46 protein-coding genes and 3 tRNA genes (2 of these 49 running past the window's edge) are annotated in these 57,671 nt (G+C 74.4%); 23 read left to right on the top strand and 26 right to left on the bottom strand.

The features are described from left to right. Positions 1–3,614, top strand: partial view of an FxSxx-COOH system tetratricopeptide repeat protein gene (gene fxsT, locus ACF1ED_RS20385; protein ID WP_391762300.1) — the 3' portion only. The gene continues 913 nt to the left of window position 1, outside the view; 3,614 of the gene's 4,527 nt are visible here — the last part of the coding sequence; its start codon lies off the left edge, out of view; the stop codon is at positions 3,612–3,614. Between the two features lie 69 nt (positions 3,615–3,683). Here the strand turns inward: fxsT and ACF1ED_RS20380 are convergent, their stop codons facing one another. Then, positions 3,684–5,036 carry a cation:proton antiporter gene (locus tag ACF1ED_RS20380; RefSeq protein ID WP_391762298.1) on the bottom strand — a complete coding sequence of 451 codons (1,353 nt, stop codon included), beginning with the start codon at positions 5,034–5,036 and terminating at the stop codon, positions 3,684–3,686. 124 nt (positions 5,037–5,160) lie between these two features. On the opposite strand from ACF1ED_RS20380, the gene ACF1ED_RS20375 reads away from it, so the two are divergent. From ACF1ED_RS20375 to ACF1ED_RS20360, 4 genes are all read left to right on the top strand, one after another. Next, the gene (locus ACF1ED_RS20375; protein WP_391762296.1) at positions 5,161–6,354 is read left to right on the top strand and encodes a hypothetical protein; all 1,194 of its coding nucleotides are present in this window, start codon (positions 5,161–5,163) and stop codon (positions 6,352–6,354) included. Next, positions 6,351–7,466: a caspase family protein gene (locus ACF1ED_RS20370; protein ID WP_391762294.1), complete on the top strand. Its 1,116-nt coding sequence runs from the start codon at positions 6,351–6,353 to the stop codon at positions 7,464–7,466. Before ACF1ED_RS20375 ends, ACF1ED_RS20370 begins: the two co-directional genes overlap by 4 nt. An 83-nt stretch (positions 7,467–7,549) precedes the next feature. Next, complete coding sequence (locus tag ACF1ED_RS20365) at positions 7,550–7,729, top strand: hypothetical protein (RefSeq protein ID WP_391762292.1); 180 nt, start codon at positions 7,550–7,552, stop codon at positions 7,727–7,729. A 71-nt stretch (positions 7,730–7,800) separates the two neighbouring features. Next, the gene (locus tag ACF1ED_RS20360; RefSeq protein ID WP_391762290.1) at positions 7,801–9,606 is read left to right on the top strand and encodes an HEXXH motif domain-containing protein; all 1,806 of its coding nucleotides are present in this window, start codon (positions 7,801–7,803) and stop codon (positions 9,604–9,606) included. A 371-nt stretch (positions 9,607–9,977) separates the two neighbouring features. Here ACF1ED_RS20360 and ACF1ED_RS20355 read toward each other — a convergent pair. The 3 genes from ACF1ED_RS20355 to ACF1ED_RS20345 form a co-directional block, all read right to left on the bottom strand. Then, positions 9,978–10,051: transfer RNA gene (locus ACF1ED_RS20355), tRNA-Ile, on the bottom strand. Positions 10,052–10,227: 176 nt separating this feature from the next. Further along, positions 10,228–10,300, bottom strand: a tRNA-Asn gene (locus tag ACF1ED_RS20350). Between the two features lie 5 nt (positions 10,301–10,305). Continuing rightward, positions 10,306–10,378, bottom strand: a tRNA-Asn gene (locus ACF1ED_RS20345). A gap of 145 nt (positions 10,379–10,523) precedes the next feature. Between ACF1ED_RS20345 and ACF1ED_RS20340 the strand changes: the two genes are divergently transcribed. From ACF1ED_RS20340 to ACF1ED_RS20325, 4 genes are all read left to right on the top strand, one after another. Continuing rightward, positions 10,524–10,838, top strand: coding sequence for a YtxH domain-containing protein (locus ACF1ED_RS20340; RefSeq protein WP_391762288.1), 315 nt, complete (start codon positions 10,524–10,526; stop codon positions 10,836–10,838). A 36-nt stretch (positions 10,839–10,874) separates the two neighbouring features. Further along, positions 10,875–12,311 carry an FGGY family carbohydrate kinase gene (locus tag ACF1ED_RS20335; protein ID WP_391762286.1) on the top strand — a complete coding sequence of 479 codons (1,437 nt, stop codon included), beginning with the start codon at positions 10,875–10,877 and terminating at the stop codon, positions 12,309–12,311. 102 nt (positions 12,312–12,413) lie between these two features. Continuing rightward, on the top strand, positions 12,414–14,147 hold the full coding sequence (locus ACF1ED_RS20330; protein ID WP_391762284.1) for an ABC transporter ATP-binding protein: 1,734 nt from the start codon (positions 12,414–12,416) through the stop codon (positions 14,145–14,147). After that, the gene (locus tag ACF1ED_RS20325; RefSeq protein ID WP_391762282.1) at positions 14,147–16,075 is read left to right on the top strand and encodes an ABC transporter ATP-binding protein; all 1,929 of its coding nucleotides are present in this window, start codon (positions 14,147–14,149) and stop codon (positions 16,073–16,075) included. The genes ACF1ED_RS20330 and ACF1ED_RS20325 overlap by 1 nt, the downstream gene beginning before the upstream one ends. Before the next feature lie 57 nt (positions 16,076–16,132). On the opposite strand, the gene ACF1ED_RS20320 is transcribed toward ACF1ED_RS20325, so the two are convergent. The 6 genes from ACF1ED_RS20320 to ACF1ED_RS20295 form a co-directional block, all read right to left on the bottom strand. After that, entirely contained in the window at positions 16,133–17,158 is a 1,026-nt protein-coding gene (locus ACF1ED_RS20320; protein WP_391762280.1) for an RNA polymerase sigma factor, read from the bottom strand. A 128-nt stretch (positions 17,159–17,286) separates the two neighbouring features. Further along, positions 17,287–19,188, bottom strand: a complete 1,902-nt coding sequence (gene dnaG / locus ACF1ED_RS20315) for a DNA primase (RefSeq protein ID WP_391762278.1) — start codon at positions 19,186–19,188, stop codon at positions 17,287–17,289. Between the two features lie 17 nt (positions 19,189–19,205). After that, complete coding sequence (locus ACF1ED_RS20310) at positions 19,206–20,465, bottom strand: NAD(P)/FAD-dependent oxidoreductase (RefSeq protein WP_391762276.1); 1,260 nt, start codon at positions 20,463–20,465, stop codon at positions 19,206–19,208. A gap of 128 nt (positions 20,466–20,593) precedes the next feature. Further along, a complete protein-coding gene (locus ACF1ED_RS20305; protein ID WP_391762274.1) occupies positions 20,594–21,895 on the bottom strand; it encodes a deoxyguanosinetriphosphate triphosphohydrolase in 1,302 nt (433 codons plus the stop codon). Between the two features lie 35 nt (positions 21,896–21,930). Beyond that, complete coding sequence (locus ACF1ED_RS20300; protein WP_391762272.1) at positions 21,931–22,737, bottom strand: sirohydrochlorin chelatase; 807 nt, start codon at positions 22,735–22,737, stop codon at positions 21,931–21,933. 248 nt (positions 22,738–22,985) lie between these two features. Further along, a complete protein-coding gene (locus ACF1ED_RS20295) occupies positions 22,986–23,690 on the bottom strand; it encodes a hypothetical protein (protein WP_391762270.1) in 705 nt (234 codons plus the stop codon). Positions 23,691–23,765: 75 nt separating this feature from the next. On the opposite strand from ACF1ED_RS20295, the gene ACF1ED_RS20290 reads away from it, so the two are divergent. From ACF1ED_RS20290 to ACF1ED_RS20280, 3 genes are all read left to right on the top strand, one after another. Further along, positions 23,766–24,488 (top strand): aquaporin, encoded by a 723-nt coding sequence (locus tag ACF1ED_RS20290; RefSeq protein ID WP_391762268.1) that lies wholly within the window; start codon positions 23,766–23,768, stop codon positions 24,486–24,488. A gap of 31 nt (positions 24,489–24,519) precedes the next feature. Next, entirely contained in the window at positions 24,520–25,221 is a 702-nt protein-coding gene (locus tag ACF1ED_RS20285) for a vancomycin high temperature exclusion protein (RefSeq protein ID WP_391762266.1), read from the top strand. Between the two features lie 73 nt (positions 25,222–25,294). Beyond that, on the top strand, positions 25,295–27,376 hold the full coding sequence (locus tag ACF1ED_RS20280; RefSeq protein WP_391762264.1) for a molybdopterin oxidoreductase family protein: 2,082 nt from the start codon (positions 25,295–25,297) through the stop codon (positions 27,374–27,376). Here the strand turns inward: ACF1ED_RS20280 and cutA are convergent. From cutA to ACF1ED_RS20260, 4 genes are read right to left on the bottom strand one after another with little or no spacing between them, the layout of a single operon-like run. Further along, entirely contained in the window at positions 27,342–28,082 is a 741-nt protein-coding gene (gene cutA / locus ACF1ED_RS20275; RefSeq protein WP_391762262.1) for a divalent cation tolerance protein CutA, read from the bottom strand. The two genes, ACF1ED_RS20280 and cutA, sit on opposite strands and share 35 nt — an antisense overlap. After that, positions 28,079–29,959, bottom strand: coding sequence for an ABC transporter ATP-binding protein (locus ACF1ED_RS20270; protein WP_391762260.1), 1,881 nt, complete (start codon positions 29,957–29,959; stop codon positions 28,079–28,081). The genes cutA and ACF1ED_RS20270 overlap by 4 nt, the downstream gene beginning before the upstream one ends. Next, the gene (locus ACF1ED_RS20265; RefSeq protein ID WP_391762412.1) at positions 29,956–31,695 is read right to left on the bottom strand and encodes an ABC transporter ATP-binding protein; all 1,740 of its coding nucleotides are present in this window, start codon (positions 31,693–31,695) and stop codon (positions 29,956–29,958) included. The genes ACF1ED_RS20270 and ACF1ED_RS20265 overlap by 4 nt, the downstream gene beginning before the upstream one ends. A 12-nt stretch (positions 31,696–31,707) precedes the next feature. After that, positions 31,708–32,319 carry an NADPH-dependent FMN reductase gene (locus ACF1ED_RS20260; RefSeq protein ID WP_391762258.1) on the bottom strand — a complete coding sequence of 204 codons (612 nt, stop codon included), beginning with the start codon at positions 32,317–32,319 and terminating at the stop codon, positions 31,708–31,710. A 192-nt stretch (positions 32,320–32,511) separates the two neighbouring features. On the opposite strand from ACF1ED_RS20260, the gene ACF1ED_RS20255 reads away from it, so the two are divergent. The 4 genes from ACF1ED_RS20255 to ACF1ED_RS20240 all read left to right on the top strand — a co-directional run bounded on the left by ACF1ED_RS20255 (position 32,512) and on the right by ACF1ED_RS20240 (position 36,046). Beyond that, entirely contained in the window at positions 32,512–33,324 is an 813-nt protein-coding gene (locus tag ACF1ED_RS20255) for an aminotransferase class IV (RefSeq protein ID WP_391762256.1), read from the top strand. A gap of 9 nt (positions 33,325–33,333) precedes the next feature. Further along, a complete protein-coding gene (locus ACF1ED_RS20250) occupies positions 33,334–34,128 on the top strand; it encodes a sporulation protein (protein WP_391762254.1) in 795 nt (264 codons plus the stop codon). Positions 34,129–34,766: 638 nt separating this feature from the next. Further along, on the top strand, positions 34,767–35,279 hold the full coding sequence (locus ACF1ED_RS20245) for a hypothetical protein (RefSeq protein ID WP_391762252.1): 513 nt from the start codon (positions 34,767–34,769) through the stop codon (positions 35,277–35,279). 146 nt (positions 35,280–35,425) lie between these two features. Next, positions 35,426–36,046, top strand: coding sequence for a class F sortase (locus tag ACF1ED_RS20240; RefSeq protein WP_391762250.1), 621 nt, complete (start codon positions 35,426–35,428; stop codon positions 36,044–36,046). A gap of 7 nt (positions 36,047–36,053) precedes the next feature. On the opposite strand, the gene ACF1ED_RS20235 is transcribed toward ACF1ED_RS20240, so the two are convergent. From ACF1ED_RS20235 to ACF1ED_RS20225, 3 genes are read right to left on the bottom strand one after another with little or no spacing between them, the layout of a single operon-like run. Further along, positions 36,054–36,839: a sulfite exporter TauE/SafE family protein gene (locus tag ACF1ED_RS20235; RefSeq protein ID WP_391762248.1), complete on the bottom strand. Its 786-nt coding sequence runs from the start codon at positions 36,837–36,839 to the stop codon at positions 36,054–36,056. Between the two features lie 37 nt (positions 36,840–36,876). Beyond that, entirely contained in the window at positions 36,877–37,086 is a 210-nt protein-coding gene (locus tag ACF1ED_RS20230; RefSeq protein ID WP_391762246.1) for a hypothetical protein, read from the bottom strand. Then, the gene (locus ACF1ED_RS20225) at positions 37,079–38,536 is read right to left on the bottom strand and encodes a ferric reductase-like transmembrane domain-containing protein (protein ID WP_391762244.1); all 1,458 of its coding nucleotides are present in this window, start codon (positions 38,534–38,536) and stop codon (positions 37,079–37,081) included. The genes ACF1ED_RS20230 and ACF1ED_RS20225 overlap by 8 nt, the downstream gene beginning before the upstream one ends. A gap of 347 nt (positions 38,537–38,883) precedes the next feature. Between ACF1ED_RS20225 and ACF1ED_RS20220 the strand changes: the two genes are divergently transcribed. From ACF1ED_RS20220 to ACF1ED_RS20200, 5 genes are all read left to right on the top strand, one after another. Continuing rightward, positions 38,884–40,074, top strand: coding sequence for an NAD(P)/FAD-dependent oxidoreductase (locus tag ACF1ED_RS20220; RefSeq protein ID WP_391762242.1), 1,191 nt, complete (start codon positions 38,884–38,886; stop codon positions 40,072–40,074). Continuing rightward, the gene (gene nirB, locus ACF1ED_RS20215) at positions 40,071–42,605 is read left to right on the top strand and encodes a nitrite reductase large subunit NirB (protein WP_391762240.1); all 2,535 of its coding nucleotides are present in this window, start codon (positions 40,071–40,073) and stop codon (positions 42,603–42,605) included. The genes ACF1ED_RS20220 and nirB overlap by 4 nt, the downstream gene beginning before the upstream one ends. Next, positions 42,602–42,937, top strand: a complete 336-nt coding sequence (nirD, locus tag ACF1ED_RS20210; protein WP_391762238.1) for a nitrite reductase small subunit NirD — start codon at positions 42,602–42,604, stop codon at positions 42,935–42,937. The genes nirB and nirD overlap by 4 nt, the downstream gene beginning before the upstream one ends. A gap of 37 nt (positions 42,938–42,974) precedes the next feature. Beyond that, the gene (locus tag ACF1ED_RS20205) at positions 42,975–43,559 is read left to right on the top strand and encodes a TetR/AcrR family transcriptional regulator (RefSeq protein WP_391762236.1); all 585 of its coding nucleotides are present in this window, start codon (positions 42,975–42,977) and stop codon (positions 43,557–43,559) included. A 118-nt stretch (positions 43,560–43,677) separates the two neighbouring features. Next, positions 43,678–44,439: an SDR family NAD(P)-dependent oxidoreductase gene (locus tag ACF1ED_RS20200; protein WP_391762234.1), complete on the top strand. Its 762-nt coding sequence runs from the start codon at positions 43,678–43,680 to the stop codon at positions 44,437–44,439. A gap of 17 nt (positions 44,440–44,456) precedes the next feature. Here the strand turns inward: ACF1ED_RS20200 and ACF1ED_RS20195 are convergent, their stop codons facing one another. The 3 genes from ACF1ED_RS20195 to ACF1ED_RS20185 form a co-directional block, all read right to left on the bottom strand. Continuing rightward, a complete protein-coding gene (locus ACF1ED_RS20195) occupies positions 44,457–44,870 on the bottom strand; it encodes a VOC family protein (RefSeq protein WP_391762232.1) in 414 nt (137 codons plus the stop codon). Between the two features lie 125 nt (positions 44,871–44,995). Then, a complete protein-coding gene (locus ACF1ED_RS20190; protein WP_391762230.1) occupies positions 44,996–45,463 on the bottom strand; it encodes a group III truncated hemoglobin in 468 nt (155 codons plus the stop codon). A gap of 82 nt (positions 45,464–45,545) precedes the next feature. Then, positions 45,546–46,565, bottom strand: a complete 1,020-nt coding sequence (locus ACF1ED_RS20185) for a hypothetical protein (RefSeq protein ID WP_391762410.1) — start codon at positions 46,563–46,565, stop codon at positions 45,546–45,548. Between the two features lie 179 nt (positions 46,566–46,744). On the opposite strand from ACF1ED_RS20185, the gene ACF1ED_RS20180 reads away from it, so the two are divergent. Further along, complete coding sequence (locus ACF1ED_RS20180; RefSeq protein WP_391762228.1) at positions 46,745–47,905, top strand: alkaline phosphatase PhoX; 1,161 nt, start codon at positions 46,745–46,747, stop codon at positions 47,903–47,905. Here ACF1ED_RS20180 and ACF1ED_RS20175 read toward each other — a convergent pair. The 4 genes from ACF1ED_RS20175 to ACF1ED_RS20160 form a co-directional block, all read right to left on the bottom strand. Continuing rightward, positions 47,875–48,903: an ArsR/SmtB family transcription factor gene (locus ACF1ED_RS20175; protein WP_391762226.1), complete on the bottom strand. Its 1,029-nt coding sequence runs from the start codon at positions 48,901–48,903 to the stop codon at positions 47,875–47,877. The genes ACF1ED_RS20180 and ACF1ED_RS20175 overlap by 31 nt on opposite strands. A gap of 494 nt (positions 48,904–49,397) precedes the next feature. Beyond that, on the bottom strand, positions 49,398–52,109 hold the full coding sequence (gene ppdK, locus ACF1ED_RS20170; protein WP_391762224.1) for a pyruvate, phosphate dikinase: 2,712 nt from the start codon (positions 52,107–52,109) through the stop codon (positions 49,398–49,400). Between the two features lie 358 nt (positions 52,110–52,467). Beyond that, a complete protein-coding gene (gene dusB, locus ACF1ED_RS20165; RefSeq protein WP_391762222.1) occupies positions 52,468–53,604 on the bottom strand; it encodes a tRNA dihydrouridine synthase DusB in 1,137 nt (378 codons plus the stop codon). A 123-nt stretch (positions 53,605–53,727) separates the two neighbouring features. Then, positions 53,728–54,600, bottom strand: a complete 873-nt coding sequence (locus tag ACF1ED_RS20160; RefSeq protein ID WP_391762220.1) for a helix-turn-helix transcriptional regulator — start codon at positions 54,598–54,600, stop codon at positions 53,728–53,730. Between the two features lie 53 nt (positions 54,601–54,653). On the opposite strand from ACF1ED_RS20160, the gene ACF1ED_RS20155 reads away from it, so the two are divergent. Further along, positions 54,654–56,150 carry an MFS transporter gene (locus tag ACF1ED_RS20155; protein WP_391762218.1) on the top strand — a complete coding sequence of 499 codons (1,497 nt, stop codon included), beginning with the start codon at positions 54,654–54,656 and terminating at the stop codon, positions 56,148–56,150. A 58-nt stretch (positions 56,151–56,208) separates the two neighbouring features. Here the strand turns inward: ACF1ED_RS20155 and ACF1ED_RS20150 are convergent, their stop codons facing one another. Continuing rightward, positions 56,209–56,385, bottom strand: coding sequence for a DUF6243 family protein (locus tag ACF1ED_RS20150; protein ID WP_391762216.1), 177 nt, complete (start codon positions 56,383–56,385; stop codon positions 56,209–56,211). A gap of 354 nt (positions 56,386–56,739) precedes the next feature. Further along, positions 56,740–57,671, bottom strand: partial view of a glycine--tRNA ligase gene (locus ACF1ED_RS20145; RefSeq protein WP_391762214.1) — the 3' portion only. It continues 451 nt past the right edge of the window; the window shows 932 of its 1,383 coding nt (coding positions 452–1,383); the start codon falls outside the window, past its right edge — the gene reads right to left on this strand; it ends in the stop codon at positions 56,740–56,742.

Below are 57,671 nucleotides of genomic sequence, written 5' to 3'. Positions count from 1 at the left end.
CCGCCCTCACCCCCTGGCGGGTACGGCTCCACAGCCCGCGCCCCGCGGCCCGCAACAGCGAACTGGCCGTGCGCTTCCCGCCCGAGGAGCGCGACCCCTTCGACCCGCCGCCCGCCACCTGGCGGGTCCCGGTCCCCGTCCTCGAACTGAACGCCGACTGGCTGGGCCGCTGGGCCTCGCTCGTGGCCGGGGACGCCACCGGCTGGATCCCGGCCTCCGTCCTGCTGCTCGGCGCGCCCGCGCGGACCGCGCCGGAGCCCGCCGAACCGCCCGCCACCACTCCCGCGCCGACCGTGCAGGAGCGCCTCCGCCGCTTCCGCAGCCACGCCACGCCCACCGCCTTCCGGCTGGCGACCCACCTGGCCGCCGCCGTCCTCGACCCGCTGCTGGTCCGGGACGTGCGGCGGCGGCTGGTGCCCGAGGCCCAACCGGTGCACGTGGCCGAGCTGTTCCTCAGCGGACTCGTCGAGGAGCCGCCGCGGGCCGAGCCGGCCGCACCGGCCCTCCCGGCGGCGCTCGACTTCGTCGCCGGGGCCCGCGAGGCGCTCCTGGCCGGCGCCATGCGCGCGGACACCGCGCGGGTGGCCCGCTCGGTGGCCGACTTCTTCGGCGACCGCTCCGAGGCGGCGCGGGGGCTGGGCGGCGCCCTGCTCACGCCCGACTCGACGCCCGTCCCCGACCCGACGACGGAGAGCACGCCCTTCCTCCGCGTCGAACTGGCGGTCCTGCGGGCCCTGTCCGGCCCCTACCTCAACCGGGCCAACCGGATCAGCGCCGCCCTGGAGGGCGATGCCACGGGAGTGTCCGTCGCAAAGGGCGCTTCCCCTTTGGTCCAGAATGCCCCCGACACCCCCGTAGATCCCGACATGGACGGCCAATCGATGACCGACATCGCCAGTCAGCACCCGACCGAGGACGCAGCGACCGTGAACGGCTCCTCGGGCCGGCCGATCCCGGCACCGGCCTCCGACGGACGGCAGGGCGGTGACACCCCCGCCCCGGGCGGCCCCGCCCCCGCCACGGGCACCCCGTCGACCGCCACCCCGGCCGCCGGCACACCGGTCCCCGGCGGCACCGGCGTCCCCGGGCCGTCCTCGTCCCGGACCGGCCAGCAGCCGCGCGTCCCCGTCCCCGCCGTCTGGGGCAACGTCCCGCCGCACAACCCCAACTTCGTCGGCCGTGAGGACCTGCTCGCCCAGGTGCGCCACCAGCTCCTCACCGGCGACACCTCGGCGGTGCTGCCGCACGCGCTGCACGGCATGGGCGGTGTCGGGAAGTCGCAGATCGCCATCGAGTACGTCTACCGGTACGCGCGCGACTACGACGTCGTCTGGTGGATCCCGTCCGAACAGCCCACGATGATCCTGACCGCGCTCACCGAACTCGCCCAGCGGATGGGCCTGAACGTGGGCAGCGAGGCCAACCAGGCCGTCCCCGCCGTCCGCGAGGCGCTGCGCCGCGGCGTGCCGTACGAACGCTGGCTGCTGGTCTTCGACAACGCCGAGAACGTCGAGGCGGTCCGCCCCTACTTCCCCACCGGCGGCACCGGCAAGATCCTCATCACCTCCCGGAACCAGGAGTGGGACCGGGTGGCCAGGACGCTGTCCGTCGACATCTTCACCCGCGAGGAGAGCAAGGCGCTGCTGCGCCGGCGCGCCCGCGACCTGACCGACGGGGACGCCGACCAGCTGGCCGAGGCCCTGGGCGACCTCCCGCTCGCCATCGAGCAGGCCGCCGCCTGGCAGGCCGTCACCGGCATGGCGGTCCCCGACTACCTGCGGCTGATCAACGACAAGATCGCCGAGCTGATGCGCGAACTCGTGCCCTCGCCGGACTACCCGATGTCGGTGGCCGCCGCCTGGGACGTCTCGCTGCGCCAGCTCGAACAGCGCAACCCGGCCGCGCTCCAGCTCCTCCAGGTCTGCTCCTTCTTCGCCCCCGAGCCGATCTCCCGCACCCTCTTCAACAACTCGCGGTCCACCACCATCGCGCCCGAGCTCGACGACGCCCTGCGCGACCCGATCCGGCTCAGCCGGGCCATCCGCGAGATCAACGTCTACGCCCTGGCCCGCATCGAGCACCGCCACAACACCATCCAGCTGCACCGGCTGGTCCAGGCCGTGCTGGTCAACCGCATGTCCCCGCAGCAGCAGGCGGACATGCGGCACGGCGCGCACCTCCTGCTCGCCGACGCCAACCCGAACAACCCCGCCTCCCGCCAGCTCTGGCCCCGCTACCAGGAGCTGCTGCCGCACGTGACGGGCTCGCGGGCGGTGGAGTGCGAGGACCCGTGGGTGCGCCGGCTGATCCTCGGCATGGTGGAGTTCCTCCACACCTGGGGCGACCACGCGGGCGCCGCGGCCATGGCGCGCGAGGCCCTGCGGGTCTGGACCGCGAAGTTCGGCGCCGAGGACCAGCAGACCCTCCAGATGGCGAAGTGGCTGGCCTTCGTGCTGCGCGCGCTCGGCGAGTACGAGGAGGCCGCGGCGATGATGCAGCGCACGGCCGACACGTACGTCCGCACGATGGGCGAGGACCACGAGGGCACCCTCGACGCCCTGATCCAGCTCACCAGCGGACTGCGGCTGCGGGCCGAGATGGCCCGCGGCCTGGAGATCGACCGGTCGGTGTACGAGCGCTCGCTGCGGGCCTTCGGCGAGGAGGACCCGGCCACCCTGCGCGCCGCCCACAACCTCGGCATCGGGCTGCGGCTGATGGGCCTGTACGAGGAGGCCCGCGCGTACGACACGGAGACCGCCCGGCTGCGCGCGCTGCACCTCGGCGAGAACCACGCCACCACCCTGAACACGCTCAACGGCCTGTCCATCGACATCCGCGAGACCGGCGACTACCTGGAGGCCGTGGTCCGCCAGGAGGACGTGCACGCCCGGCAGGCCGCCGCCTTCGGCGAGGACAACCCCACCACCCTCGGCTTCGCGCGCGTCCTCGCCGTGTGCCGCCGCCGCGCCGGCGACCACGAGGGGGCGCTCGCCCTGGCCGAGACGGTGTGGTCGAAGTTCGTCGACCGGTACGGCCCCGACCACCCGCACTCCGTCGCCTGCGCCGCCAACCTCGTCGTGGACCTGCGCCAGGACGGGCAGCTGCGGCGGTCCCGGGAACTGGCGGAGGCGACCGTCGGGCGGTACACGGCGAAGCTCGGCCCCGCCCACCCGTACACCCTGGCGGCCCGGGTCAACCTCGCCCTGACGCTGCGCCACCTCGGGGACCTGGAGGCCACCCGGGAGCAGCTGGACACGGCGCTGCCGGGGCTGCGCGAGGCGCTGGGCGAGACGCACGTCCTCGCCCTCACCGCGGCCGTCGGCACGGGCAGCCTGCTCGCCGCGGAGGAGCGGCACGAGGAGGCGCTGGAGCTGGACCTGCGCACCCTGGAGCAGCTGCGGAGCGTCCTCGGCCCGACCCACCCGACCACGCTCGCCTGCGCCACGAACGTGGTCCTGGACCTGCGGGCGCTGGGCCGGGACGCCGAGGCGACGGCCCTGCACACCGAGACGCTGGCGCACTTCCGGTCGCGGCTCGGCGAGGACCACCCGGCGACGGTCGCCTCGGCGAGCGGCCGGCGCGCGGACGTGGACATCGCGCCGGTGCCGTTCTAGCCCCGGTCACGGGAGAGCCGGCCGGCCCCTGGAGGGGTCCGGCCGGCTCTCCCGTGCCGCGCGGGGGTCTCAGGCCCGGGGCGCGGGCTCGCCGCCCGGCGACGGCAGCGGCCCCGGGTCCTGGACGGGCTCCGGGCCGGACCAGATCTCCGGGGTGCTCCCGCCGGCGCGATGGCCCTCGCGCGGGGCGGGCAGCGCGTCGGACGGGTGCCGCAGGAGCCGGATCAGCGGCCCGGCGGCGGCCGTGGTGACCAGCGCCATGACGACCAGCAGGGCGTACAGCCGGGGGCCGATCACCCCGGCCTGGAGTCCGACGTCGAGCACGATCAGTTCGGTGAGGCCCCGGGTGTTGAGCAGGACGCCGATCAGCAGGGACTCGCGCCAGGGCAGCCGCCCCGCGCGGGCTGCGAGCGTGCCGGAGGCCACCTTGCCGACCACCGCGGCGGCGATTATCACCGCCAGGAGCAGCAGGTCGGAGGCGTGCAGTCCGTCGAGCGCGACGGCCATGCCGGAGACGGCGAAGAACACCGGCAGCAGCAGGCCGCCGGTGTCCTGGAGCGGGCGGAGCAGCCGTCCGTCCGGGGAGCCGTCGGGCCTGCGGGGCATGATCACGCCGGCGAGCAGCGCGCCGAAGATGACGTGCAGGCCGAGGGCGCTGGTGGCCCAGGCGGAGGCGAGGGCGACGGTGACGGCGACGGGGACCTGGCGGGAGACGGGGGTGCCGGGCCGGCCGATCCAGCGCGCCATCAGGGGGCGCACCGCGAAGAGCATGACCAGCACGTAGAGGACGAGCAGGGCGGCCCCGACGCCCCACTCCCGGGCCGGTCCGTGCGCGCCGCCGACGAGGACGACGGCGAGGACGGGCCAGCTCAGCGCGTCGATGACGCCCGCGGAGGCCATCGCGACGGTGCCCGGCCTGGTCCCGGCGAGGCCCTGGTCCTTGATGATGCTGGCCAGCACGGGGACGGCCGTGATCGACAGGGCGATCGCCATGTAGAGGACGAAGGCCGGGTCGATGGGCCGGCCCCCGTTGGCGGCGGCGAAGGAGCCCGGCAGGAGCAGCACGATCCCGGCGCCCAGCAGCATGGGGACGACGAAGCCGCTCAGGGAGACGGTGGTCACGGAGCGTTGCCCCCGGAGCATTCCGAGGTCGAGTTCGTAACCGACGGCGAAGAGGAAGAAGACGAGCGCCACTTGGGCGAGGGCGGTCAGGACGGGCTGGATCTCGGACGGGAAGAGCGTCTCGTACACTCCGCCGGGGACCAGTCCGAGGAGACTCGGACCCAGTGCGATTCCGGCGAACAGCTGTCCCACCACCGGGGGTTGGCCGAGTCTTCGGACCAGCGCGCCGAGGGCGTGGGAGGCGGCGACGACGACCGCGAGGGCCGCGACGACGTGCGTGATGACGGAATCCGAACTCACCGGCGATCCCCTTCCGGCCCGCCTCCCGCTGGGGCAAGGCCCCTACGGAGTGTAGCGGCCCGGGAGGCAAGTGACCTATCGTGGAAGCCGTTTGGCGTATGCCGCCTCGGACGGGGGGTCACGGGTGACGACGGTGCTGTTCGTGCACGGCACGGGCGTGCGCGAGCCGGGCTACACCGGCTCGCTGGAGCGGGTCAGGGAGGGGCTGGCGGCCGTCCGCCCGGACGTCGTGGTGGCCCCCTGCTACTGGGGCGGGAGCGCCGGGTCGGCGCTGCGCGCGGACGGCCTGTCCGTCCCGGGGTACGGCACCGGGCGCGCCGCCCCGGGCGAGGCGGACCCGGACGCCGGGGACGTCGAGTTCTGGGGCCTCCTCTACGTGGACCCGCTGCTCGAACTGCGGCTGGTCGCACCGGAGCCAGGAGCGCGGACCGAGCTGGCGCCGGGCGCCGTCCCGGCGGGCGAGGCGCTCACCGCCGCGGCCCTGGCGCTCTCCGGCGACGACGCCCTGCGCGGGCCGCTGGACGCGGCGGGGATCGGCGGGGAGTTCGCCGCCGCCGTGGCCGCCGTGCTGACCTCGCCGGACGGCCGGGACTTCCTGCGCTCCCCCGCCGCCGCCACCGAACCTGACGTGCTGGCACGGGCGTTCGTCGCCGAGGCGGTGCGCCGCACGGCCGCCCGCGAGGCCGCGGCACCGGCCTTCGACGGAGCCGCCCGGGACGCGGCGGTCGACCGGATCACCGCCCTGCTCCCCGGGGACGCCGCCGGGACCCACCGGGGTCCGGTGACCCGCCGGGTCGGGAAGCTGGCCGGGCGGCTGGTCCTCGGGCTGGCCTCCGCGCAGGCGGTGAAGCGGCGGTCGGCGCTGACCGACGCGGCCCACCCGGCGGCCGGGGACGTGCTGCTCTACCTGGCCAGGGGCGAGGCCGTCCGGGAGGCCGTCGCGGCGGCGGTCCGGGCCGCGGAGCCGCCGGTGGTGATCCTGGCGCACAGTCTCGGCGGCATCGCCTCGCTCGACCTGCTGGTGCTGCGGGAGCTGCCGGAGGTGGCGCTCCTGGTCACCGTCGGCTCGCAGGCGCCGTTCCTGTACGAGCTGGGGGCGCTGCCGAGCCTGGAGCACGGCGCGCCGCTGCCCGCGCGCGTACCGCCCTGGATCAACGTGTACGACCGGCGGGACCTGCTGGGCTACGTCGGCGCCGGACTGTTCCCCGGCCGGGTCAGGGACGTCGAGGTGGACGGCCGCCAGCCCTTCCCCCTGGCGCACAGCGCCTACTGGGGCAATCCGGAGCTGTACCGGCTGCTCGCGGCGGAGCTGCCGTGACGGGGGCCCGCCCCGGGCGGACGCACGCCCTGGTCGTCGGGGTGGAGCGGTACGCGGCGGGCCCGGCGTGGGACCTGCCGGGCCCGGCGGCGGACGCCCGCCGGTTCACCGCCTGGCTGCGGCGGCGCGGGGTGCCGGCCGGTCAGGTCTCGCTGCTGCTCGCACCGCTCCCGGGGGCGGGCGGGCCCGCGACCGACGTCCCCGAGGGGCCGGCCGGGCGGGAGGCGGTGCAGGAGGCGCTGACCCGCCTGCTGCCGGCCCGGGAGGGCGACCTGCTGTGGGTGTTCTGGGGCGGTCACGGCGTCACGGACCCGCAGGGGCACCGCCGGCTCTTCTACGCCGACGCCACCGGGGACGACCGGCGCAACCTCGACCTGGACGCCTGGCTGACCGCCTTCACCACCGACCTGCTGCCCGGCTTCCCCCGCCAGGTCTGGCTGGTGGACTCCTGCCAGACCTTCGTGGAGGACCTGGGCTTCGCCCGCGCCCTGCCCGCCGAACTCCCGCCGGGCGGCGAGCGGTTGCCCGGCCGCGAGCAGTCCGTGCTGCTCGCCGCCGGCCCCGGGCAGCGGGCCGCCAACGATCCGGTGCGGCAGACCGGGGCGTTCTCCGACGCGGTGCTGTCCGCCCTGGACGCGGCGGACGGCGGGACGTGGCCGCCCGATCCGGGCGCGCTCGCGGAGGCGGTGGCCGCGCGGTTCACCGGCGGGGCGGGGGCGGCCGCGGGCCAGCGCCCCACCTCGCTCTGGTACCGCTCGGGAGCGGGTGACGAGCGGCTGCTCACGCTCCCCGCCCAGCGGAGCGCGGAACGGAGGGTGCCGGACGAGGCGCTCCCCGAACTCATCGGCCTGCTGAGCGGCTCCCCGGGCATGGCCGACCAGCAGCAGCGGCAGCTCGTCGTGTCCATGCTTCCGGTGGAACTGGCCGGTTCCATCCCCCGGTTCGGGGCGACCCGGCCCGACGTCGTCAGCATCGTCCGGTCCTGCCGGCGGCACCCCGGCGGCCTGGCCGCCCTAGTGGAGGCGGTCTCGCTGATCGAGGCGGGCTCGCCCGAGGAGCGGGCCGTGGCGGAGTGGGCGAGACGCTGGATCTGGCCGGATTCCAGGGGTTGACCGCCCTGATCACGCCCTTCCGGAACCCCGGGGGCTGAGCCATCATGAAGAGTGACGGGGTTCAGCGTGGTGAGGGGGAACCGATGCGCACGTCCACGGAGAACGTGGGATCCGAACTGGTCGATCTGAGCGAGGTCCCGCTGTCGGCCCTCCGCACCCAGAGCCCGCTCCTGCACGCCTCCTCGCTGGACCGGCTGCTGCGTCAGATCGAGCGGCCCCGGGTCAACTTCGGCGAGCAGGAGGGTCCCGGCGGCGGGAACTGACGACGGGGCACCGCCCACCGGACCGGCTGGACGGCCCGGCGGCAGCGGCCGACGGTTCCGGGAGGAGATCGGTGCAGACCGCCGGAGGACACGAGCCCGCCCGCGCCGTGCACCATCACCTCGTCCCCTCGGAGCACTTCGACGCCCTGGCCTCGGGCCGGGGCGGTCCGGAGGCCGTCCGCTTCCTGCGCACGACCGAGTACAGCCGACGGCTCCTGCTGCTGCGGTCCCTGCTCGACGACGCCGCCCGGACGCCCGGGGCGCTGGGCCCGCTGCCGTCCGCGGACAGCGCGTGGGAGACGCTGGCCGCCGCCCAGGAGCGGACGCCGGAGGAGTTCCGGGAGCTGCTGCTCCATCCGCAGGTCGGCGTCTGGCTGGGGCACGGGCTGCGCCGGCTGCGGCACACGGCCTGGGGCGACGGGCCGCTCTGGACGGACCTCGGGCACCTGTTCGCGGTGTGCGCGGTGGCCGCGCTGCGGGCCGGCCTCCCGCTGCGCACCACCGTGCCACTGCGGGACGGCGACGCGATGTTCCCCACGCTGGGGCTGGCCCGGCTGCCGGGCCGTCCGCGCTGGGCCACGGCGGAGGTGGTGGTGGAGGCGGGCCGGCTGACGGTCGAGCCGCACCGCGAGCGCGTGGGGCCCGGGCCCTCGGGGCCCGGGGACGACGCGCCGGGCTGGCTGGGGCTGCGGCGGCTGCGGGCGCGGGCGGCGGGACGCCCGGTGGACGTGTGGCTGGACGACCTCGATCCGTACCGGGAGCTGGGCGACCCGCTGCCGCCCGACCGTACGGGTCCGGAGGGGGCGGCCCGCTGGCAGGCGGGGTTGGGGCGGGCCTTCGAGGTCCTGGAGGAGTGCGACCCCGAGACGGCGGCCGCCCTCGGGGCGGGACTGCGGAGCCTCACCCCGGTGCCGGCTCCGCCGAGCGGCCTGGTCCGCAGCGCCTCCTCCGGGGACGCCTTCGGCGGGCTGCTCAGCTCGCTGCCGCCGGACCCGGTCACCTTCGCGGTCACCCTCGTGCACGAGTTCCAGCACACCAAGCTGGGCGCGCTGATCCACCTGCTGACGCTGGAGCGGGACGACGGCGCGGCCCGGCACCACGCCCCCTGGCGGGACGACCCCCGCCCTCTGAACGGTCTGCTCCAGGGGGCGTACGCGTTCCTCGGCATCGCCGGCTTCCGCTCCCGCCACCTCGACCTGGCGCCCGCCGCCGGACGGGCCTTCGCCGAGTTCGAACTCGCCCTCGTCCGGCGGCAGACGCGGGAGGCCATCGCGACGCTGGCCGCCGATCCGGCGCTGACCGCGCACGGCCGCCGCTTCCTGGCGGGCATGACCGCGCGGCTGCCGGCCCGGCCGGCCGACCCCCGCGTCCGGCCGGGCGTGGACGCGCTGGCCGCGCTGGCCGCCGCCGACCACCGCGCCGAGTGGCGGATCCGGCACCTGGCCCCCGCGCCCGAGGACGTCCGCGCCCTGGCCCGGGCCCACGCGTCGGGCGCGCCGCCCGGTTTCCGCCCCGCCGCCGCCTCCGTCGTCCCCGACCCCGACGGGAGCTGGTCGCACACCCGCGCCCGGCTGATCCGGCGCACCCTGGGCGGCACCGCGCCCGACCCGGGCCCCGGCGCCCCCGCGGCCGGTCTGGCCCTGCTCTCCGGCGACCCGTCGGCGGCGGACCGGTACGGCCGATTGCTGGCCGAGGACCCCGAGTCCCCCGAGGCGTGGGCGGGCCTGGTCCTCTCCCTGGCCACCGCAGACCCGGCCCTCCGCCCCCTCCTCCACCACCCCGAGCTGCTGCGCCCGCTCCACCGCGAACTCCGCGCCCGGGGCACCCCCGCCGCCCCCGCGGCCCTCGCCCGCTGGCTCGCCGCGCACCGTCTCTGACCCTGCCGCGATCCCGGCGCACCAGCCCCGGCACCGCACGCGCGCGGGCCGCCCAGGACGGCTACCGACCAGCGGTTTCCCCCGATGTGACACCTTCTCGGGCTGCCGGGACACGGAACGGACGCGGTCCGTCCCGACCCCTCGGCGTTCGGAGTGGTGTGCGGCGTGTCACACGCGGGAGTCGTGGGATCGCCGTGGGATCATCGTCACGGCTCCGCGCTCACGTTCCGCCCGAAAGCCCGGGCCGAGAAGGCCAGGGCCCGGCGAGGCAGGCCGGGAACATCCGTTTCGCCGCGCCGACGCGAAGCGAACGCCGCACGCGAAAACATCCCTCCAGGGACGTTTTCACAGTTCAGAACGTTTTTCTTCGGTGGGGCGGGTGGGACTCGAACCCACGGCCGACGGATTATGAGTCCGCTGCTCTAACCGGCTGAGCTACCGCCCCTGACACCGACGCGCGTACAAGTGTGCGCGCCGTCCTGCCGCAGCATAGCCGCTCATACGATCTCCTGCTCCGGATGATCGGGACGATCGGTGCTGCTCGACCATGAAGACCACGGACGGGAGCGGATGGTTCCAGGAAACGCGAAAGAGGACCCCTGAGGGTCCTCTTTCGCTCTGCTCCCCCGACTGGACTCGAACCAGTAACCCTCCGGTTAACAGCCGAATGCTCTGCCAATTGAGCTACAGGGGATCGCGCTCCCCCGACTGGACTCGAACCAGTAACCTGCCGGTTAACAGCCGGCTGCTCTGCCAATTGAGCTACAGGGGATTGCTGCGTTGCACCGAACGGTCCTGCCCGGGTCCTCCCGGGCGGCGGGCGCTCGCTGCGAGACATACATTAGCGCAAGCAGGGGGGTGCTCCGCCAATCGGTATCCCGGGACATCCCCAGGACCCTCCAGGGAAGGATCGCAGCGTGCGGTACAAGCTGACGTTCGTCGCGGGTCTCGCGCTCGGCTACGTGATCGGAACGCGCGCGGGACGCGAGCGGTACGAGCAGATGAGGAAGGCCGCCAAAAACTTCACGCGGAACCCCGCGGTGCGCAACGCCGCCGAGTCCGCCGCGCAGACCGGCCGCCAGTACGCCGGGAAGGCCGCGCACGTCGTGGGCGACAAGGTGGGCGACCGGCTGCCCTCCTCCGTCACCGACCGGGTGTCCGCCCTGCGCGGCCGCGCCCACACCAACGGGCAGATCCGCGAGGACGACGACTGGGGCACCAGCAACACCTGACCCGGATGAGCCCCGCGTGCGGCAGAATCGGGTGTCATGGGGATAGTCGCGGGACTCGACAGCTCTTCTGACGCCACGCGCATCGTCGTCTGTGACACGGACACGGGCGCCGTACTGAGGCAGGGCCATGCCCCGCACCCGGTCGACGCCAAGGCCACCGACATCGACCCACAGGCCTGGCTGCTCTCGCTCGGGGAGGCCGCGACCGGCGGGCTCCTCGAAGGCGTGGAGGCCATCGGCGTCTGCGCCCAGGCGCACGGCGTCGTCCCGCTCGACGACCGGGGCGGCCTGGTGCGCCCCGCGCTGGTCGGCAACGACAAGCGGGCCCAGGTCGCCGTAGCCGACCTCGTCGAGGCGCTCGGCGGGCGCGAGGCCTGGGCCGAGGCCGTCGGCGGCGTCCCCCAGGCCGGGCTCCCGGTCGCGAAGCTGCGCTGGCTGGCCCGTACGGAACCCGAGCAGGCCCGGCGGATCGCCGCCGTCCTCCAGCCGCACGACTGGCTGGTCTGGCAGCTCCTCGGCCGCCCCGCCCGCCGCACCACCGACCGCGGCGCCGCCTCCGGCACCGGCTACTGGTCCGCCCGCACCGGCGCCTACCGCCCCGACCTCGTCGAGCTGGCGCTCGGGCACCGGGTCGCGCTGCCCGAGGTCCTCGGCCCCGCCGAGCCCGCCGGCACCACCCCCGAGGGGCTGCTGATCTCGGCCGGCACCGGGGAGACCATGGCCGCCGCCTTCGGGCTCGGGCTCGGCGCGGGCGACGCCGTCGTCTCGCTCGGCGCCTCGGGCTCCGTCATGGCCGTCCACCACGAGGCGCTGGCCCCCGGCGCCGCGCTCACCTCCTACGCCGACGCCACCGGGATGCACCTGCCGGTCGTCTCCGTCACCAACGCGGTCCGCACCCTGCGCGGCACCGCCGAACTGCTGGGTGCCGAGTCGCTGGACGAACTGTCCGCGCTGGCCCTGAAGTCCACGCCCGGCTCCTCCGGCCTGGTGCTCCTCCCCTACCTGGAGGGCGAGCGGGTCCCGCACCTGCCGCACTCCGCCGGCACCCTCACCGGACTGCGCCGCGAGTCGATGAAGCCCGAGCACCTGGCGCGGGCCTCCTTCGAGGGCATGCTGTGCGGGCTCGCCGACGCCCTGGACGTGCTGCGCGGCCGGGGCGTCGAGGTGCGCCGGATCTTCCTGCTGGGCGCCGCGGCCTCGCTGCCCGCCGTGCAGGCCCTGGCGCCCGCGCTGTTCGGCGCGCAGGTCGTCGTCCCCCAGCCGGCCGACTACGCGGCGCTCGGCGCGGCCCGGCAGGCCGCCTGGGCCCTGGGCGTCGCCCGCGGCACCCTGGCGCCGTCCGCTCCCCCGGCCTGGCAGGGCGCCGCCGCGCAGATCCTGGAACCGGGCGACGAGCTGCCGGCGGGCCAGGCGGTGCGCCAGCAGTACGTCGCCGCCCGGGAGCAGATCCACCCGGGCGCCTTCGGCGGCTGACGGCACGGCGCGCCGGGCGGTTCGTAAAGTCTTTCCCAGGGCTCGGCCGCCCGCGCGGAACTCGGTCGTAACGGTCCGGGCCCTCGGGCGATAGTGGGAACCGTGCTCATAAGACTTCTCCGAACCCACCTGCGGCCCTACCGAAAACCCATCGCCCTGCTCGTCCTGCTCCAGTTCCTGGCGACCTGCGCGAGCCTCTACCTGCCGACCCTGAACGCCGACATCATCGACGAGGGCGTCGTCAACGGCGACACCGGCTACATCCTGCGGTTCGGCGCGCTGATGATCGGCGTCTCCGTGGTGCAGGTGCTGTGCAACATCGGGGCCGTGTACTACGGCGCGCGGACCGCCTCGGCGGTCGGCCGTGACGTGCGCGGCGCCGTCTACGACCGGGTGCAGTCCTTCTCGGCGCGCGAGCTCGGCCAGTTCGGCGCGCCCTCGCTCATCACCCGGACCACCAACGACGTCCAGCAGGTCCAGATGCTGGTCCTGATGGCGTTCACCCTGATGGTCTCCGCGCCCATCATGTGTGTCGGCGGCATCGTGATGGCCCTCGGCCAGGACGTGCCGCTGTCCGGCGTGCTGCTCGCGGTGGTGCCGGTGCTCGGCGTCTCGGTCTCGCTGATCGTCAAGCGGATGCGGCCCCTGTTCCGCACCATGCAGGAGCGGCTCGACGCGGTGAACCGGGTGCTGCGCGAGCAGATCACCGGCAACCGGGTGATCCGCGCCTTCGTGAAGGACGGGTACGAGGAGGAGCGCTTCCGCGGCGCCAACGGCGAGCTGACCGGCGTGTCGATGGCGACGGGCCGGCTGATGGCGCTGATGTTCCCGACCGTGATGACGGTGGTGAACGTCTCCAGCGTGGCCGTCGTCTGGTTCGGCGCGCACCGCATCGACAGCGGCGGGATGGAGATCGGCGCGCTGACCGCCTTCCTCGCCTATCTGATGCAGATCGTGATGGCGGTCATGATGGCCACCTTCATGTTCATGATGGTGCCGCGCGCCGAGGTGTGCGCCGAGCGGATCGAGGAGGTCCTGGGGACCTCGTCGAGCGTGGTGCCGCCGGCCGAGCCGGTGACGGCGCTGGAGCGGCGCGGGCACCTGGAGGTCAGGGCGGCGGACTTCCGCTACCCGGGCGCCGAGGAGTCCGTGCTGCGGGACGTGGAGCTGGTGGCCCGGCCCGGGGAGACCACCGCGATCATCGGCTCCACCGGCTCCGGCAAGTCGACCCTGCTGGGGCTGGTGCCCCGGCTGTTCGACGTGACCGGCGGCGAGGTCCTGGTCGACGGGGTGGACGTGCGGAAGCTGGACCCGGCGCTGATGGCGCGGACGGTCGGGCTCGTCCCGCAGAAGCCGTACCTGTTCTCCGGGACGGTGGCGACGAACCTGCGCTACGGCAACCCGGACGCGACCGACGAGGAGCTGTGGCACGCCCTGGAGGTGGCGCAGGCGGCCGACTTCGTCCGGAAGCTGGAGCACGGTCTGGACGCGCCGGTCGCGCAGGGCGGCACCAACGTGTCGGGCGGTCAGCGGCAGCGGCTCGCGATCGCGCGGACGCTGGTCCAGCGGCCGGAGATCTACCTCTTCGACGACTCGTTCTCCGCGCTCGACTACGAGACGGACGCCCGGCTGCGGGCGGCGCTCTCGGACGAGACCTCGGACGCGACCGTGGTGATCGTCGCCCAGCGGGTGTCGACCATCCGGGACGCCGACCGGATCGTGGTCCTCGACGAGGGCCGGGTCGTCGGGACCGGGCGCCACCACGAACTGATGGCGGCGAACGAGACGTACCGGGAGATCGTGCTCTCCCAGCTGACCGAGGCGGAGGCAGCCTGATGGCCGGTCCTGGTGGACGCATGATGGCCGGGGGCGCCCCGGGTGAGCGGTCGATGGACTTCAAGGGGTCGTCGAAGCGGCTGCTGCGGCAGCTGGCGCCGGAGCGCACCGCGCTCTGGGTGATGCTGCTGGCCGGCGTGCTGTCGGTGGCGGGCGCGGTCGTCGGCCCGAAGGTGCTGGGCGCGGCGACCGACCTGATCTTCGCGGGCGTGGTCGGGCGGCAGCTGCCCGAGGGCGTGACGAAGGCGCAGGCGCTGGAGAGGCTGCGGGCGGACGGCGACGGCGGGATGGCCGACATGCTGTCCGGGGTCGACTTCACGCCCGGGCGGGGGATCGACTTCGGCGCGGTCGGCGAGGTGCTGCTGCTCGCCCTGGCGGTGTACGTGGTGGCGGGCCTGCTGATGCTGGTCTCCACCCGGCTGTCGATCAAGGTGATCAACCGCACCGTGTACCGGATGCGGGAGGACGTCCAGACGAAGCTGTCGCGGCTGCCGCTGTCGTACTTCGACAAGGCGAAGCGCGGCGAGGTGCTGTCCCGGGCGACCAACGACATCGACAACATCTCGCAGACGCTCCAGCAGTCGATGGGCCAGCTCGTCAACTCGCTGCTGACGATCGTCGGCGTGCTGGCGATGATGTTCTGGATCTCGCCGCTGCTCGCCCTGGTCGCGCTGGTCACGGTGCCGGTGTCGGTGGTGGTCGCGGCGAGGATCGGCAAGCGCTCCCAGCCGCACTTCGTGCAGCAGTGGAAGTCCACGGGCGCGCTCAACGCGCACGTGGAGGAGATGTACACCGGGCACACGCTGGTGAAGGTCTTCGGCCGGCAGGACGAGGCCGCGCGGGGCTTCCGCGAGCAGAACGAGGCGCTGTACGAGGCCGGGTTCAAGGCGCAGTTCAACAGCGGCATGATGCAGCCGGTGATGTTCTTCGTCTCGAACATCAACTACGTGCTGGTGGCCGTGGTCGGCGGGCTGCGGGTGGCGAGCGGCACGCTCTCCATCGGTGACGTGCAGGCCTTCATCCAGTACTCGCGCCAGTTCTCGATGCCGCTGACGCAGGTGGCGTCGATGGCGAACCTGGTGCAGTCGGGCGTCGCCTCGGCGGAGCGGATCTTCGAGCTGCTCGACGCCGAGGAGCAGGAGCCGGACGCGCCGGTCTCCGAGGAGAAGCGCGACTTCAAGGGCAAGGTGGCCCTGGAGCACGTCTCCTTCCGCTACGAGGCCGACAAGCCGCTCATCGAGGACCTGTCGCTCACCGTGGAGCCGGGCCAGACGGTCGCGATCGTCGGCCCGACGGGCGCCGGCAAGACCACCCTCGTCAACCTCCTCATGCGGTTCTACGAGGTGACGGGCGGACGGATCACGCTGGACGGGACGGACATCGCGTCGATGTCCCGGGAGGAGCTGCGGGCCGGGATCGGCATGGTCCTCCAGGACACCTGGCTGTTCGGCGGGACGATCGCCGACAACATCGCGTACGGCGCCACCCGCGAGGTGACCCGGGCGGAGGTCGAGGAGGCCGCGCGGGCGGCCCACGCCGACCGCTTCGTCCGCACCCTGCCGGAGGGCTACGACACGGTCGTGGACGACGAGGGGGCGGGGGTCAGCGCGGGCGAGAAGCAGCTGATCACCATCGCCCGGGCGTTCCTGTCGGACCCGGTGATCCTCGTCCTCGACGAGGCGACGAGCTCGGTGGACACCCGTACCGAGGTGCTGATCCAGAAGGCGATGGCCCGGCTCGCGCAGGGCCGCACCTCCTTCGTGATCGCGCACCGGCTCTCCACCATCCGGGACGCGGACGTAATCCTGGTGATGGAGAACGGCTCGATCGTGGAGCAGGGCACGCACGAGGAGCTGCTGGTCGCGGGCGGGGCCTACGCCCGGCTGTACGCGGCGCAGTTCGCGGAGGCGGTCGCCGAGGTCGACTGACCGGGGCGTCCGCCGCGAGGGGCCCGTGCCGGGTGCGGCGCGGGCCCTTCGCGCGTCTCAGTCGAGGTAGCCGCGGAGCTGGTCGGCGTAGGTGTGGTCGCGGAGTTTGCCGAGGGTCTTGGACTCGATCTGGCGGATCCGTTCGCGGGTGACGCCGAAGATCCGGCCTATCTCCTCCAGGGTGCGGGGGCGGCCGTCGTCGAGGCCGTAGCGGAGCTGGACGACCTTGCGCTCGCGCTCGCCGAGGGTGGACAGGACGTCCTCCAGGTGGCGGCGGAGGAGCAGGAAGGCGGCGGACTCGACGGGCGAGGCGGCGTCGCCGTCCTCGATGAGGTCGCCGAGGTCGACGTCCTCCTCCTCGCCGACGGGGGTGTGCAGGGAGACGGGTTCCTGGGCGAGCCGGAGGACCTCGACGACCCGCTCGGGGGTGAGGTCGAGGTGGGCGGCGACCTCCTCGGCGGTGGGCTGCCGGCCGTGTTCCTGGAGCAGGTGGCGCTGGACCCGGATGACCCGGTTGATGAGTTCGACCACGTGGACGGGGACGCGGATGGTGCGGGCCTGGTCGGCGAGGGCCCGGGACATCGCCTGCCGGATCCACCAGGTGGCGTAGGTGGAGAACTTGTAGCCGCGGGCGTAGTCGAACTTCTCGACGGCCCGGATGAGGCCGAGGTTGCCCTCCTGGACGAGGTCGAGCATGGTCAGGCCGCGGCCGACGTACCGCTTGGCGACGGAGACGACGAGGCGGAGGTTGGCCTCGATGAGCTTCCGCTTGGCGATCCGGCCGAGGACGACGAGCCGGTCGAGGTCGTACGCGAGCTGCGAGTCGAGGTCGGGGGCGAGGGCGAGTTTCTCCTCGGCGAAGAGGCCGGCCTCGACGCGGCGGGCCAGCTCGACCTCCTCCTCGGCGGTGAGGAGGGGGATGCGGCCGATCTCGCGGAGGTACTGGCGGAAGAGGTCGGCGGAGGGCCCGTTGCCCCCGGGGTCGGCGGTGCGGCGCCGCTGGGCCGGGACCTCGGGGACCTCCGGGAGTCCGGGGAGTTCGTCCCGGTCGTCCGGGTCGGTGCTCTGGATCTCGGTCTGCACGGCGGGCGACCTCCAGGAGGGGCGGAACGGCTCCGTCACCCAGTGTGGGGTACGACACATCGCCGCCACGAGGGGCGTGCGGTGACTTTTTGGGTGCGCGCGGTGACCGTCCGTGGGCCGGGGGGGGGTCAGAGGGCTGCGGCGCCGTGGTTGCGGAGGGACTGGCCGTACTGGGTGAGGACCCACAGCTCGTTCTGCACGGCGGCGAGCCGTTCGGCGTCGCCGTGGGCGCCGAGCCGGGCGAGGGTGCCCTGGACGTCGCGGATGCGGCGGTCGACGGCGCGGAGGCGGACCTGGACCAGCTGGGCGCCGGCGTACACCTCGTCGATGGTCTTGGCGAAGATCGTCTCGACGGCGAGTTCGGTGACGAGGGCGCGGACGGAGTCGTCGGGCGCGGCCGCCCGGACGGCGTCGAGGTAGTCGGCGGGGGCTCCGTCGGCGCCGCCGGCGTCCTGGACGCACTGGCGGACGGCGGCGTAGGGCGGGGCGGTGAACTCGTCGGTGCCGTAGGCGTCGAAGGCCGGGGAGACGAGGGCCGGGTACTGGAGGGCGAGCTTGAGGAGTTCGCGCTCGGTGCGGTGGGCGGGGCTGCGCAGGTTGAGCGCGGGCCCGGCGGGGCCGCGGGGGGCCTGGACCTCGCCGTACGAGCGCTGCTGCCGGCCGTCGCCGCGCTGCGGACCGCCCTGCTCCTTGCCGCCGCCGCGCTGCCAGCGGGCGATCTGGGCGACCCGGCGGACGACGAACTGGGTGTCGAGGATGCCGACGAGTCCGGCGAGCTGGACGGCGACCTCGTGCTGGGAGGCCACGTTCTTGATCTTGGCGACGACGGGGGCGGCCTCGTCGAGGGCGGCGGCCCGGCCCGCCGGGGTGTCCAGGTCGTAGCGGTTCACGATCTGGCGGAGGGCGAACTCGAAGAGCGGGGTGCGGGGCTCGACGAGGTCGGCGACGGCGTCGTCGCCCTTGGCGAGGCGCAGCTCGCAGGGGTCCATGCCGTCGGGGGCGATGGCGATGTACGTCTCGGCGGCGAACTTCTGGTCGTCCTCGAAGGCGCGCAGGGCGGCCTTCTGGCCGGCGGCGTCGCCGTCGAAGGTGAAGATGACGCGGGCCGAGCCGTTGTCCATGAGCAGCCGGCGGAGGATCTTGATGTGCTCGCCGCCGAAGGCGGTGCCGCAGGTGGCGATGGCGGTGGTGACGCCGGCCAGGTGGCAGGCCATGACGTCGGTGTAGCCCTCGACGACGACGGCCCGGCTGGTCTTGGCGATCTCCTTCTTGGCGAGGTCGACGCCGTAGAGCACCTGGGACTTCTTGTAGACCGGGGTCTCGGGGGTGTTGAGGTACTTGGGGCCGTTGTCGTCCTCGCGCAGGCGGCGGGCGCCGAAGCCGACGATCTCGCCGCCGACGTCCCGGATGGGCCACATGAGGCGGCCGCGGAAGCGGTCGATGGGGCCGCGGCGGCCTTCCTGGGAGAGGCCGGAGACGATCAGTTCCTTGTCGGAGAAGCCCTTGCCGCGCAGGAAGCGGGTGAGGTGGTCCCAGCCGGCCGGGGAGTAGCCGACGCCGAAGTGGTCGGCGGCGGCCTGGTCGAAGCCGCGCTCGGCGAGGAACTTCCGGCCGATCTCGGCCTCGGGGGAGGCGAGTTGCGCGACGTAGAACTCGGCGGCGGCCTTGTGGGCCTCGATCAGGCGGATGCGCTCGCCGCGCTGGTGGCCGGGGTTGTAGCCGCCCTCCTCGTAGCGGAGGGTGATGCCGGCCTTGGCGGCGAGGCGCTCGACCGTCTCCGAGAAGGAGAGGTGGTCGATCTTCATCACGAAGGCGATGGTGTCGCCGCCCTCCTGGCAGCCGAAGCAGTGGAAGAGTCCCTTGCTGGGGCTGACCTGGAAGGAGGGCGACTTCTCGTCGTGGAAGGGGCAGAGTCCCTTGAGGTTCCCGCCGCCGGCGTTGCGGAGCTGGAGGTACTCGGACACCACGGAGTCGATCGGGACCGCGTCCCGGACCGCCTTCACGTCGTCATCGTTGATCCTGCCTGCCACGCAGGAAGTCTACGCGGTCAGACGAGGCCCTCCAGGGGCACGGAGGGGTCGCAGAGGGCGTCGGTGTCCACCCGGGCCCGGGAGCGGATGAGCTTCTGGATCGGCTCTGTGACGTCCCACACGTTCACGTTCATCCCGGCGGTCACCCGACCCTCGTGCAGCCAGAAGGCGATGAACTCGCGCTTGCCGGTGTCGCCGCGGACCACGACCTGGTCGTACGAGCCGGGGGGCGCCCAGCCGGAGTACTCCATGCCGAGGTCGTACTGGTCGGTGAAGAAGTACGGCACCCGGTCGTAGGAGACCTCCTGGCCGAGCATGGCGCGGGCGGCGGCGGGGCCGCCGTTGAGGGCGTTGGCCCAGTGCTCGACGCGGATGCGGTGGTGGAGGGAGGGGTGGTCGAAGGCGGCGACGTCGCCGGCGGCGTAGATGTCGGGGTCGGTGGTGCGCAGGGAGGAGTCGACGGCGATGCCGCCGCCGTCGGCGCGGTCGACGAGGGCGAGGCCGGCGTTCTCGGCGAGGGCGGCCCGGGGGGCGGCGCCGATGGCGATGAGGACGGCGTGGGCGGGGTGCTCCTCGCCGTCGTCGGTGCGGACGGCGAGGACCATGCCGTCCTGGCCGGTGATCTCGGTGATGCGGGCGCCGAAGTGGAAGCGGACGCCGTGCCCGGTGTGCAGGTCGGCGAAGAGCTGGCCGAGCTCGGGGCCGAGGACGCGGTGGAGCGGAGTGGGGTCGGCCTCGACGACGGTGACCTCGGCGCCGTAGGTGCGGGCGGCGGCGGCGACCTCCAGGCCGATCCAGCCGGCGCCGGCGATGACCAGGTGGCCGTTGTCCCGGCCGAGGGCCTTCAGCTCGTCGCGGAGCCGCTCGGAGTGGGAGAGCCGGCGCAGGTGGTGGACGCCGGCGAGGCCGGTGCCGGGGATGTCGAGGCGGCGCGGCTCGGAGCCGGTGGCGAGGAGCAGCTTGTCGTAGCGGATGACGGTGCCGTCGCCGAGGCGGACGGTGTGGGCGTCCCGGTCGACGGCGGTGACGGTCTGGCCGAGGTGCAGTTCGACGTCGTGGGCGGCGTACCAGGCGGGTTCGTGGACGAGGGTGGAGTCCCGGTCCTTCTTGCCGAGGAGGTAGCCCTTGGAGAGCGGGGGGCGTTCGTAGGGGTGGTCGCGTTCGTCGCCGATGAGGATCACCCGGCCGTTGAAGCCCTCCGCGCGGAGCGTCTCCGCCGCCTTGGCGCCGGCCAGGCCCCCGCCGACGATGACAAAGGTCTGATCTGCGTCGACCACGTTGATTCCTCCTCGTTGCGACCGGTTCTCTACGCTACGCCCCCGGGCCCGGCCCGGGTGGCACCGCCCCGGGACGTGCATGCGAGGGTCCCGCACGGCGGCGGAAGGCGAAAGGGGGCCGACGGGCCCTACGCCCCGGGGGTGCGCAGGCGGGTGTGGAGGGCGCGGGCGGAGGCGTCGGTGAGGGAGGCGATCTGGTCGACGATCACCCGCTTGCGGGAACGGTCGTCGGGCGCGGCGGCGAAGAGGGCGCGGAACTGCGGTTCGAGGCCGTCGGGGGCGCGGGCGACGAGCGCCTCGGCGAGTTCGGCGACGACGATCCGCTGGTCGGCGCGGAGCGCCTCCTGTTCGGCGCGCTGCATCACGTACCGGTCGGCGACGGCCTTGAGGACGGCGCACTCGTTGCGGGCGGGGCGGGGGACGACGAGTTCGGCGCCGTAGCGGGTGAGGCGGCCGGAGCCGTACGCCTGCCGGGTGGCTCCCTCGGCGGCGAGGCAGAAGCGGCCGATGAGCTGGCTGGTGGCGTCCTTGAGGCGGGCCTGGGCGACGGCGGAGCCGTCGTAGCCGTGCGGCCACCAGTCCTGGTCGAGGAGGCGGTCGAGGGCCTCGGCGAGTTCGGCGGGGTCGGTGTCCTCGGGGACGTAGCGGCCGATGGCGACGGCGAAGACGTCGGCGCGCTCGGGCTCGGCGTGGAGGAGGTTGGGGTCGATGTGGCCGGCGTGCAGGCCGTCCTCGAAGTCGTGGACGGAGTAGGCGACGTCGTCGGACCAGTCCATGACCTCGGCCTCGAAGCACTTGCGCTGCTCGGGGGCGCCGCGCCGGACCCACTCGAAGACGGGCAGGTCGTCCTCGTACACGCCGAACTTGGAGGAGCCGGGGTCGGTGGGGTGGCCGCCGCGCGGCCAGGGGTACTTGGTGGCGGCGTCGAGGGCGGCGCGGGTGAGGTTGAGGCCGACGGAGACGGGCTCGCCGTCGGGTCCTGGGACGAAGCGCTTGGGCTCGATGCGGGTGAGGAGGCGCAGCGACTGGGCGTTGCCCTCGAAGCCGCCGCAGTCCTTGGCGACGTCGTTGAGCGCCTGTTCGCCGTTGTGCCCGAAGGGCGGGTGGCCCATGTCGTGGGAGAGGCAGGCGGCTTCGACGAGGTCGGGGTCGCAGCCGAGGGCGGCGCCGAGCTCGCGGCCGACCTGGGCGCATTCGAGGGAGTGGGTGAGGCGGGTGCGGGGGCTGGCGTCCCAGGCGTACCCCCGGGTGCCGGGGGTGACGACCTGGGTCTTCCCGGCGAGCCGGCGCAGGGCGGCGGAGTGCAGCACGCGGGCGCGGTCGCGCTGGAAGGCGGTGCGGCCGGGCCGCTTGTCGGGCTCGGCCGCCCAGCGCTCGGTGGCGGTCGGGTCGTACCCGGGGGTCTCGCTGGTGCCGTCGTAGCCTGCCATGTCTCGACGGTAACCGGAGGGGCCGACAAAAGGGTTCAGATGGCGGCGAGTTCCCGCGTGGGGGTGGCGGGGCCGGCGGTGCGGGCCCGGGCGGCACCGTCGTAGCGGTGCAGCACGAGCCGGGCGAGGGCCGGGTGGGCGCCGAGCGGGTCGGCGGCGATCCAGGGGGCGTGGGCGGCGGCGCGGGCGGCGAAGAGGCCGGGGGCGGTGAAGCAGGAGGCGACGGCGATCCGGTGCCGGCCGCGGGCGGTGAGCGCGGCGACGGCCTCGGGGACGGTGGGGGCGGCGGCGGAGGCGTAGGCGGCGAGCACGGGGGTGCCGCCGAGGCGGTCGCCGAGGTCCGCGGCGATCCGGCGGAGGGTGGCGGCGGAGCGGGGGTCGCGGGAGCCGGCGGAGGCGAGGACGACGCCGGTGGCGCGGGAGGCGGAGTCGGCGGGGGTCCAGCCGGCCCGGGCGAGCCGGTCGGCGAGGGCCTCGGCGAGCAGCGGGTGCGGGCCGAGGGGGGCGGCGACGCGGGCGCCGAGCTCCGGGACGGCGGCGAGCGCGGCGGGCAGGTCGTGGGTGACGTGGTACCCGGGGGCGAGGAGGAGGGGCACGAGCACGGCCTCGCGGCCCTCGGCGGCGAGGCCCTCCAGGACGGCGTCGAGGAGCGGCGCGTTCAGCTCGACGTGGGCGAGGCGGACGTCGAGCCCGGGGCGCAGCTCGCGGACCCGGTCGAGGAGGCGGGCGAGGGTGGCACGCGCGCGGGGGTCCCGGCTGCCGTGGCCGACGGCGACGAGGACGGGGGCGGGGCGGCGGCCGGGAGCGGGGCGGTGGCCGGCGGGCTGGGTGAACGGCTGCATGGGTGACGTACCTCCTGCTCGGTCTTCCCCGCCGGGCCGTCGTACGGACGCACCCGGCGGAGCTGGAGTCCGAGCTGGTCCACGATCCGCCCCAGCAGGGCGGCGGCGTCCGCGAACGTGCTGTCCGGCTCCGTCATGGACCGATCCTGGCCCCGGCACGTTGCCTGCCCGTTGCGCGGCGGTCACGGCTCTCTTCCATGACCGCACGCGGGTGTTTCACCGGGCTCACGCGCGCGTGGGGACGGGTGTCAGGCGGCGAGCCAGACGCGGAGGGGGCCGAGCTCCCCGAAGCCGGCGGCGAGGGCGGCGGTCAGGTCGTCGCCGGACTCGTAGCCGACGACGGGGAGGGCGGGGTCGGCGGCGGCGAGGGCGGCGGCCCAGACGGCCGCCGGGTCGGTGCCGTCGGCGGTGAAGAGGTTGGAGACGCCGGTGACGCCGGCGGCGGTGGAGAGGACGGCGCCGCCGAGGATCCGGCCGTCCGGCGCGTACCCGCCGACGACCGTGACGGTCGGGTCGTCGAGGAGCGCGGGGCGGAAGAGCGCCGCCTCCTCGGCGTCGCCGTCTCTCCAGGCGAGGGCCCAGGCGGCGAGCGCCTCCGGGGTCCGGACGGGGCGGTGGCCCGCCGTGTCCGGGAGGCCGGAGGGGCCGGCGGACCGGTGGATCCACCGCGCGTCGAAGAGGGGCCGGAAGCCCTCGGCGGTCAGGTCGAGGCGGGCGTACGCGTCCTTGACGGAGGCGCCGGACGCGGTCAGGTCGATGCCGCCGAGGACGTCCTCGGCGACGGCGTCCCCGGTCAGGGTCACCGCGTCCGGGTAGTAGAGCGGGGTGCGGTGGGGGCTGGTCCAGGCGCGGGGGCCGAAGGCGCCGCCGGTGAGGCCGTGGGCCCTGCACATGGACCGGCACCACTCGGCGTTGTTCCGCACGGCGGCGGTCAGCAGCTCGTCGTTGATCACCGCCGGATCGTACGGAACGCGCACCCCTCTCCTCCCCCCTTTTTTCGTTCCGAATCACGGAATATCTTTTCCGTTATGAGAATGTCCCCCGCGTCGCTCCCCCGGCGCGTCACCGCCGAGTTCACCGGCACCGCCGCCCTCGTCGCCGTGATCGTCGGCTCCGGCATCCGCGCCGACTCCCTCAGCCAGGACATCGGGGTCCGGCTGATCGCCAACGCCGCCGCCTCCGCGATCGGCCTCGGCCTGCTGATCGCGCTCCTCGGGCCGCTCTCCGGCGCCCACCTCAACCCCGTCGTCACCCTCTCCGAGTGGTGGGGCCGCCGCCGCGAGCAGGAGGGCCGCGAGGTCCTCGCCTACGTCGCCGCCCAGGTCGCCGGCGCCCTCGCCGGCGCGCTGCTCGCCGAGGCGATGTTCGGCCGCGCGCCCGGCTCCTGGTCCACCGAGCCGCGCGCCGCGCTCCACCTGCTGCTCGGCGAGGCGGTCGCCACCGCCGGGCTCGTCCTCGTCGTCCAGGGCCTGCGGCACACCGGCCGCCCCCAGCTCGCCCCGGTCGCGGTCGCCGGCTACATCGGCGCGGCGATCTGGTTCACCTCCTCCGGCTCCTTCGCCAACCCGGCGGCCACCGTGGGCCGCTCCCTCACCGACTCCTTCACCGGCATCGCCCCCGCCTCGGTGCCCGCCTACGCCGCCGCCCAGCTCCTCGGGATGCTGCTCGGCATGGGCCTGGCGGGTGTGCTGTACGGAACAGACAGAGGGTCCGCCGAACCGAAGGCCGCCGCCGGGCGTCGGACGGGGTGAGACCCCTTCCCCCGAGCCCCTGGAGTTTCCGATGCAGGTCCGGTTCCCGCGCACCGTCCGGGCCCGCCGCCGTACCGTCCAGGCCGTGATGGCGGCCGCCGTCCTCGTCCTCGCCCCCGCGACCTGGACGCACACGGCCGCGGCGGGGAAGCTGCGGACGGCCGCCGAGGTGCCGGCCGGGGACGTCGCCGTCGTCTTCGGCGCCGGACTGTGGAAGGGGCGCCCGACGCCGTACCTCGCGCACCGGCTGGACACCGCCGCCGAGCTGTACCGCACCGGCAAGGTCCGGGCCCTCCTGGTCACCGGCGACAACAGCAGGACCGAGTACGACGAGCCGGGCGCCATGCGCGCCTACCTCGCCGCCCGCGGCGTGCCCGACTCCCAGGTGGTCAGCGACCACGCCGGCTTCGACACCTGGGACAGCTGCGTGCGGGCCCGCGAGGTCTTCGGCGTCGACCGGGCGGTCCTCGTCACCCAGGACTTCCACGTCAAACGGGCCGTCGCCCTGTGCGAGCGCGCCGGGATCGCCTCGTACGGCGTCGGGGTCGCCGAACCGCGGGACACCACCTGGTACTACGGCACCACCCGGGAGCTCTTCGCCGCCGGGAAGGCCGCCCTCGACGCGGCCCTGCGCCCCGACCCGCGCTTCCTCGGCCCCCAGGAGCACGGGGTCGCCGAGGCCCTGGCGGGCGGGGCCCGCACCGCCCCCGCCTCACCCGCCGCGCGCCGCTGACCTGAGCGGAGAGCACCGCGCCCGTAATACGGGACGCCCCTGCGCGTAACACGTCCGACGCACCCTTGACGGCATGTCCGACGCCACCGCGGTCCCCACCCACTGCCCCTACTGCGCCCTGCAGTGCGGCATGAAGCTCCGCCCGACCGGCGTGGCGGAGCTGCCCGCCGAGGTGGTCGAGCGGACCGACTTCCCGGTCAACCGGGGCGCGCTGTGCGGCAAGGGCCGCACCGCCCCCTCCGTACTCTCCTCCCGGGTCAGGCTCACCGAGCCCCTGGTCCGCCGCCCTGACTCCGGGGCGCTCGAACCGGCCTCCTGGGAGGAGGCGCTCTCCGCCGTCGCCGAGGGGCTCCGCCGGACCCGCGCCGACCACGGCCCCGACGCCGTGGGGGTCTTCGGCGGCGGCGGACTCACCAACGAGAAGGCGTACACGCTCGGCAAGTTCGCCCGGCTGGTCCTCGCCACCTCGCAGATCGACTACAACGGGCGCTTCTGCATGTCCTCGGCGGCCGCCGCCCACCAGCGGGCCTTCGGCCTCGACCGGGGTCTGCCCTTCCCCCTGGAGGACATCCCGAAGACGGGCTGCGTGATCCTCGTCGGCTCCAACCTGGCCGAGACCATGCCCCCGGCGCTGCGCTACCTCACCGAGCTGCGGGAGAACGGCGGCAAGCTGATCGTCGTCGATCCGCGCCGCACCCGCACCGCCGAGCAGGCCGACCTCCACCTCGCCCCCCGCCCCGGCACCGACCTGGCGCTCGCCCTCGGCCTGCTCCACCTGGTCGTCGCCGAGGGCCGCGTCGACGAGGAGTTCGTCGCGGAGCGCACCTCCGGCTGGGAGGCCGCCCGGGCCGGCGCGATGGCCCACTGGCCCGAGCACGTCGAGCGGATCACCGGCGTGCCGCTGCCCGACCTGCGCGCGGCGGTCGCGCTGTTCTGCGACGCCGAGAGCTCCATGGTGCTGACCGCGCGCGGCCCCGAGCAGCAGTCCAAGGGCACCGACACCGTCGGCGCCTGGATCAACCTCTGCCTCGCCACCGGCCGGGCCGGCCGGCCGCTCTCCGGCTACGGCTGCCTCACCGGCCAGGGCAACGGCCAGGGCGGCCGCGAGCACGGCCAGAAGGCCGACCAGCTGCCCGGCTACCGCAAGCTCGACGACCCCGCCGCCCGCGCCCACGTCGCCGGGGTGTGGGGCGTCGCCCCCGAGACCCTGCCCGGGCCGGGGCGCAGCGCCTACGAACTCCTCGACGCGCTCGGCGGCGAGGTGAGGTCGCTGCTGCTGATGGGCTCCAACCCGGTCGTCTCCGCGCCGCACGCCGCGCACGTCGAGGAGCGGCTGCGCTCGCTCGACTTCCTCGCCGTCGCCGACGTGGTCCTCTCCGAGACCGCCGCGCTCGCCGACGTCGTCCTGCCGGTGACCCAGTGGGCCGAGGAGACCGGGACGATGACCAACCTGGAGGGGCGGGTGCTGCTGCGCCGCCGCGCCCTCACCCCGCCGGCCGGGGTCCGCACCGACCTGGAGGTGCTGCACTCCCTCGCCGGGCTGCTCGGCTGGGAGAAGGGCTTCCCCGCCGACCCGGAGGAGGTCTTCGAGGAGCTGCGGCGGGCCTCCGCCGGCGGCCCCGCCGACTACGCGGGCATCAGCTACCGGCGGATCGAGGAGGAGCGGGGCGTCTTCTGGCCGTGCCCCGACGAGGAGCACGCGGGCACGCCCCGGCTCTTCCTGGAGCGCTTCGCGACCGCCGACGGGCGGGCCCGCTTCGTGCCGGTGACGCACCGGCCGGCCGCCGAGGAGACCGACGCCGACTATCCGGTGGTGCTCACCACCGGCCGGGTCGTCTCGCAGTACCAGTCCGGGGCGCAGACCCGGCGGGTGGCGGAGCTGAACGCCGCCGCGCCCGGTCCGTTCGTGGAGCTGCACCCGCGGCTCGCGGAGCGGCTGGGGGTCGCGGAGGGCGAACCGGTGGCGGTGGTGTCGCGGCGCGGGCGGGCGGTGGCGCCGGCCCGGATCACCGGCGCGATCCGCCCGGACACCGTCTTCATGCCCTTCCACTGGTACGGGGAGGGGCGGGTGAACACCCTGGTGAACCCGGCGCTCGACCCGGTCTCCCGGATGCCCGAGTTCAAGGTGTGCGCGGTCCGCCTGGAACGCGGCTGAACCAGTCGCCGCTCTCGATGACCGGGCCGAGCGGCGCGTCCGGTGCCGCCAGGTACACCCAGGCGGAGAGCCGCGCCCCGTCCCCGGTCCGGACGACGTCCATGGCCGCCCGCTCGTACCCGGCGGGCAGCTCCAGCCGGTCGAGGAGGCCGAAGAGGGCGCCGTAGTCGCCGGACGAGGGCGTGAGGAGGGTGCCGACCACCTCGCTCCCGTCCGCCGGGACGACGTACGGATAGCCGGGCCCGTCGTGCAGGACCGCCCCGGGCAGCACGGCGGCCGCCTCGGTGCCGATCCGGCCGGCGAGGAACCGGTCGTGGTTGTACCCGCCCGGGCGCAGCGTCCCGTACACGAAGAACGGGCGCTCCTCGTACGCCGGGACCTCGGCCTCCGCCACCGCCTCGGTCTCCTTCTCGACCCAGCGGGCGTACCCCTCGGCGACCCGGGTCACCCGGGTGGCGAGGATCTCGGGCGTCTCGTAGTCGTGGGCCGCGATCAGGTGCGCTTCGAGGGCCTGGTAGCGGGCCTCGGTGGTCTTGAGGACCACCTCCCACTCCTCGGTGGTCTCGATCGCGTCCCGCCAGTGGTAGACGGAGGTGACGGGCCCCGAGATCTGCGCGCACGCGGCCAGCCGGGCCTCGACGGCGCCGCGCGCCAGGGCCTCGGCCTTGGCGCGCGCGTCGGTGGTGGTGCGGACGGTGACGATCACTCCCCCACCGTACGGGCGAACTGTGCCGCGTGCAGCCGGGCGTACGCGCCGCCGCGGGCGAGCAGCTCCTCGTGGGTGCCCTGCTCGGCGATGCCGCCGCCGTCCAGGACGACGATGGTGTCGGCGTCCCGGACCGTGGAGAGCCGGTGGGCGACGACGAAGCTGGTCCGGCCGGCCCGCAGGGCGGACATGGCGCGCTGGACGTGGAGTTCGGTGCGGGTGTCGACGGAGCTGGTGGCCTCGTCGAGGACGAGGATCACCGGCTCGGAGAGGAAGGCGCGGGCCAGGGTGACCAGCTGGCGCTCGCCGGCGCTGAGGCCGCCGCCGTCCTCGTCGAGGACGGTGTCGTAGCCGTCGGGGAGGGTGCGGACGAAGCGGTCGGCGTGGACGGCCTCGGCGGCGGCGGTGATCCGCTCGCGGGAGACCTCCCCGGGGACGCCGTAGGCGATGTTCTCGGCGATGGTGCCGCCGAAGAGCCAGGTGTCCTGGAGGACCATGCCGATGCCGGAGCGCAGCTCCTCCCGGTCCATCCGCGCGATGTCGACGCCGTCGAGGAGGATCCGGCCGCCGGTGGGTTCGTGGAACCGGAGCAGCAGGTTGACCAGGGTGGTCTTGCCGGCGCCGGTGGGGCCGACGAGGGCGACCGTGCGGCCGGGTTCGACGGTGAGGGAGAGGCCGTCGATCAGCGGCCGGTCCGGCCGGTGGCGGAAGGAGACGTCCTCGAAGGTGACCCGGCCGCGCACCACGGCGGGCTTCTCGGGGGCGGCGGGCGGCGGGCTCTCCTCCTCGGCGTCGAGGAGGTCGAAGACCCGTTCGGCGGAGGCGACGCCGGACTGGAGGAGGCCGGCCATCGCGGCCACCTGGTTGACCGGGCCGTTGAACTCGTACGAGTACTGGACGAAGGCCTGGACGTCGCCGACGGTGAGGGTCCCGCTCGCCACCTTCAGGCCGCCGAGGACGGCGATCAGGACGTAGGTGAGGTTGCCGACGAGGGTGACGGCGGGCTGGACGAGCCCGGAGACGACCTGGGCGCGCAGCCCGGCTCGGTACAGCTCGTCGCCGAGCTGGTCGAAGCGGCGGACGGCCTCCTCGCGGCGGCCGAAGGCGATCACCTCGGTGTGGCCGGTGATGGTCTCCTCGGCGTGGCCGCCGAGCCTGCCGGTGACCGCCCACTGCTTCGCGAACTGGGGCTGGGCGCGGCGGGCGACGAGGGCGGCGAGACCCAGCGAGACGGGGACGGTGCCGAGGGCGACGAGGGCGAGCACCGGGGAGATCCAGAGCATCATCGCGAGCACGCCGAGGAGGGTGAGCACGGCCCGGATCATCTGGCTGAGGGCCTGCTGGAGGGTCTGGGTGACGTTGTCGACGTCGTTGGTGGCGCGGGAGAGGATCTCGCCGCGCGGCTGTCCGTCGAGGTGGCCGAGGGGCAGCCGGGCCAGCTTGTGCTGGGCGCGCTCGCGCAGCCGGTGGCCGGTCCGCTGGACGACGTCGGTGACGAGCCGCTGCTGGATCCAGGTGAGCAGGGAGGCGCCGGCGACGGCGGTGCCGGCGAGGAGGAGCTGCCGGGCGACGGCGGTGAAGTCGACGCCGTGCGGGCCGGTGGCGCCGGTGAGGACGAGGTCGGTGGCGCGGCCGAGGAGGAGCGGGCTGAGGACGGCGAGGCCGACGGCGGCGGCGCCGGTGGCGAGGGCGGCGGCGAGCCGGGCCCGGTCGGGGGCGAGGGTGCGCAGCAGGCGGACGGCGGAGGCCCGGAAGTGGAGGGAGCGTTCCAGGGAGGGGGTGCCGGGGGCGCCGGGGCCGCCGCCCGGCCGGGGGGCGGGGCCGCGGCGGGCGGGGGCGGTGCGCGGGGCGGGGCGCGGTGTCGTCGCGGTGGTCACGCGGCTGCCTCCTCGGTCGGCTGGGAGCGGACGATCTCCCGGTAGGCGGGGCTGGTGGCGAGGAGTTCCTCGTGGGTGCCGGTGCCGACGGCCCGGCCGCGGTCGAGGACGACGATCCGGTCGGCGTGGCGGAGGGTGGAGACCCGCTGGGCGACGAGGAGGACGGTGGCGTCGGCGGTCTCGCGGCGCAGGGCCGCGCGCAGCCGGGCGTCGGTGGCGTTGTCGAGGGCGGAGAAGGAGTCGTCGAAGAGGTAGAGGCGGGGGCGGGCGACGAGGACGCGGGCGATGGCGAGCCGCTGACGCTGGCCGCCGGAGAGGTTCGAGCCGCCCTGGGTGACGGGCGCGTCGAGGCCCTCCCCCAGGGCCCGGACGAAGTCGGCGGCCTGGGCGGTCTCCAGGGCGTGCCACAGCTCCTCGTCGGTGGCGTCGGGACGGCCGTACCGCAGGTTGGAGGCGACGGTGCCGGAGAAGAGGTACGGCTTCTGGGGGACGAGTCCGACGGTGGCGGCGGTGAGGGCGGGGTCGAGGGCGCGCACGTCGGTGCCGTCGAGGAGGACCCGGCCCCCGGTGGCGTCGAGGAGGCGGGGCACCAGGCCGAGGAGGGTGGACTTGCCGCTGCCGGTGGCGCCGATGATCGCGGTGGTCTCGCCGGGTGCGGCGCTCAGGGAGACGCCGCTGAGGACGGGTTCCTCGGCGCCGGGGTAGCGGAAGGTGACGTCCTCCAGGGCGAGGTGGCCGGAGCCGCCGCCGGGGAGGACGCGGACGGGGTCGGCGGGCGGGGCGAGGGAGGGGACGGCGTCGAGGAGTTCGCGGACGCGGGCGGCGCCGGCCTCGGCCCGGGGCAGGTGCATGAGGAGGAAGAGCGCCATCATCACGGACATGGCGGTCTGGAGGAGGTAGCCGAGGAAGGCGACGAGCGTGCCGGCCCCGGCGGCGCCGGAGTCGATGCGGTGGGCGCCGGCCCAGATGAGCACGATGGTGGTGGCCTCCCAGATCAGCAGGACGACCGGGTACATGACGGCCTGGAGCCGGCCGGCCCGCAGTCCGGTGTCGAGGAGGGCGGCGTTGGCGGCGGCGAAGCGGTCGCGTTCGTGGCGGTCGCGGACGAAGGCGCGGACGACCCGGACGCCGGTGATCTGTTCGCGCAGGACGCGGGTGACCCGGTCGACGTGGTCCTGCATGCCCCGGAAGAGGGGCCGCATGCGGAGCACGACGGTGCCGACGGCGAGGGTCATGACGGGCACGAAGAGCAGCAGGACCAGGGCGAGCGGCACGTCCTGGCGCAGCGCCATGGCGAGCCCCCCGGCGCACAGCAGCGGGGCGGCGACCAGCATGGTCAGGGCGAGGACCGCGAAGGTCTGCACCTGCTGGACGTCGTTGGTGACGCGGGTGATGAGGGAGGCGGTGCCGAAGCGGCCGCGGTCCAGGGCGGAGAGGTCCTGGATCCGCCGGAAGGCCTCGGAGCGCAGGTCGCGGGCGACGGCGAGGGCGATCCGGGCGCCGGTGAAGGTGACGGCGGCGGCCGCGGCGGCCTGGAGGAGGGTGACGCCGGCCATGACGGCCCCGCCGGACAGGACGCGGCCGGTGTCGCCGCGGAGCACGCCCTCGTCGATGACGCCGGCGTTGAGGGCGGGCAGGGTGAGCGAGGCGAGGCTCTGGAGGAGCTGGAGGAGGACGAGTAAGGCGAGCCGGGCGCGGTGCGGGCGCAGGCGGCCCGCGAGGAGTCTCAGCAGGATCATGACGGCTCCTCAGGCGGCGTACGGGCGGACGGCCTTGGCGTCCTTGAGGGCGTGTCCCCACCAGGCGAGCTGGTCGAGCATCAGCTTGGCGCCGGCCTCGGGCCCGGCCGGGTCCTTCAGCAGGCCGTCCTCGTCGAACTGGCCCTGGGCGTTGGGCAGGACGACGCCGTCGCGGACGGTCACGGCGTGCATCTCGGCGTAGATCTGGCGGAGCTGCTCGACGGCCCGGATGCCGCCGGAGATGCCGCCGTAGGAGACGAAGCCGACGGGCTTGGCGCGCCACTCGGTGTAGTGGCGGTCGATGAGGTTCTTGAGGGAGGCGGGGAAGGAGTGGTTGTACTCGGGGGTGAGGACGACGTAGGCGTCGGCGGCCTCCAGGACGGGGGTGACGCGGGCGAGTTCGGCGCGGACGCCGGGGTCGGGGTCGTACGAGAGGGAGGTGGGGAGGGTGGTCTCGGCGAGGTCGAGGACGGTGAGCTCGAAGTCGGTGCGCTCGGCGACGCGGGTGCGGAACCAGTCGGCGATCACCGGGGCGAAGCGGCCGGCGCGGTCGCTGGCGACGACGAGGGCGAGGGTCAGGGGGGCGGCGGCACGGGCGGCGGCGGAGTTCGTGTTGTCCATGCCGAGGATCCTGGTACCTCAAGTTTGGTTGAGGTCAAGCACGGGATTTTCGGGGCGGTTTCGGGGGCGGGCCGGGGGTGGTTCGGGGGTCGGTTTCGGGGGTGGTCCGGGTCGGGGCGGGGCGGTTTCGCGGGGCGGGACGGGGAAGGGCCGGGCCGGAGCGGGGGCGGGCGCCGGGGCTACCGTGAGGGCATGACGACTTCGCCCGCCCCCGTCCCCGCGCACATCGAGATCGACGGGGTGCCGGCCGCCGATCCCGGGGCCCTCGCCACCGTGATGGGCGGCTACGGCCACTTCACCGCGATGCAGGTGCGCGACGGCCGGGTGAAGGGCCTCGGGCTGCACCTCGACCGGCTCGACCGGGCCACCCGCGAGCTGTTCGGCGCGCCGCTGCCCGGCGCGCGGGTCCGGGAGCTGCTCGGCCGGGCCGTCGGGGCGTCGGGGCGCCGCGACTCCTCGGCGCGGGTGTACGCGTACGAGCACGGGGCCCGGTTCCTGGTGGCCGTCACCGTCCGCGAGGCCGCCCCCGACGGCCCCGGCGCCCCGCGGCGGCTGACGGCCGTCGACTACCTGCGCCCGGCGGCGCACCTCAAGCACCTGGGCGGCTTCGGGCAGCGGTACCACGGCGACGCGGCCCGCCGGGCCGGCTTCGACGAGGCGCTGCTGACCACGCCGGACGGCGAGGTCGCCGAGGGCGCGGTCACCAACATCGCCTTCTGGGACGGCACTTCGCTGGTGTGGCCGACGGCCCCGCACCTCACCGGCGTCACCATGGCCCTGCTCGCGGCCCGCCTGCCGTCGGTCCACCGGCCGGTGAAGCTCCAGGAACTTCCTGGCTTCCGGGCCGCGTTCGTGGCGAACTCGCGGGAGATCGCGCCCGTCACGGCCGTCGACGAGGTGGCGTACCCAGTGGACGAGGCGCTGATGGGACGGGTGTCCGCCGCCTACGCGTCGGTGCCGGGCGAGAAGATCGTCGCCAGTGACGGGGACGGCTCCGCCGACTAGCCTGCGGCCATGGTTTTCAAGAGGCTTTTCGGCGGCGGCATACCGCTCGAGGTGGACACGGTCATCGAGCCCGGGCCGGTGCGGCCGGGCGGCATGCTGCACGGCGAGGTGGTGGTCCGGGCGCCCGAGCGCGACCTGGAGATCGAGTCGATCCACCTCAAGCTCCTCGCCAACGCGCCCCTCTTCCACAAGGGCGACGGCGACGGCGAGGGCAGCGGCGAGACCGTCGGGTACCCCAGCGCGAGCGGCTGGTTCAAGCTGCGCAAGGGCGAGGAGAAGCGGGTCCCGCTGAAGTTCCGGCTGCGCTGGGAGACTCCGGTCAACGAGCTGCGCGGGGAGGACCTCGGGGTCGTCATCGGCGTCAGCACGGAGGTCGACGCGGCCGGGGTGAAGGCGCAGACCGACATGGACCCGGTGCGGGTCGAGGCGCTGCCGCTGCACGAGGCGGTGCTCGACGCCTTCGTCGCGGAGGGGTACGCGCTCGACGGGGCGCGGGTCTACGGGACGACGATCTCCGACGTCGAGCGGCACCTCTACGCGTGGCAGGGCTTCCGGCTCGTCCGCCCGGAGGCGGCCGAGGGGCGCCCGCGGCAGCTGGAGCTGACCTTCCACACCAACGCGGTGGGCAGCGAGATCTTCCTCCGGAAGCTCGCCGGGAAGTCGAAGTACTGGGACGACAAGCCCCCGGCCCTCCGCCACGTCGCCGCCCACCACGAGGTCGGCGCCCGCGACTTCGCGGCGGACGTCCGGAAGTGGCTGGACGAGGTCGCCGTCCTGAGGAGCACGGCCCGCGACGAGGACTGACGGGGGGCGAGGACAGCGGGGCGCGGGGGATGCCGGGCGCGGGGCGCGGGGGATGCCGGGGCGCGGGGCTCAGGGCGCGGGGCGCGGGGGATGCCGGGGCGCCGGGGCCAGAGGCCCCGGTCCGGCCGTGGGGCGCCTCCGCCCCGGGCCCGGGCCCGCACCGGGCCCCCCGGCCTCGCACCCGGGACCGGCTGGACGCCTCCTCCCCCGGACCCCGCCCCACACCGGACACCTCCGCCCCCATACCCGGCTCCGCCCCGCACCGGACAGCTCCCCCTGGGTCCGGGCCCCGCACCGGCGCACCGAGCCCGGACCCGTACCCCCGCCCGCCCTCCCGCCCGCCCTCCCGCCGGTCCGGAGCGGGTCCGGAGCGGGTCCGGAGCGGGTCCGGAGCGGGTCCGGAGCGGGTCCGGAGCGGGTCCGGAGCGGGTCCGGAGGTCACCGCTCACCCGTTCGGCACGACGTGTCAGCTGACGGGCCGTAAGGGGGCCTGACCTGCGGGAACGACCGGAATCCAGTCGGCGCGCCGTATCGGATGGCGGAATCCTGATGGGGCATCAGGAGGCGGGGGGCGGGGCGGGGCCGTTATCTCGGTCTTACGGAAGACCGAACGACCGCGCGCCCCGGAGGACCCCACCATGCGCCCCACTGCCCGCCTGCTCACCGGAACCGCGCTGACGGTCGTCGCGCTCGGCGCGTTCGCCGCGCCCGCCGCGTACGCGAACAACGACGGACCCGAGTCGCTGGAGATCTACCCCTCCTCCGCCTCCCCCGGCACCACCGTCACCGTGAACACCCTGGCCTGCGGCAAGAACGGCCACGGCGTCGGGGACGCGAACTCGGTCGGCGGCGGCGAGTTCCAGCTGAACCCGAGCACCCACAAGGAGGTCGTGGTCGGGCAGTTCACCGTCGCCGAGCACGCCAAGCCCGGTACCCACTGGATCGGCGTGGCCTGCGACAACGGACGGACCGCCCGGGGCGAGCTGACCGTCAAGCACCGCGAGCCCAGCGGTCACGTCAAGACCGGTGTCGGCGGCAGCATCGGCCCCGACACCGCCCAGGTCACGGCAGGCGCGGCGGTGCTGGCCGCGGCTGCCGTCGGCGGTGTGTGGCTCATGCGGCGCCGGGCGAGCGGCGCCCAGGGCCACTGAACACACCGCCCGTCCCGCCCCCGCCCGGCTCCCGCACACGGCCGGCCGGGGGCGGGCCCTTCCCTCCCCCCGCGCCCCCCGGCACGCCCCTTGGCGCGCCCCCCCATGACACCCGCCCCGTGACACCCGCCCCATGAGGAACCGACGTGAGCAACAGGAGCAAGGGCTGGGGCATCGCGGTGGCCGCCTGCGTCGGCCTCTGGCTCGTCCAGAACGGCTCGCAGGACGTCACCCCGCCCGTCCCGTCCGCCGCCCAGGCCTTCGCCGCCGGGCCGAGCGTGCACACCGACGCCGCCGCCGACCCGCTGCCCTCGTCGCCGCCGGTGCGGCTGCGCATCCCGGAGACGGACGTGGACGCCCCGATGACCAGGCTCGGCCTGGCGGCGAACGGCTCCCTGGAGGTGCCGCCGGCCGAGGACCGCAACCTGGCCGGCTGGTACGGGGACGGCGTCACGCCCGGCGCCAAGGGCACCGCGATCGTCGCCGGGCACGTCGACAACGCCGGCGGCCCGGCCGTCTTCTACACGCTGGGCGCCCTGAAGAAGGGCCACCGGATCGAGATCGACCGCGAGGACGGGAAGACCGCGGTCTTCACCGTCGACGCCGTCGAGGTCTACGACAACGACTCCTTCCCCGACGAGAAGGTCTACGGCGCCACCGACCGCGCCGAACTCCGGGTCATCACCTGCGGCGGCGGCTTCTCCGAGAAGCGCGGCGGCTACCAGGGGAACGTGGTGGCCTTCGGGCACCTCATCGGGGTGCGCTGAACCCGGCTCACGCCCACTGGTCCCAGCCGAGCTTGGCGACCATGGAGAGGACCACCACCAGCAGCACCCCGCGGACGAAGCCCGAGCCCTTGCTCAGCGCCATCCGGGCCCCGACCATGCCGCCCGTCAGGTTGAAGGCGGCCATCAGGGCGGCCAGCTGCCAGTAGACGGTGCCCTGGTAGGCGAACATCGCGAGCGCGCCCGCGTTGGTACAGACGTTGACGATCTTGGCGGTGGCGGAGGCCGTCACCAGGTCCAGGTGCAGCACGGCGGTCAGGGCGAGCACCAGGAAGGTGCCGGTGCCGGGCCCGAACAGGCCGTCGTAGAAGCCGATCCCGCCGCCGACGAGGACGATCGCGGTGACGATCCGGGCCCGGGTGAGCGGCGTCCGGTCCTCGCCCTCCGGCCGCGCCCCGAACGAGGGCTTGAGGATCACGAAGGCCGCCACCGCGACGAGCACCACGATGATCAGCGGCCGCAGGATCTCCTCGTCGACGGCGGTGGTGAAGAGGGCGCCGGCCGTCGAGCCCGCGAGGGCCGCGAGCCCGACCCGTACCGCCGTCCACACCGGCACCTTCGTCTTGCGGACGTAGGTGACGGCCGCGCCCGTCGTGCCGACGATCGCGACCGCCTTGTTGGTGCCGGTGGCATAGGGGTACGAGGCGTTCGGCAGCCCGATCAGCAGCGCCGGCAGGAGCAGCAGCCCGCCGCCCCCGACCACGGCGTCGATCCAGCCGGCGACGAGCGCGGCCAGGCACAGCAGGAGGAGGGTGGTGAGGGCGATGTCGGGCATGGCAGGGAGCCTAGGGAGACGATCGTTGGCCCGTCCATCAATCGTCTGATCGTTGAGCTAGCTCTGAGGTTGGGCGGCCCGGCTCCCGGTCCGGGGCGGGCGGCGCGGCCGGGTCCACGGCGGCGGTGAGCAGGGTCGCGGCGAGCGCCCCGGTGGCGACGAGCACGCCGGCGAGGCGGCGGCGCAGCCGCTCCTCGGTGGGCGGCCGCCGGCGTGCCCGGTGGCGGGGCGCGGCGGTGTCAGGCACGGGTGGGCTCCTCGAAGTTCTCGGCGTGGATCCGGGCGGCCGGCACCCCGGCCCTGCGGAGGGAGGCGGTGGCGGCGCGGGCCATGGCGGGCGGGCCGCAGAGGTAGACGTCGTGGGCGGCGAGGTCGGGGACGAGCCCGCGCAGGGCGCGCGCGGCCAGCGGGTCGTACGAACCGTCCGAGGGGCCCAGCAGGTAGTGGAGGGCGGCCCGCCGCTCGCGGGCGATGGCCTCCAGCTCCGCGCGCAGCACGAGCCCGCCCTCGTCGGAGGCGCGGTAGAGCAGGGTCATGTCGCCGGGGCCGCCGGGCAGGGTCTCGAAGAGGGCGCGCAGCGGGGTGATGCCGACGCCGCCGGCGAGCAGCAGGACCTTGCGGCGGGTGCGGCGGTGGGCGGTGAGCGCGCCGAAGGGCCCGGAGGCGAGGACGCGGGTGCCGGGGCGGAGCCGGCGGACCCGGCGGGTGTGGTCGCCGCGGACCTTGACGGTGATGCGCAGGGTGTCGTCGCGGACCGGTGCGGAGAGCGAGAAGGGCAGGGCGGTGGACCACAGGCCGCGGCTGAGGAAGCGCCAGCGGAAGAACTGGCCGGGTTCGGCGCGGAGCCGGGCCACTCCCCGGCCGCGGATCAGGACGGAGACGACGCCGGGCGCCTCGTCGTGGACCTCGGCGACCCGCAGTCCGTGGCGGAGGGCGGTGCGGACCGGGACGGCGAAGCGGTACCAGAGGAGGAGGACGGCGACGGTGGCGTGGGCCATCGACCAGAGCCAGCGGGTGAGGAGGCCGCCCGCGAGGTCGGGTCCGGCCGGCTGGTGGACGAAGCCGAGGGCGGCGGCGAGCAGGGCGCCGAGGTGGACCGCGTGCCAGGTCTCGTGGCGGATCCGGCTCCGTACCGCCCGGGCGGAGGTGACGCCGACGGCGGTGAGGAGGAGGGTGCCGAGGCCGGCGGCGGCGATCGCCCCGTACGAGAGGAGGCCGCCGGCGGCGGTGACGAGGTCGGTACGGGTGTGCACGGCGTAGCCGCAGAGGGCGAGGGCCGCGTGGGCGGCGATCAGGCCGAGGACGTACCGGCCGCCGAGGGCGTGCCAGCGGGCCAGCCGGTCGGCGCCGACGCCGTGCTCGACGGCCGGGACCCGGGCCATCAGCAGGAGCAGCACGAGGACCCCGTACCCGGCGAGCAGACCGGTGAGGTGGGCGCCGGTGGCGAAGAAGGCGTCGAGGCGGGCGGAGGGCCGGGCCTGCACCCCCCACAGCAGCGCGACGGCCCCGGCGCCCCCGAGGATCCCGGCCCGCAGCCGCTCGGGCGCGAGCCGGGGCGCGGACCGTACGGAAAGGGGCGCGGGCGGGGCCGGCGGGAAGGGCGGCGCGGGCACGGCCGGGCGTGCGGCGGTGGCGAGCGGGACGGCGACGGGGGCGTAGAGGGGGTGGGGGCGGGCCTCGGTGGTCACCTTCGGCACCCTAGGGCGGCCGGCGGGCGGGAATCCCGGGTGCGGGCCCGCCGCCGCCATCCTTAAGCCCGTCTTGAGCCGAGCCTGATCACGGCTTAACCCGGCGGCCCGGCCACCGCCCCGTCACCGTCCTGGCCACCGCCCCGTGACCTCCCCGGCCACCGCTCCGGCCACCGCCCCGGCCGCCACCCGGGCCCCCGCTCCGAGGACCGTCCCGGCCGACGCCCCCACCGACGCCGCCGTCCCGCCCCCGCCCCCGCCCTCACAGCCCGCCCCGCGCCCGGCGGAGATCAGCGTTCCGTACGGGAAACAGTCGGGATGCCACCGGGAAACACCGGGCCCGCACCCTTCCGGGTATGAGTACACGGATCGTGGTGGTCGGAGGCGGAACGGCGGGCCTCCGCCTCGCCCAGCGCCTGCCGGTCACCCTCCTCGGCGAGGAGGCGCACGCCCCGTACAACCGGGTGCTGCTCGCCGACGTCCTCGCCGGGCGGTACGCCCCCGAGGTCGCCGCCCTGCCCGAGCCGCGCGAGCCGGTGCGCCGCGGGGTGCGGGTGGTGGGGATCGACCGGGCGGCCCGGACGGTCGAGTGCTCCGACGGGGAGCGCGTCGGCTACGACCGGCTGGTCCTGGCCACCGGCTCCAACCCGGTGCTGCCGCCGCTGCGCGGACTGCGCGGGGCGGAGCTCCCGGAGGGCGTGCACTCCTTCCGCACCCTCGACGACTGCCTCGCCCTGCGGGAGGCCGTCCGGCCCGGGGTGCGGGCGGTCGTCATCGGCGGCGGCCTCCTCGGGGTCTCGGCGGCGCGGGCGCTGGCCGCCCTGGGCGCCGAGGTGGTCCTCACCCAGCAGGGCGAGGGCCTGATGGAGCGCCACCTGGACCCGCGCGCCTCCGCGCTGCTGCGGGAGCACCTGGACGGGCTCGGCGTCGAGACCCACACCGAGTGCCGGGTCAGCGGCCTGCGGCAGCGGGACGGGGCGGTGACGGCGGTCGAGCTGGCCGACGGCTTCGTCCTCGACGCGCAGGTCGTCGTCCTGGCCTGCGGGGTGCGCCCCCGGGTGGCGCTGGCCCGCGAGGCGGGGCTCGACGTGCGCGGCGGCATCGTCGTCGACGACGAGCTGCGCACCTCGGACCCGTACATCCACGCGATCGGCGACTGCGCCGAGCACGACGGCCGGGTCTACGGCCTGGCGGGCCCGGCCCTGGAGCAGGCGGACGTCCTCGCGGACGTGCTGTCCGGCGCCGCCGGGCCCCGCTACACCGGCACCCGGGCCCTCACCCGGCTCACCCTCGGCGGGGCACAGCCGCTGGACCTCGCCGCCTTCGGCGAGGCCACCCCGCGTCCGGGCGACGACGTCGTCCAGCTGACCGACGCGACCAAGGGCGCCTACCGCAAGGTCGTCGTCCGCGACAACCGGCTCGTCGGGGGCGTCCTCCTCGGCGATCTGGCCGCGGTCGGCGCGCTCGCCCGGGCCTGGGAGGGCGACGAAGCCCTCCCGGAGGCCCCTCTGCTGCACCTGCTCACCCACGACGGAGGCTCCTCATGACCACCCCCACCATCGTCCTGGTCGGCCACGGAATGGTCGGCCAGCGGTTCCTGGAGGCGCTCGCCGACCGGGGCGTCACCGAGCGGGCCCGGATCGTGGTCCTCTGCGAGGAGCCGCGCCCCGCCTACGACCGCGTCCAGCTGACCTCGTACTTCTCCGGGAAGACGCCCGACGACCTGTCGATGGTCGAGGACGGCTTCATGGAGCGGCACGGCATCGAACTGCACACGGACGAGCCCGTCGTGAGCGTGGACCGGGCGGCGCGGACGGTGACCGGCCGGTCGGGGCGGGTCGTCGCCTACGACCACCTGGTCCTCGCCACCGGCTCGTACCCCTTCGTGCCGCCGGTGCCCGGCAAGGACGCCACCGGCTGCTTCGTCTACCGGACCATCGAGGACCTCCTCGCGATCGAGGAGTACGCGAAGACGGCGACGACGGGCGCGGTGGTCGGCGGCGGTCTGCTCGGCCTGGAGGCGGCCGGCGCGCTCAAGGGCCTCGGACTGGCCACGCACATCGTGGAGTTCGCGCCCCGGCTGATGCCGGTGCAGGTCGACGAGGGCGGCGGCGCGGCGCTGCTGCGGACGATCGAGCAGATGGGGCTGACCGTGCACACCGGCACGGGCACCCAGGAGGTCGTGACCGCCGACGGGGCCGTGACCGGCATGAAGCTGTCGGACGGCTCCGAACTCGCCACCGACCTGGTGGTGTTCTCGGCGGGCGTGCGGCCCCGGGACCAGCTGGCGCGCGACTGCGGGCTCGACGTGGGCGAGCGCGGCGGCATCGCCGTGGACGAGCTGTGCCGCACCTCCGACCCCGCGGTCTTCGCGATCGGCGAGTGCGCGCTCGCCTCGGACGGGCGGGTCTACGGCCTGGTGGCGCCGGGCTACGAGATGGCGCAGACGGTGGCCGCGGTGCTCGCCGAGGAGGCGGACGGCTCCACCGGCTTCACCGGCGCCGACCTGTCGACCAAGCTGAAGCTGCTCGGGGTGGACGTGGCCTCCTTCGGCGACGCGCACGGCGCCGCCGAGGGCTGCCTCGACGTCGTCTACTCCGACTCCCGCGCGGGCGTCTACAAGAAGCTGGTGGTGGACGCCGAGGGCCGGCTGCTCGGCGGCGTCCTGGTCGGCGACGCCGACTCGTACGGCCTGCTGCGTCCGCTGACCGGCACCAGGCCGCCGGTCTCCCCCGAGCAGCTGGTCCTCCCGGCGGGCGCCGGGGCGCCGGTGGCGCTCGGCCCGTCGGCGCTGCCGGACGACGCCGTCATCTGCTCCTGCCACAACGTCACCAAGCACGCGATCTCCCAGTGCGCCTCGCTGCCCGAGGTGAAGAAGTGCACCAAGGCCGGCACCGGCTGCGGCAGTTGCGTGAAGGTCATCGAGAAGCTGCTGCCGAAGGCGGCCGACAAGGGCCTGTGCGGCTGCTTCTCCTACACCCGCAGCGAGCTGTACGAGATCGCCCGCACCCTGCGGGTGACCTCCTTCGCCTCCCTGCTGGACTCGCACGGCCGGGAGGGCGCGAAGGGCGGCGAGGGCTGCGAGGTGTGCAAGCCGACCGTCGGATCCGTCCTGGCCTCGCTCGCGCCGACGATCGGTCTGGGCGGCTACATCCTCGACGGCGAGCAGGCCGCCCTCCAGGACACCAACGACCACCACCTGGCCAACCTCCAGCGCAACGGCTCCTACTCGGTGGTCCCCCGCATCCCCGGCGGCGAGATCACCCCGGAGAAGCTGATCGTGATCGGCGAGGTGGCCCGCGACTACGGCCTCTACACGAAGATCACCGGCGGTCAGCGGATCGACCTCTTCGGCGCCCGCGTCGACCAGCTCCCGGCGATCTGGACCCGCCTCGTGGACGCCGGCTTCGAGTCCGGGCACGCCTACGGCAAGGCCCTGCGCACGGTGAAGTCCTGCGTGGGACAGACCTGGTGCCGCTACGGCGTGCAGGACTCGGTGAAGATGGCGATCCAGCTGGAGCTGCGCTACCGGGGCCTGCGCGCCCCGCACAAGCTGAAGTCGGCGGTCTCGGGCTGCGCCCGCGAGTGCGCCGAGGCGCAGTCGAAGGACTTCGGCGTGATCGCCACGGCGAACGGCTGGAACCTGTACGTGGGCGGCAACGGCGGCGCGACCCCGCGCCACGCGGACCTGCTCGCCCAGGACCTGTCGGACGCCGAACTGGTCCGGCTCATCGACCGGTTCCTGATGTTCTACATCCGGACGGCGGACCGCCTGGAGCGGACGTCGGTGTGGCTGGAGCGCCTGGAGGGCGGGCTCGACCACCTCCGGGACGTGATCGTGAAGGACTCGCTGGGCCTCTGCGACGAGCTGGAGGCGCTGATGGCCGCGCACGTCTCCGACTACCAGGACGAGTGGGCGCAGACCCTGGACGACCCGGAGCGGCTGCGGCGCTTCGTCTCCTTCGTGAACGCGCCGGAGACGCCCGACCCGACGGTGCGGTTCGTCCCCGAGCGGGACCAGATCAAGCCGGACCTCACCATCCTGACGATCGGCACCCTGGAAGGAGCCTCCCGATGACCACGGCGACCCTCGAACTCTCCCCGGCCCCCGACTCCTGGATGACGGTCTGCGAGGAGGCCCGGCTGACCCCGGGCCGGGGCCTGGCGGCGCTGCTGCCGGACGGCCGGCAGGCGGCGGTCTTCCGGGACCGGGCGGGGCGGGCGTACGCGATCGACAACCGCGATCCGTTCACCGGGGCGCAGGTGCTGTCCCGGGGGCTGATCGGCACGGCGGACGGGCGTCCGTACGTGGCCTCGCCGCTCCTGAAGCAGCGCTTCGACCTGGAGACGGGGCGGTGCCTGGACGACGACGAGGTGACGGTGGAGGTCTACCCGGTCCGGACGGTCTAGCTTGACCGGTCGTTCCAGAAAGGCGTAGCCTGCGCGGGTGGCCAGGACCAAGGAATTCGACCCCGAGGCAGCGCTCCGGGCAGCGCTCGACCTGTTCTGGGCGCGCGGCTACGAGGCGACGTCGATGGCGGACCTCGTGGAGCACCTGGGCATCGGCCGGGCCAGCGTCTACGCGACCTTCGGCAACAAGCACGAGCTGTACCTCAAGGCACTGGACCGCTACCTGGAGACCCGGGACCCCCGGCTCGTCGAGGAGCTGTCCGCGCCGGGCCCGGCACTGCCGGGCGTGCGGGCGCTGGTCCGCCGCTTCGCCGCCGAGGCGACGACCGAGGGCGAGCGCCTGAACGGCTGTTTCGTCACCAACTCGGCGGCGGAGCTGGCCCCGCGCGATCCGGCGGTGGCCCGCCGGGTCGAGCTGAGCTGGGAGCAGGTCGAGACCCTGCTGCACGCGGCGCTCACCCGGGCCCGCGCCCAGGGCGAGCTGCCGGCGGACCGCGACCCGCGCGCCCTCTCCCGGATGCTCCTGGTCCTGCTCCAGGGGATGCGGGTGGTGGGCAAGGCGTCGTCGGACCCGGCCAGGGTCCGGGACGCGGCGGAGGAGGCCCTGCGGCTGCTCGGCTGAGCGGCCGCCGGACGGGCGCCCCGGAGGGGGCGCCTTTCTTCGGGGCGGATTCTGGAATGTACGGTCAAGTACACGAGCACGTCGAGACAGCATCAGGCAGAGAACCAGGGGAGTTCCCGTGTCGTCACGTTTCACCGGCCGCGCCGTCCTCGTCACCGGTGCCGGCTCCGGCCTCGGCCGGGAGATCGCCCGCGCCTTCGCCGCCGAGGGCGCGAAGGTGGTGGCCGCGGGGCGCACCGCCGCCGCCCTCGACGCGACCGTGGCCCTGATCGGGGCCGAAGGCGGTACCGCCACCGCCGTCACCGCCGACGTCACCAGCCCCGGCTCCACCCGCGAGCTGGTGCGGCGCACGGTCGCGGCGTACGGGGGGCTCGACGTCGCCGTGAACAACGCCGGGATCTTCCGGGGCGGCCACAGCGCGGCCGACTTCCCCCTCGACGACTGGCGGGCCCTGCTCGACACCAACGTCACCGGCGTCCTGAACGCCCTCCAGGCCGAGGTCGCCCACATGCGGGCGCACGGCGGCGGCGCGATCGTCAACATCTCGTCCAACCTGGGCCCGCACGTCCGGATCCCGGGCGCCTTCGGCTACCAGGTGTCCAAGGCGGCCGTCTCGGCGCTCACCCGCGCCGCGGCCCGGGACCACATCGGCGACGGGGTGCGCATCAACGCGGTCAGCCCGGGCGCCTCGGAGTCCACGATGTCGCTGCTGCCCGGCGAGACGGAGGCCGGGCGGGAGGTCCGGATGAAGGAGCAGTCGCCGCTCGGCCGGATCTCCTCGGCGGCCGAGGTGGCGGCGGCGGTGCTCTACCTCGCCTCGGACGCGGCGGGCTCCGCCGTCGGCACGGACCTGGTGGTCGACGGCGGCGTCTCCGCCTGATCCCCCAAGGGGGGCGCTCAGCCCTCCATCGCGGCCGGGTCCATCCAGAAGACCTCCCAGTGGTGGCCGTCCGGGTCGGCGAAGGAGCGGCCGTACATGAAGCCCATGTCCATCGGCTCCTTCGCCGGGGCGCCGCCCACCGCCAGGGCCCGGTCGGCCAGTTCGTCGGCCTTCTCGCGGCTCTCGGCGTTCAGCGTCAGCAGCACCTGGGTGGTGGCGGAGGCGTCGGCGACCTCCTTGCCGGGGGCGGTGAAGGACAGGAACTTCTCCTCGGTGAGCAGCATGACGAAGATGGTGTCGCTGATCACCACACAGGCCGTGCTGTCGTCGCTGAACTGCGGGTTGATCGTGTACCCGAGCTTCTCGTAGAAGCCGCGGCTCGTGGCGAGGTCCTTCACGGGCAGGTTCACGAAGATCATCTGCGGGGCCATGGCGTGCTCTCTTCTCCGTCGTGCGGTCCGTCGCCCAATCCGTCGCGGTCCGCCGTGTGCTGTCGAGAGGTAGGACGGGCCGGACGGCCCGGACTCATCGCTCTTCGGGGAAGAGTTTTTTTCGCTCAGGCCGCCGCGCGCAGCGTGAGCGCCGCCAGCGGGACGAAGCCGCCGGTGCCGCCGGTGGCCGCCTCGGCCTCCGCGCCGGGGCCGCCCAGCCGCTTCATCATGGAGACGGAGATCCGCTCCCCCGTCGCCTTGGCCCGGTCCGCGAGCGGGCCCCGGTGGAGCCCGTCGACGGCGGCGTGCCACAGCTGGACCCACCGCCCGAAGTGGGCGGGGGTCAGCGGGCGGGCGGAGTGCAGCGCCGCGTGCGGGGCGAAGGCGTCCCGGCCGTAGCCGGCGGTACGGAAGAGGGCGCGCTCCCAGAAGTCCGCGATGCGCGGCAGGTGGACCTCCAGGTCGGTGCCGGCGACCTCGGTGAAGAACGGGCCGATGAGGGGGTCGGCGAAGGCCGCCGTGTAGAAGCGGCGCAGCAGCACGTCGAGGTCGTCGCGGCCGCCGATGTCGGTGAGCTCCCGGGTCTCGCGCATGCGTCCAGTCTGCCCCCACGAAGCGGCCTCCCCCAGTGCCGAAGGTCCCGCCCCGGGAGCCCGCCGGCATCGGCGGCCGCCCTCAGACCCCCGCCCGCTTCCAGCGGCTGAGGGTGTCGGTCGCCCGGTCGTGGGTGAGCCAGGTGCCGTCGCCGAGGCCGCGGGCGCAGCCGGTGACGGGACGGGGGTACGCGACGGGGCCGAGGAGCGCGAGGGTGCGGGCGTCGAGGAGCCAGTGCTCCGCGCCGCCCTCCGGGTCCTCGGCGACGGCGAGGACCGTGCCGGCGTCGGTGAAGCCCGCCGCGTAGTCCCAGCGCCGCTCCCCGCCCAGCTCGTCGGCGTCCCGCTCGGCGAGGACGGTGCCGTCGGGGGCGTGCAGCTGGAGGTCGTGGCAGGAGTGCTCGACGGTCAGGTAGCCGGGGCGGTCGGGGCGGACGTCGAGCAGGATCCGGTCGAGGCCCTCGCCCAGGTCCCGCAGGGACACCCCCGCCCCGTCCCGGCGGGCCCCGTGGAGCAGCACCCCGTCCTGCCCCATGCCGACGCACAGCAGTACGGTCCCGTCACCGGGCAGGGCGAGCTGGTGCGAGCCGGAGGCCACGCTCTCCTCCAGCGGGACGCGGGCGAGCTCCCGCCCGTCCCGGGCGTCGAGCACCACCCAGTGCTCCGTGCCGTCCTCGGCGACGACGTGGGCCCAGACGGCCGTGCCGTCGCCGGACACGAGCACCGAGCCGTGCTCCAGGCCCTCGCAGACCTCCTGCTCGTCGCCGGTGTGCGGGTGGTCCACCACGGGGCCCCAGCAGCCGTGCCGGTGCTCCCAGAGCGGGCGCCCGTCGGCGGCCACCGCGCGGACGGCGCGCTGCCCCGAGAAGACGGCGAGGCCGAGGTCCGGGGCGACCGCGTCGATGCCCCGGTCCCAGCCGGGCCAGGGCGCCGGGAAGGACGCCACGGGGGCGGTCGCACCGGCGAGGAGCGCCGCCGGGTCGTACACCTCCAGGCGGTCGTCCCTCCGCAGCGCGAGGCGGCCGGGCCCGGCCGGGCGGGCGTGCCCGTCCACGAGTCCCGCCGCTCCCGGCAGCCGTACCGATCCGACGCACTCCGCCATGAGGTCCACGGCACGAAACCTAGCGGCCCGCTCCGGCACCGACTCCCCCGCCCCGCAGCCGCCCCCTCCCCGTCACCGGCCGTTGACGCCCAGTCAACTCCAGGCTCCTAGGTTCACTCTCCGCGCGGCCCCGCCGCTGACCGTGCGGCGGGCGGTCACCACACCCCTGGAGAGAACACGTGGAGCGACGCAGTTTCCTGCGCGGAGCGGTCATCGGCACGTCGGCCGCCGCCTTCGGCGGCACCCTGATGGCGGGCGCCGTCCACGCGGCCCCCGCCCAGCCCGGCGCCGGCCCCTACAGCGCCCTCGGCGCGGCGAACGCGAACGGCATCATGCTGCCGGCCGGGTTCACCAGCCGGATCGTCGCCCGCTCGGGACAGACCGTCCCCGGCACCTCGTACACCTGGCACAACGCCCCCGACGGCGGCGCCTGTTACGCCGACGGCACCGGCTGGATCTACGTCTCCAACTCGGAGATCAACCCGGGCGGCGGCGCGAGCGCCCTGCGCTTCGGCGCGACCGGCGCGATCACCGGCGCCTACCGCGTCCTGTCCGACACCCGGCAGAACTGCGCGGGCGGCAGGACCCCGTGGAACACCTGGCTGTCCTGCGAGGAGGTCAGCCTCGGCTACGTCTACGAGACCGACCCGTACGGCGTGAACGCGGCCGTCCGCCGGGACGCCATGGGCCGCTTCAAGCACGAGGCCGCCGCCGCCGACCCGGTCCGCAAGGTGATCTACCTGACCGAGGACGAGACCGACGGCTGCTTCTACCGCTTCGTCCCCACCACCTGGGGGAACCTCTCCTCCGGCACCCTCCAGGTCCTCAAGGCCGGCACGGCCGCCTCCGGCTCCTTCACCTGGCAGAACGTGCCGGACCCGGACGGCTCCCCCACCACCACCCGCACCCAGGTCTCCGGCGCGAAGAGGTTCAGCGGCGGCGAGGGCTGCCACTACGCCGACGACAAGGTCTGGTTCACCACCAAGGGCGACAACCGCCTCTGGCAGCTGAACCTCACGAACAACACCTACGAGCTCGCCTACGACGACTCGCTGGTGCCCGGCGCCGCCGCCCCGCTCACCGGCGTGGACAACGTCACCGGCGCCTCCTCCGGCGACCTGTACATCGCCGAGGACGGCGGCAACATGGAGATCTGCCTGATCACGCCGGACGACACCGTCGCGCCCTTCCTGCGGATCACCGGCCAGTCCGGCTCCGAGATCACCGGACCGGCCTTCTCGCCCGACGGCACGCGGCTGTACTTCTCCAGCCAGCGCGGCACCACGGGCAGCTCCTCGGGCGGCATCACCTACGAGGTGACCGGCCCGTTCCGCGCGTAACAGCGCTCCTCGCCGAGCCGCTGGGCCCCGCCTCCGCCGAGGAGCGCGGCGCCCAGCGGCGTCAGCGTGTGCAGCACCGCGTTCCCGTGCCGCAGGGTGGCCACCAGCCCGGCGTCCCGCAGCACGCCCGCGTGCTGGCTGGCCGAGGCGAGCGAGACCCCGGCCCGGCGGGCCAGCTCGCTCGTCGTCCCGCCGTCCCCTATGGCCCGCAGCACCTCCGCGCGGGTCTGGCCGACCAGCTTCGCCAGCGAGGAGACGCCCGGCGGGCGGACCGTCGGCGCCTCCCCGTGCGTCACCGGGTAGACCAGCACCGGCGGCAGCGCCGGGTCCCGCAGCATCACCGGCGTGCCCCGGCAGAAGTACGAGGGCTGGAGCAGCAGCCCCCGCCCGTGCAGGTGCACGTCCCGGTCGACCGGGTAGGCCGCCTCCAGGACCGGCGCCCGCCAGGTCAGCATCGGCGGCAGCGAGCCGAGCAGCTCCTCCGCGCCGCCGTCCAGGACCGCCCGGCCCCGGCGGGCCCGGTCGGCCTCCACCCGGGCCTGGATGTGCGGCCAGTACGGCTCCACGGCCGCCCGGTGGTAGCTGCGCAGCGCCCCGAGCAGCCGGTCGAAGGGCTCCGGGCCGCCGTCGGCGAGGGCCCGCAGCGAGTGCGGCACGGTGCGGCCGCCCGACCGGTCGGCGGCCAGCAGGGACAGCTCGGAGCGGAGCCGGCCGGGGGCCGTCGCGCGGACCGCCCCGAGCCCGTCGTCGAGACCGTGGAGGCCCTCCGCCGGGGTGAGGAAGTCGGGGAAATAACCGCGGCTCGGAACGAGGGCGGCGAGCAGCCGGGTCTCCCCGCCGAGCCGCGCCCTCGTTTCCGTACGCCACCCGCCGAACACCACCGGGCCGCGCCGGTCCCTTAAACGGTGAAAGCTGAGAATCGTTTCCCACAGGACGTCAGGACGGGCGGCGATCCGCACCCCCGCCAGATCGTCCGCGGTGAAATGAATACGAAGCATGAAGTCCCCACCTGTGCACTCGCAACCACCCCGCGATCGAGTATGCACTCCATCACTGCACGTTACCAGGGTGTTTCAGCCACAGTTGAAAAGCATCGCGGCGGACAGGGCCCACCGGAAATGCTGTGCGGGTCGGGCAGGAAACCTTCAGGACCGAGGTGACGTGGTGAAGACCGTGGGGGGCTTTGCCCGTCCGGCGGCGGTCGGCGAGGGTTGCGGCTCACCTGCCCGACACCAGAAAAAGGACGCGGCCCCCGGGTGGGGATCCGGGGGCCGCGACCGAAACGTCCGCAAACAAAGACGTTCAATTTCCAATAATTCAATGCTGCCGTAATTGCGCATGAATCTGACGTGAAAACGACGGGACGGACACCTCCGCACAAGGTGTCCGTCCCGCCTCTTTCGGATCCGGGACCGCCGTCCGCCGGTGAGGGTTCGGAAGGGATGGCCGACGGCGGCCCCGGGGGCTTCACGGGGCCTCGCGGCCCCTCGGGTCAGCGGCTGTCGCTGCCCTTCGCCTCGGCGGCCGCGCGGCCGGCCTCCAGGCGCGCCACCGGGATCCGGAACGGCGAGCAGGAGACGTAGTCGAGGCCGACCTCGTGGAAGAAGTGCACCGACTCCGGGTCGCCGCCGTGCTCGCCGCAGACGCCGAGCTTGATGTCGGGGCGGGTGGCCCGGCCGGCCTGGACCGCGGAGCGGACCAGGGCGCCGACGCCGTCCTTGTCGATGGTCTCGAAGGGGCTGACGCCGAAGATGCCCTTCTCCAGGTACGCGGTGAAGAAGCTGGCCTCCACGTCGTCGCGGGAGAAGCCCCAGACCGTCTGCGTGAGGTCGTTGGTGCCGAAGGAGAAGAACTCGGCGGCCTCGGCGATCTGGCCGGCGGTGACGGCCGCGCGGGGCAGCTCGATCATGGTGCCGAGCGCCAGCTTCAGCTCCACGCCGGTCTCCGCCACGACCTCGGCGATGACCTTCTCGGCGTCCTCGCGGACGATCTCCAGCTCCTGGACGGTGCCGACGAGCGGGATCATGATCTCGACGCGCGGGTCGCCCTTGGCGTCGATCCGCTGGGCCGCGGCCTCGGCGATCGCCCGGACCTGCATGGTGAACAGGCCGGGGATGACCAGGCCGAGGCGGACGCCGCGCAGACCCAGCATCGGGTTCTGCTCGTGCAGCCGGTGCACGGCCTGGAGCAGGCGCAGGTCGTTCTCGTGCGGCTCCTTGCGGGACTCCGCGAGGGCGACGCGCACCGACAGCTCGGTGATGTCGGGCAGGAACTCGTGCAGCGGCGGGTCGAGCAGGCGGACCGTGACCGGCAGGCCGTCCATCGCCTCGAAGAGCTCGACGAAGTCGGTCTTCTGGAGCGGCAGCAGCGCCTTGAGGGCGTCGTCGCGCTCGGCGTCGGTGTCGGCGAGGATCAGGCGCTCGACGTACTGGCGGCGCTCGCCGAGGAACATGTGCTCGGTGCGGCACAGGCCGATGCCCTGGGCGCCGAAGCGGCGGGCGCGGGAGGCGTCCTCGGCGTTGTCGGCGTTGGCGCGGACGCGCAGCCGGCGGACGCGGTCGGCGTAGGCCATGATCCGGTGGACGGCCTGGACCAGCTCGTCGGCGTCGTCGGCGCCGGCGTGCATGCGGCCCTCGAAGTACTCGACGACCGGGGACGGCACGACGGGTACCTCACCGACGTAGACCTTGCCGGTGGAGCCGTCGATGGAGACGACGTCGCCCTCCTCGATGACCGTGCCGGAGGCGGTGGTCATGCGGCGGCGCTTGGTGTCGACCTCCAGCTCCTCGGCGCCGCAGACACAGGTCTTGCCCATGCCGCGGGCGACGACGGCGGCGTGCGAGGTCTTGCCGCCGCGCGAGGTCAGGATGCCCTCGGCGGCGATCATGCCGTCCAGGTCGTCCGGGTTGGTCTCGCGGCGGATCAGGATGACCTTCTCGCCGGAGCGGGACCACTTGACGGCCGTGTACGAGTCGAAGACGGCCTTGCCGACGGCCGCGCCCGGGGAGGCGGCGATGCCGCGCCCGATCTGCTCGACCTTGGCGTGCTCGTCGAACTTCGGGAACATCAGCTGGGCGAGCTGGGCGCCGGTGACGCGCTGGAGCGCCTCGGCCTCGTCGATCAGGCCCTGGTCCACCAGCTGGGTCGCGATGCGGAAGGCGGCACCGGCGGTGCGCTTGCCGACGCGGGTCTGGAGCATCCAGAGCTGGCCGCGCTCGATGGTGAACTCGATGTCGCAGAGATCCTTGTAGTGGGTCTCCAGCGTCTCCATGATCTGCATGAGCTGGTCGTACGACTTCTTGTCGATCGACTCCAGGTCGGCCAGCGGCACCGTGTTGCGGATGCCGGCGACGACGTCCTCGCCCTGCGCGTTCTGCAGGTAGTCGCCGTAGACGCCCTGGTGGCCGGAGGCGGGGTCGCGGGTGAAGGCGACGCCGGTGCCGGAGTCCGGGCCGAGGTTGCCGAAGACCATGGAGCAGACGTTGACGGCGGTGCCGAGGTCGCCGGGGATGCGCTCCTGACGGCGGTACAGCTTCGCGCGGTCGGTGTTCCAGGAGTTGAAGACGGCCTCGATGGCGAGGTCCATCTGCTCCCGCGGGTCCTGGGGGAAGTCGCGGCCGGTCTCGGCCTTCACGATCTTCTTGAACTGCTTGACGACCTTCTTGAGGTCGGCGGCGTCCAGGTCGGTGTCGCTGGCGGCCTTCTTCGCGGCCTTGACCTCGTCGAGGGCCTCCTCGAAGAGCTCGCCGTCGACGCCGAGGACGGTCTTGCCGAACATCTGGATGAGCCGGCGGTACGAGTCCCAGGCGAAGCGCTCGTTGTCGGCCTGGCGGGCGAGGCCGGCGACGGACTCGTCGGAGAGGCCGATGTTGAGGACCGTGTCCATCATGCCCGGCATGGAGAACTTGGCGCCCGAGCGGACCGAGACGAGCAGCGGGTCGTCGGCCTGGCCGAGCTTCTTGCCCATCTTCCGCTCGAGGGCGTCGAGGTGGGCCGTGACCTCGTCGCGCAGGGCGACGGGCTCCGAGCCGGACTCGAGGTAGACCTTGCACGCCTCGGTGGTGATCGTGAAGCCCGGAGGGACCGGGAGGCCGAGGTTGGTCATCTCGGCGAGGTTGGCCCCCTTGCCACCGAGCAGGTCCTTCAGGTCCCTGTTGCCCTCGGTGAAGTCGTACACGAACTTCTGATCATTGTTTTCCGACACGGGTCTCGACTCCTCGACGACTCGGTTGGCTGCCCTGACGGCGAGGAACATACCCAGATCGAAGGCTTCTGGGGAGGTACGCCTAGCGGACACATGGCCGTAACCACCCGTCCGCCCCCACTTCGAAAGTTACCGAGGCGAAGCTTCCGCATTCACGCCCCGAAGCCCGCTTGACCCAATCCAGGGACAACACGCTCACATGAGCGGCTTCACCGCCCATTTGCGTTCAACTCTTGAACGCAAAAGGGGTGGCACCCAGTGCCACCCCTTCAAGCCGTACACCCCTCCGTAACCTGCTCATCTGAGCGGCACCCCCCTCAAGGGTGGCGAGGATCACTCGCCCGGAGGGCCGGAAATCTCAGCCCCCGGACGTGTCCAGCTCGGCGTCCTCGCTCACCCCGGCACAGTCGTAGGGGTCCTTCAGCCAGCCGTCCGGCAGGACGACCCGGTTGTTTCCGGACGTACGGCCCCGGGGACCGTCCGCCCCCACCGGCCACGGCTGGTCCAGGTCGAGCTCGCTCAACTGAGCGCGCAGCTCCTCCAGGGACGAGGTGACCGCCAGGCGCTTGCGCATCTCCGAACCGACCGCGAAGCCCTTCAGGTACCAGGCCACGTGCTTGCGGAAGTCGATGACACCGCGCGACTCGTCCCCGATCCACTCGCCGAGCAGCGTCGCGTGCCGCACCATCACGTCCGCGACCTCCCGCAGGCCCGGCGTCCGGTAGCCGCCGGTGCCCTCCAGGCCCGCCACCAGGTCCGCGAAGAGCCACGGCCGGCCCAGGCAGCCGCGACCCACGACCACGCCGTCGCAGCCGGTCTCGCGCATCATCCGCACCGCGTCGTCCGCCGACCAGATGTCGCCGTTGCCCAGCACCGGGATCTCCGGCACGTGCTCCTTGAGCCGCGCGATCGCGTCCCAGTCGGCGGTGCCGCCGTAGTGCTGCGCCGCCGTCCGCCCGTGCAGGGCGATCGCCGTCACGCCCTCCTCGACCGCGATCCGGCCCGCGTCCAGGTAGGTGATGTGGTCGTCGTCGATGCCCTTGCGCATCTTCATCGTGACCGGCAGGTCGCCCGCGTTCGTCACGGCCTCGTTCAGGATCGCGCGCAGCAGCGGCCGCTTGTACGGCAGCGCGGAGCCGCCGCCCTTCCGGGTCACCTTGGGCACCGGGCAGCCGAAGTTCAGGTCGATGTGGTCGGCGAGGTCCTCGTCGACGATCATCCGCACCGCCTTGCCGACGGTGACCGGGTCCACGCCGTACAGCTGGATCGAGCGCGGCTGCTCCGTCGCGTCGAAGCGGATGAGCTGCATCGTCTTCTCGTTGCGCTCCACCAGCGCCCGCGTCGTGATCATCTCGCTCACGAAGAGGCCCTTGCCGCCGGAGAACTCGCGGCAGAGGGTGCGGAAGGGGGCGTTGGTGATGCCGGCCATGGGCGCGAGCACCACCGGGGGCTGCACGACGTGCGGGCCGATGGAGAGGGGGGAGAACGCGGTCATGGACCCCATTGTCCCGCACCGGCGGAACCGGCCGCCGGGAGGACGCCTCCCGCCCCGCCCGAGCCCCCGCCCCGCGTGCGCGTCCCGCCCCGCCCGAGCCTCCGCCCCGCGTGCGCGTCCGCCTCAGGCGGCGGCCCGGGATTCCTCCTCCCCGGCCACCAGCTCCAGGAGCCGGGCGCAGCCGGCCCGGGTCTCCTCGTCGAGCGGCACGTACGTGACGAGGACCGGTCCGGGGCCGGGCTGGAGCCACAGGTCGGTGTGCTCGAAGCTCAGCGGGCCGACGAGGGAGTTGCGGATGACCTTGGTCTGGCTCTCGGAGGAGACCACGTCGTGCCGGGCCCAGACCTCCCGGAACTCGGGCGAGGCCGCTTCGAGCCGCTGGACCAGCCGCTTCCAGGCGGGTTCGGCCAGGCACCCGGCCATCCGGGCGCGCAGCTTGCCCGCGAGGCGGGAGATCAGGTCCGGGTCGGTGACGGCGGCCCGGAACTCCGGGTCGGTGCAGGCCAGCCAGAGCGTGTTGCGGTCCTCGGGCGGCAGCGCGTCGAGGTCGCGGAAGAGCCGCCCGAAGACGCGGTTGTGGGCGAGGACGTCGAAGCGGCTGTTCTGGACGGCGGCGGGCACGGGCTCCAGCCGGTCGAGCAGCGCCCGCACGGCGGGGGTGACGGCCGGACTCGGGGTGCCCGGCCGGGGGTCGCGCTGTCCGGCGAGGGCGAAGAGGTGGGCGCGCTCGGCGGGGTCGAGGAGGAGGGCGCCGGCCACGGCGTCGAGGACCTGCGGGGAGACCTGGATGTCCCGGGCCTGCTCGATCCAGGTGTACCAGGTGACGCCGACGGCGGAGAGCTGGGCGACCTCCTCGCGGCGCAGCCCGGGGGTGCGGCGCCGGCGGCCCCGGACCAGGCCGACCTGTTCGGGGGTGACGCGCTCGCGCCGGCTGCGCAGGAAGGCGGCGAGTTCCCGCCGCCGGGCCTCGGGGCCGGTCGTCACGACGATGCTCATGATCCCAGCGTGCCCGTCGGCGGACCCCGGTGCCAGGCAGTCCTGGTACCAGGATGAGGAGACTCTGGTACCGGTCGGGCGGGGCGCCGAGGGTCGGAGACGTGACCACGACAACCCGCCCGTCCCGTACCCGCCCCCGTCTCCGCACCCGCCCCCGTACCGCCCCGGCGCAGGCGCTCGGCTCCCCGGGCCTGTTCACCGTCCTCCTGGGGGCCGCGCTGCCCCTGGTCGACTTCTTCATCGTCAACGTCGCGCTCCCGTCGATCGGCCGTGACCTCGGCGCGGGCGAGGCGCTCCTCGAACTGTTCGTCGCCGGGTACGGCCTGGCCTACGCGGTCCTGCTGGTGCTCGGCGGCCGGCTCGGCGACCTCTTCGGCCGGCGGCGGCTCTTCCTGACGGGCCTGGTGGCCTTCGGCGTGACGTCCCTGCTCTGCGGGCTCGCGCCGAGCGCCTGGGCCCTGGTCGCGGCGCGGGTGGCACAGGGTGCCGCGGCGGCGCTGCTGCTGCCGCAGGTCCTCGCGACCCTTCACTCCTCGACGACGGGCGCCCGGCGGGCGAAGGCGATGGGCCTGTACGGGGCGACCACCGGACTCGCGTTCGTCTCCGGCCAGATCCTGGGCGGCCTGCTGGTCGCCGCGGACGTGGCGGGGCTCGGCTGGCGCGCGGTCTTCCTGGTGAACGTGCCCGCGGTGCTGCTCGTCCTGCCGCTGGCGCTCCGCACGGTCCCGGAGACCCGCGCGGCGGCCCCGGCGCCCCTGGACGTGCGGGGCACGGTCCTGCTGGCCCTGGCCCTGGTCTCGCTCCTCGCCCCGCTGACGGAGGGCAGGGCGGCGGGGTGGCCGCTGTGGACGTGGGGCGCGCTCGCCGCCTTCCCGCTCCTGGCGGCGGCGTTCTGGCGCACGGAGCGGCGCACGGAGCTCCGGGGCGGCACCCCGCTGGTCCCGCCGTCCCTGCTCCGTCTGACCCCGCTGCGCCGGGGCCTCGTCCTCGTGCTGCCGCTCTCGGGCGGCTTCGGCGGCTTCATCCTGGTGATCGCGGTGGCCCTCCAGCAGGGCCTGGAGCTGGGACCGGTCGCCGCGGGCGCGGCGCTCGCCCCGATGGCCCTGGCCTTCTTCGCCGCCTCCCTGGCGGGCCCCCGGCTGGTGGCCCGCTGGGGCACCCGGGTGATCCCGGCGGGCGCGGTGGTGCAGGCGGCCGGGCTCGGGATGCTGGCGTGGACGGCGGCGCACTCCTGGCCGGACGTCACCCCGTGGGCGCTGGCCCCGGGCATGGCGGTGGCGGGCGTCGGCCAGGGACTCCAGCTGCCGGTCCTCTTCCGGGTGGTCCTCGCGGAGGTCCCGGCGGACCGGGCGGGCGTGGGCAGCGGCGTGATGGTGACGACCCAGCAGTCGGCGCTGGCCCTGGGAGTGGCGACGCTGGGCTCGCTCTTCCTGACCCTCGCGGCGGACGGCTCCATGGGCACGGCGCTGGCCACGACGCTCCTGATCCAGCTGGCCCTGTCCCTGCTCACCGCCCTCTACGCGCTCCGCCTCCCGAGGGCGACGGGCTGAGCGGGCACGGCGGAGGGCCCGGGCCGCGCGTGCGGCCCGGGCCCTCCGGTGGGGGTGACTACTCGGCGGCGGCGCCCAGGTTGCGCTCGCGCATCTTCTTCAGGAGGTCCTGCTTGCGGGCCTCCGCGGAGTCGCGGTCGGCGGCGCGGGCCTGGCCGGCGCCGTTCTGTTCGGCGCGGGACAGCTTCTTGCGCTGTCCGCCGACGCCCAGGAGGTTGTTGCGGCTCTTCGCCATGGGGGGCTCCCCTTCGGTGAGGTGTGCGTGTGCGGTGGTCGGTGGATCGGCCTGCGCGCCGCTCTCACTCGTAGATCGGGAGATGAGCAAACATGTCGCGCACGCTACCGGGGCGGTCCGGGGCGGTGCATCCGGTTTTCCGGGCCCGCGTCCCGGCGGACGGCGTCCGGGAAGCCGTCCGCGCCGCCGCCCGGTCCGCGCCGGGCACCGAGGCGGCCTCCGCCGCCGTCGTCGTCCCGCTGGTCCCCGGGTCCCCGCGGCGGGCCCGAGGACCGTTCGGCGGGTCCGCGCACACGCGGGAGCCCCCGGCCCGGGACTCCGGGCCGGGGGCTCCCGCGGACGCGGTCAGACGGTTCAGCAGCCGATCAGGCGGCTGGCCAGGTAGCCCTGGATCTGGTCGAGGGAGACGCGCTCCTGCTTCATGGTGTCGCGCTCGCGCACGGTCACCGCGTTGTCGTCGAGGGTGTCGAAGTCGACGGTGACGCAGTACGGGGTGCCGATCTCGTCCTGACGGCGGTAGCGGCGGCCGATGGCGCCGGCGTCGTCGAAGTCGATGTTCCAGTTCTGCCGCAGGTCCGCCGCGAGGCCCTTGGCCTTCGGGGAGAGCTGCGGGTTGCGGGAGAGCGGCAGGACCGCGACCTTGACCGGGGCCAGGCGGTGGTCGAGGCGCAGCACGACGCGCTTCTCCATGACGCCCTTGGCGTTGGGCGCCTCGTCCTCGGTGTACGCGTCGAGCAGGAAGGCGAGCATGGTGCGGCCGACACCGGCGGCGGGCTCGATGACGAACGGCGTGTAGCGCTCGCCGGACTCCTGGTCGAGGTAGGAGAGGTTGGCGCCGGAGGCCTTGGAGTGGGCGCTCAGGTCGTAGTCGGTGCGGTTGGCGACGCCCTCCAGCTCGCCCCACTCGCTGCCGCCGAAGGAGAAGCGGTACTCGATGTCGGCGGTGCGCTTCGAGTAGTGGGAGAGCTTCTCCTGCGGGTGCTCGAACCAGCGCATGTTCTCCTCGCGCAGGCCCAGGCCGGTGTACCAGTTCCAGCGCTGCTGCATCCAGTACTCCTGCCACTCCTCGTCCTCGCCCGGCTTGACGAAGAACTCCATCTCCATCTGCTCGAACTCGCGGGTCCGGAAGATGAAGTTGCCCGGAGTGATCTCGTTCCGGAAGGACTTGCCCATCTGCGCGATGCCGAACGGGGGCTTCTTGCGCGAGGTCTGCTGGACCTGGGCGAAGTTGGTGAAGATGCCCTGCGCGGTCTCGGGACGCAGGTAGGCGACGGAGCCGCTGTCCT

The organism is Streptomyces sp. NPDC014656, assembly GCF_043084305.1.
In the GTDB taxonomy this organism is placed as follows: domain Bacteria; phylum Actinomycetota; class Actinomycetes; order Streptomycetales; family Streptomycetaceae; genus Streptomyces.
The sequence above is the reverse complement of the archived record's forward strand: the minus strand, read 5'-3'. Positions and strand labels throughout refer to the sequence as shown.

Coding starts and splice junctions, on each gene's coding strand:
- ACF1ED_RS20290 (WP_391762268.1), top strand. CDS start 23,766: ATGAGAATGTCCCCCGCGTCGCTCCCCCGGCGCGTCACCGCCGAGTTC.
- ACF1ED_RS20335 (WP_391762286.1), top strand. CDS start 10,875: ATGGGGATAGTCGCGGGACTCGACAGCTCTTCTGACGCCACGCGCATC.
- ACF1ED_RS20305 (WP_391762274.1), bottom strand. CDS start 21,895: ATGGCAGGCTACGACGGCACCAGCGAGACCCCCGGGTACGACCCGACC.
- ACF1ED_RS20260 (WP_391762258.1), bottom strand. CDS start 32,319: ATGGACAACACGAACTCCGCCGCCGCCCGTGCCGCCGCCCCCCTGACC.
- ACF1ED_RS20190 (WP_391762230.1), bottom strand. CDS start 45,463: ATGCGCGAGACCCGGGAGCTCACCGACATCGGCGGCCGCGACGACCTC.
- nirB (WP_391762240.1), top strand. CDS start 40,071: ATGACCACCCCCACCATCGTCCTGGTCGGCCACGGAATGGTCGGCCAG.
- ACF1ED_RS20155 (WP_391762218.1), top strand. CDS start 54,654: ATGAGGAGACTCTGGTACCGGTCGGGCGGGGCGCCGAGGGTCGGAGAC.
- ACF1ED_RS20325 (WP_391762282.1), top strand. CDS start 14,147: ATGGCCGGTCCTGGTGGACGCATGATGGCCGGGGGCGCCCCGGGTGAG.
- ACF1ED_RS20365 (WP_391762292.1), top strand. CDS start 7,550: ATGCGCACGTCCACGGAGAACGTGGGATCCGAACTGGTCGATCTGAGC.
- ACF1ED_RS20185 (WP_391762410.1), bottom strand. CDS start 46,565: ATGGCGGAGTGCGTCGGATCGGTACGGCTGCCGGGAGCGGCGGGACTC.
- ACF1ED_RS20175 (WP_391762226.1), bottom strand. CDS start 48,903: ATGCTTCGTATTCATTTCACCGCGGACGATCTGGCGGGGGTGCGGATC.
- ACF1ED_RS20245 (WP_391762252.1), top strand. CDS start 34,767: ATGCGCCCCACTGCCCGCCTGCTCACCGGAACCGCGCTGACGGTCGTC.
- ACF1ED_RS20285 (WP_391762266.1), top strand. CDS start 24,520: ATGCAGGTCCGGTTCCCGCGCACCGTCCGGGCCCGCCGCCGTACCGTC.
- ACF1ED_RS20255 (WP_391762256.1), top strand. CDS start 32,512: ATGACGACTTCGCCCGCCCCCGTCCCCGCGCACATCGAGATCGACGGG.
- ACF1ED_RS20250 (WP_391762254.1), top strand. CDS start 33,334: ATGGTTTTCAAGAGGCTTTTCGGCGGCGGCATACCGCTCGAGGTGGAC.
- ACF1ED_RS20150 (WP_391762216.1), bottom strand. CDS start 56,385: ATGGCGAAGAGCCGCAACAACCTCCTGGGCGTCGGCGGACAGCGCAAG.
- ACF1ED_RS20280 (WP_391762264.1), top strand. CDS start 25,295: ATGTCCGACGCCACCGCGGTCCCCACCCACTGCCCCTACTGCGCCCTG.
- ACF1ED_RS20220 (WP_391762242.1), top strand. CDS start 38,884: ATGAGTACACGGATCGTGGTGGTCGGAGGCGGAACGGCGGGCCTCCGC.
- ACF1ED_RS20235 (WP_391762248.1), bottom strand. CDS start 36,839: ATGCCCGACATCGCCCTCACCACCCTCCTCCTGCTGTGCCTGGCCGCG.
- ACF1ED_RS20160 (WP_391762220.1), bottom strand. CDS start 54,600: ATGAGCATCGTCGTGACGACCGGCCCCGAGGCCCGGCGGCGGGAACTC.
- dusB (WP_391762222.1), bottom strand. CDS start 53,604: ATGACCGCGTTCTCCCCCCTCTCCATCGGCCCGCACGTCGTGCAGCCC.
- nirD (WP_391762238.1), top strand. CDS start 42,602: ATGACCACGGCGACCCTCGAACTCTCCCCGGCCCCCGACTCCTGGATG.
- ACF1ED_RS20195 (WP_391762232.1), bottom strand. CDS start 44,870: ATGGCCCCGCAGATGATCTTCGTGAACCTGCCCGTGAAGGACCTCGCC.
- ACF1ED_RS20300 (WP_391762272.1), bottom strand. CDS start 22,737: ATGCAGCCGTTCACCCAGCCCGCCGGCCACCGCCCCGCTCCCGGCCGC.